Source organism: Desulfofarcimen acetoxidans DSM 771, from assembly GCF_000024205.1.
In the GTDB taxonomy this organism is placed as follows: domain Bacteria; phylum Bacillota; class Desulfotomaculia; order Desulfotomaculales; family Desulfofarciminaceae; genus Desulfofarcimen; species Desulfofarcimen acetoxidans.
In genome coordinates this window covers 749728-807398 of record NC_013216.1, presented here as the reverse complement: position 1 = coordinate 807398, position 57671 = coordinate 749728, and the positions used below count along the sequence as shown (strand labels likewise).

Here is a 57671-nt window from a genome sequence, read left to right as displayed (position 1 = left end):
AGGTAGCTCCCCCTGCCATCAGTTCCGGCAGCTTAAACAACCTCATCTTGGCCATGCTTGTTTCAATCACAGCCAGAGCCAATCCTAAAACAATCACTTTTCCAATCATAATCAACAGTGCCAGAGCCGGAGAAGCACCTGCAGCCAGAGGCCAAAATAAGTGTATCAAAAGAACCAGCAGCACCGTTTGTTTAACCATAGCCGCCAGGTGCAAAAAGCCCACCTGTCTCCCGGCATATTCCAACAGCATAGCTTCGTGCACCATAGTCAATTCAAGGTGTGTATCAGGATTATCCACCGGAATACGACCCGTTTCCGCTACCGTTACAAACATTAAGCCGATAAAAGCCAACAGACCCACCGGATTGTGCCCGGCACCCCTGATGCCTGCCAGATCTGTAGTTCCAGCCAGTAAAGCCAGTCCAAATAAACCTGTTACCATTACCGGTTCAACCAGAGTTGCAATCATCATCTCCCTGCTCGAACCCATGCCTCCGAAGGCACTGGCCGGTTCCAAGCCTGCTAAAGCAAGAAAGAATCTGGACAAGGCAAAAAGATAGGTTAAAGCAATCAAATCACCAAAACCAAAACCGGTCTTCACCCACATAGGGATCAAACTGCCAGCAGTCAGGTAAGCAGTCAAACAAACATACGGGGTTAAAAGGGTAATCCATGATGTATTGTCCGATACCACCGGTTCCCGCTTTAAAAACTTGATCACATCAAAATAAGGCTGAAAAATACCGGGGCCGCGCCTGCATTGCATCAATGCTTTGGTTTTCTTAATAATACCGTTCACCAGAGGCGCCAAGAGCAATAACAAAATAATTTGCCCGCCCATAATAACCAATTGATCAGACACAGTTTAAACCTCCTATCTGGCCCAAACCAGCAAAACTACCAGCGTTATAAAGATATAGCCGAGATATAAATTTATACTCCCGCTCTGAATATGCTGCCATATTTTTGAGGTTTTAATAATCGTTTTTCTCAAGGGATTATATAAGAAATCCTCAATAACCGGTCTAACATGTTCATCAAAGTGAATATGGAAATCGAAATAAGGCAACAACCGGTAATTGTTTTTCACCTTCCTTTTAGGCTGTAGAATTGCACGATAAGTCCTGCGCACAGGCTGAGAAAAGGAAGCAGCGGTATATTCCATCTCGGCGGTTAATTCTATGCCGCAGCCCCAGGTTTCGGTCCGCCTGACTTTCTTGGCCCCCGTCAGCTTACTGGCAACAAAGAGAAAAACACCGACCAATACAAGCAGCAAAGTTAAATTCATATTGTAAGTCGCAATTTCAGGCAGTGGCGTTCCAGGCACCAGTTGTTCGATTAAAGGCGTTATATTATTCAATACCAATCCCGGGGCAACACCGAAAAGCAGACATAACACAGCCAGAGGGGCCATACTTATTCTCATCAAAAAGGGTACTTCCTCAGCCGCGGCCGCCTTTTTTGTTCTGGGCAGTGCCAGAAAGCTGATTCCAAAGGCCTTAACAAAACAGGCTGCAGCTAAAGCGCCTGTCAAAGCCAGAGCAACTCCGGATAAAACACCGGCAATACTCCAGAACGCAGATACTTTTTGATAAGACATACCCAATAAAGATTGATATATTTGATATTCACTGGCAAAACCGTTAAACGGAGGTATAGCTGATATAGATATAGCTCCGACCAGAAAAAGCAGTGCTGTTTGCGGCATTTTTTTAATCAGCCCGCCCAATTCCTCAATATCCTTGCTGTGAGTTGTATAATAGACCGAGCCAGTCCCCAAAAACAAAAGGCTTTTAAAAATAGCGTGATTCAGCACATGAAACAGCCCGGCCGCCAGGGCAACAGCGGCGGCAACAGGCATAGACCAGGCATAAAAAATAAGCGCTGTCCCTAAGCCCATCAGAATAATGCCTATATTCTCCACACTGTGAAAAGCCAGAAGCCGCTTCATGTCATGTTCCATCAAAGCATATAAAACACCCATGACAGCTGAAACTACGCCGACTGCCAGTACTACACCGCCCCACCAGGCAGGGCCCGGACCTAAAATATCAATAATCAGACGAATCATACCGTATATAGCCGTTTTCAACATAACACCGCTCATCACCGCGGATACATTGCTGGGAGCAGCCGGGTGCGCCAACGGCAGCCAGATATGCAGCGGAACAATACCGGCTTTAGTCCCAAAACCGATTAATGCGCAAACAAAAATCAGGCTCTTTACTGCGTCCGGCAAACCATGGCTGTTAGCGGACAAAACAGCAAAATCCCATCCCCCGGTACCTTTAAACATCAAAAAGAAAGCTGTCATAATAAAAACTGTGCCGAGGTGCGTCATGACAATATAACTAAAACCGGCTTTGCGCACCTGCTGGTGGCGATATTCAAAAGTAACCAGAAAATAAGAAGCTAGAGTCATTAGTTCCCAGAAAATAAGAAACATGATGGCATTGGTGACAGTTACCACCAAAAGCATGGACAAAACAAAAACATTATAGCAAAAACTCCACCAGGCAATATTCTCAGTTTTATAAATACTCATATAATTCCAGGAATAAAAGCTTACCAGAGCTACAACCAGCGAAATTGTAGCCACAAAAAAACCGCTTAACCCGTCCATAACAATCTGAAAAACAACTCCCGGCAAAACCGTTCCCAGATTAACGGTCCAGGGTTCGGGTGCCAACAACGATGCCAGACCCAATCCCAAACCCAGTAAACCGGCGGCCCCTCCTAAAAAGCAGCCCAGCCACAGGGACAGTTTTCGGCTGGTCTTGAGCAGCAATGGGAGAATAGCCCCTGAAAGGTACAGAAGAATAACCATTAATCCTAACTGCTCTTGCATACCACCAATCATTATGCAGCCTCCAAATCAAAAATTAATATTATCAACAATTAATATATATAAAAGTACTAAAAGAGCAGCGCGCGCAGTCACTCTGTACATAGCACCCGCAAACACTTTATGCAAGAGATGTACCATTATTAAAGGCCGTATTAATACAGGCAAACGGCAACTCGAACTGCATCATATGCTACAACACTTTTCGGATTATTCACAAAAACACTGCAATTTCAACACTCCAAATGGCTGTCTTATTTGCTGCACCAATGCACTATCTAATTCATCGCTGTATTATATAATACAATTAGTTGCAATTAAGCAGTATCTACTCGAAAAAATTATTTGGCGGGACTTTTTAAAAATGAATCTTTTCCTACAGGGATATGTATTATATAATGCATTTGAGGTATTAATACAGGCGGGAAAGGATGATTAACCTGAAATTTCAACAATATTTTTCCTTCTTTCACGAAAAAAGCCTTACGAATCAAATTATAATTATTACTGCCGCCATTATGCTTATTCCGCTTGCGGCTTTAATCTATGATATTTCCTTTGCCTCCCGCACAGATAAAGTAGTTTTCTTGGATAAAGAGAAAAGATTGGAATCCCTGGTCAACAGCGCTAAAGAGGAATATATTAAGAATCTTGTCAATACTGAAAGCGACACGCAGGCGCTGGCTCAAACAGTCCTGCATAAAACATTTGTTAATGTCATACAGCCCTATGTGCCGGCCAATACAGGTATTCGCTTCGGTCTCTATGTCCCGGATTCCAATAAAATAACAGTCTTAGGCTTTCTGCATAATTACCGCAATCTATCGCCTGAAGAAGAAACCATAAGAGAAAAAGATATTTTTAAGAAAACAAAATCAGGTTTGGTGGCAACCCAAATGAGCAAAGAACCTCTTTTTAGAATTACCGGTACCTGGGACGACCAGGTAGTGGAATATATTTGCCCCGTAATAGTTCAAAACAAGCTGATTGCAGTCATGTGGGCAGGAGAAAGACTAAATCCCATATTCTATCAGAACAGTTACTTCAGAAAACTGGTACGCTATTTTATAATTTTCGTGCTGGCCCTGGGCATTGCCGGCACCTTATTCATTGTGCGCAATATCACCACAGGAGTCAACCGGTTGAAACGCGGCCTGCAGGATATGGAGAAGGATATTCACCTGCTGCTGCCGGAAATGAGCGGAGAATTGGGACAAGTAGCAGCAGCAATAAATAAAATGGCTGTGGCACTATCTGAAAAAGAAAGATTAGAAAACCAACTGAGACAATCCGAACACCTGATAGCCTTGGGACGTTTAGCCACAGGAGTTGCGCACGAACTTAGAAATCCGGCCGGTATTATAAAAACCCTGGCAGAGTTGATGCATAATGAATATTCACTGGTGACGGGCATTGAGGAATTCACCAGATCTATAGAGGAGCAGGTTGACCGCCAAAATACTGTCATACAGGAATTGCTTGATTTTGGCCGGCCAAGCAAATGCGCATTTAAGAAATGTTCGGTTAACGACTTGTTGACCGGCGTCCTATCCTTTTCCAGCGCCATGTTGAGAAAACAAAATATAACAGTTCACCTGGCCTTTCAAGAGTCAATACCGCTAATTTGGGTAGATACAGAGAAATTAAAACAAGTCTTCGTTAACCTCATTGTTAATGCCGCCGAAGCCATGCCTGATGGTGGAATGATGGAAATAACGACTACTTGCAAGGATAAATTCCTATCCATTCAATTCAAGGATTCAGGTGAAGGCATTTCCCCTGAGCTGAAGACATTAATCTTTGATCCCTTTTATACCACTAAAGCAACAGGAACAGGGCTGGGCCTGCCTATTTGCTATCAAAACCTGAATATGCATGGAGGAACTATTAAAGTTGACAGCATCCGGGGACAAGGCGCAATTTTCACCATCATACTTCCCGTAGAGCAAAATCATTTTAAAGGGGGCGGTCAAGTTGATACCTCGTATATTGGTAATTGATGATGAAGAAAAAATGTGCTGGGCTTTGGACAGAGCCCTGAGTCACGAGGGCTACCAGGTAATAACCAGCACGGAAGGCCTGCAAGGAATTGCTCTGGCGCAAGAAATTGAACCTTCCATCGTTATTCTTGACTTATGGCTGCCTGATATTGATGGAATGGAAGCTCTGCGCAAAATCAAAGAAATTAATGCCGGTATGCCCGTAATCATGCTGACAGCCCACGGTACAATTGAGACGGCTATCGAAGCTATGAAGCTAGGCGCCAATGACTATATCACCAAGCCGTTTAAACTGGATGAGCTAAAGGTGCTGTTGAAACAGGCTTTACATGTTCACCAGTTAGAAACAGAAGTCGATTTTTTACGACAGGAATTGAGCAGCAAATATGGCAGAATGATCGGTCAGAGCGACTCTACCAAAGAGGTAGCCTCCCTTATACGGCAGGTGGCGAAAACAAATACCACTGTTTTAATTACCGGGGAAAGCGGTACCGGAAAAGAAGTTGCGGCAGTTGAGATTCATAATGCCAGCAACCGCTCGGACAAACCTTTTATCGCGGTAAACTGCGCTGCTTTACCGGAACATCTTCTGGAGAGTGAGTTGTTCGGCCATGAAAAAGGTGCCTTTACCGGAGCGTTAAACAAGAAGAAAGGACGTTTTGAAATAGCGGACAAGGGTACTATTTTCTTAGATGAAATCGGCGAAATGCCTATTAGCATGCAGGTTAAATTTTTAAGGGTTTTACAGGAGAGATCTTTTGAAAGATTGGGTGGGACTGAAACCATATCCGTGGATGTGAGGATTATTGCCGCCACTAATTCAGACCTGTCTCTGGCTATAGCCAGAGGAGCTTTTAGAGAAGATCTTTACTACCGGCTAAACGTAATGAGGATTAATCTGCCTCCTTTAAGGGTCAGAAAAGATGATATTCCGTTGCTGGTCAATCACTTTTTAGGTAAATTTGACACTTCCCACAGCAAAAAAATCTCACCCGAGGCCATGAAGCTGCTTATCCGATATAACTGGCCCGGAAATATAAGAGAACTGCAAAATGTTATAGAAAGAGCTTTAATCTTTTGCCAGGGGTCTGAAATTCAGCCTGCGCATTTACCCAGAGAGATACTGGACAATATTGAGGAATATGAAACACCTGTGCTAAACCTCCCGGAAAGCGGCATATCCCTTACGGAATTAGAGAAACACTTAATTATTAAAGCTCTGGAGAAACACAACCGCAACCAAACCAAAACGGCTAAATATTTAGGCATTTCCCGGGCCACGCTGCTTTACCGGATGCAAAAATATGGTATTAATTTATAGCTCAAATTAATTTGCAATTGTTTATCCTAAAAAGAAACCCGTCTCGTTATAAAGCAGGACGGGTTTCTTTATTATATACTTTAATATGCCAATATTACCGGCAATAACTATATCGGCACTGGTTTTTCCATTACTTTAAACAGCTGCACCGACAATCTCACTTATCTTATTAACATACATGTCGGTTAGCGATTCAGCGATTTCCATAGAGGTCCCCTCAGATAAGACACGGCAAATCGGTTTATCAGGATCCGGCAATACCAGTGCCCAACCCTCGGGATGATAAACCTTAACACCATCCAACAGTTCCAAGTGTTCTTCAGGCGGATTTTCCACAAGTTTTCTGATAACAGTACCTTTTGCCTCCCAGGGTACAGCCACTTCTTTCTTGTCCAGAAAGAAATCAGGGATCTCATCCACCAGCTCAGCCAAGCTGATATCATTCTCAACGCAAAAACTCATTATTCTTACCAGCGCGGATAAGGCATCAAAATGCATAAAGAATTGTGAAATACCCCTCACCCTGCTGCCAGGCTCCTGATTCTCCAACTGCAATATTTGCTCCAGAAAATCCTGCACCGCTGTTTTGGTTCTTATCACCTGCCCGCTATATTGTCCGGCCAGAGTTTCGATAATACGAGGAGCTGTAATCGGCACCACTACCGAGCCACCTTGCTCTTTCAAGATTACCAGGGCAATCAGAGCTGTCAACAACTCATCCTTAATCACCCTTCCTGAGCCATCCAGCAACAACAGGCTGTCAGCATTGGGATCAAGTATGACTCCCAGATCAGCATTTTGTTCCACTACACTTTTTGATAATTGCGGCAAAACAGACTGGCAATTATACCAGCTTCCTTCCTCAGCAAGCTCCTCCTGGCAGTTATCCAGCAGATCGATATTAAGTTCTTTGAATAAAGGTGCAATAAATCTTTCCAAATTCGTATTATCATAAATCATAACTATCCGCAGCCCAGCATCAGCAAGTAAAGCAATATGCGCCTGCCTGGCAATGGACTGTATATAAGCCTCCGGCATGCCATGCACTGATTGTGGTTTGTTCAACCTGCTAATATCCGCCCGTTGAAAATCTTCTCGCATAAAAATGTTTTCCAGTTTGCGTTCTTCGCCACGCGAAATGTTGCCTCCCCGGCTGTCAGTAAAAAGCATACTTGTTTTTTCCTCATGCCAGGGAGATTTTTTGACATGAATGCCGCCGTTAGCCGCCATAAAACGCACTGCCATGCGGTGCATGGGGGTTACCCCAATTCCCAGGTCGAAAACTTTTACTCCGGCAGACTGCAAACCTGCCACGAGAGCGTCTTTAATCATTCCGGATGAGGGATAATTATCGCAGCTAACCACAACCATGGCACCTGCCCCACGACAGGAACCAAAGGCCGCGCCTGCCCGGCAGGCATACTCCGGCGTAATATCTACATTAACCTGTCCGGTAATCCCCTCCAACCCAAATATCTTCTTAGGCAGCCTGGTGCCCCAGATTAAACTGCTTTGAACGACCGATCCCATATCCACTAATTTGTTTGGCCACAGCTTAACATCCGGTTTAATCATGCCGTGTTCCCTGATGACAGAGTCATCTCCTATTACCGCTCCTTCATAAATCTGCGCGTTAGCCTGCACCTGCACCCTGCTGCACAGGACAGCGCCGCGAACCGCCGCCCCGGAACCTGTAAAAACATGATTCCAGATAACACTTCGCTTCACCGAAGTACCCTCTTTTAATACACACCCTTCACCTATTACACTGCAGGAACCCAGTTTTACCCCTTTGCCTATATGGCAATTCTCACCTATAAGCAGAGGGCCTTCCATTTCAACGCTGTCACTTATTAATGCGCCTTTCCCAACCCACACGCCCTGCGCAATTTCTTTTCCCGGTATACTTATCTTAACCTTGCCGGACAGCGCATCATAATGCGCCTGCAGGTACTGCCGCAGGTTTCCGATATCACACCAATAACCCTGCTGCACAAGACCAAACAGAGGCTTCTTGTCCTTTAACAGCCTGGGAAAGAGGTCTTTACTGAAATCAAATACCTGACCCTGATTAAAATAATCCAAAACACCTGGTTCCAAAATATAAATACCGGTATTAACCGTATCACTGAAAACTTCTCCCCAACTGGGCTTCTCCAGAAACCGCCTGATGCGGCCGTTTTCTTCAGTAATCACCACTCCATACTCCAAAGGACAATCAACCCTGGTCAATAAAATGGTGGCATCCGAGCACTGATTGCGATGAAACTCTATAGCTTTTGACAGGTTCAGATCAGTCAGTGCATCCCCACTGATTACCAAAAAGGTTTCATCCAAAAAGTTGCCTGCGTTTTTAACACTTCCTGCCGTACCCAAAGGAGATTCTTCCACAAAATAGCTTATATTCACACCGAACTGAGAACCGCTGCCAAAATAATCTTTTATAGCTTCCGGCATATACTGTAGAGTCACACCTATATCCGTGATACCGTGCTGCTTGAGCAAATCTATAATATGACACATAACCGGCTTATTTAATACCGGAACCATCGGTTTAGGGCGACCGCAAGTAAGAGGTCTTAACCGGGAACCTTCCCCGCCGGCCATAATAATTGCTTTCATATTCATCTAAGCCTCCTTAGCAGCTGTTTTTTCTTATTTAATATCAACTTGTCCTGGCATTACCAAATAAACGGCTGAAACGGTCAATTACACCCTGCATGTTATCTTGTCCCGACCAGTTTGACATTCGGTGCTCTTTCAAAACTTCCTTATACACTTGAATAGTATTTTTAGCTATTTTAGACCAATTAAAATCTTTTACCACTTTTCTATAGGCATTATCTCTAAGTGTCGCAGCCAGTTTACGCTGCTGGAGGATGGGCAAAATATTATCGGCCAGAGAACGACTGTTGCCGCAGTAGGCTTTCAAGCCATCCACACCGTGTATTACTATCTCGCTTAGTCCGCCGTTATCCGTTACAACTACCGGGGTTTTGGCAGCCATCGCTTCCAGAGCAACTATCCCGAAAGGCTCGTAAAGACTGGGAAAAACAGCCACATCGGCCCAATGGTAAAGAGCATTTCTAACCTCGTCATTTATGTAGCCGGTAAAATAAACCCTGTGCGCTATGCCCATCCGTACCGCCTGTTCACGCAATTGAGCCTCATGAGGACCTTTTCCGGCTATTATGAGTTTAGTTTTTTCTTGCCGGCTCAAAATATCCGGCATTGCCTCCAGGAGAACCTGAACACCCTTTTCCCGTACCAGCCTGCCCACATAAAAAATGATTTTTTCATCCGGCGCGGCATAATCATCTCTGGAAAGCCTGCTTTCCTTAAGCACAAAGTTTTCCGGATTAACACCGTTAGGAATTACTTTGAGCTTATCCTGAGGGATTTGAAACACATAGCTCAACTCATTTTTCATATAAAAACTGCAGCAAATTACGCGCCAAGCCTCATAACACAACCACCACTCAATATCACTGATATGCCTTTGCAAATCATTGTGCAGACCGTTATTTCGCCCGTATTCCGTAGCATGAATAGTAACCACCATAGGCACCTGGTGAGCATGCTTTAACGCCCTGGCGGCATATGCCACCAACCAATCATGAGCATGTACAATTTGTATATCGCGCAAATCATTGATTAAAGGAATCGCCCGCTCCAGCATGGCTACGTTTAACTGCATTACCCAGGTTATAAAATCAGGACTGGATACCTGGTAAGGGTTTATCCTGTATACGTGCACGCCATTTATCTGCTCATATTCCGGTGCTCCCGGCGAACCGCAAGTCAGTAAAAAGACCTCCGTTTCCTCTTTAATCAGAGCGGAGGTTAGATCGTAAACATGCTGAGCCAGCCCGCCAACAGACTTGGGCGGATATTCCCAGGATAACATCAATACTCGCATTGCCCTGCCCACCTCATCTTTCCATACCAGTATTCTCTATCCTAATATTATGTACAAATATTTTCTATTTATCCCTAAACAATGACTTATCCGCAGAGCCATCATAAGCATAATTTCCCAGAACACAAAACAACCCCCCGCCATTATTCATGGCGGGGGGTTTTGATTTACATTTTGCCGTTATGAATTTGGAAAGTCCAGTTGTACCCGTTGTTATTATCCCAGTTATTTGCGTTATCCCTGAAACAAAAGTTTAAGTTATTGTCGAAAGGTGCTTCAAATTCTTTGGCAAAACCCCAACCTGTATGCTCCATACGGACTTCTTTGACTCCATGCCATTTCCCGGCATCACCATAGCCCATATGCAGGTATACTTCATGCGCTCCGCTTTTAGCCAGCAACCCATTGTACAAAATATAAGTTTTTTGACCCGCGGTAATGGGTGTAGGGTCTACACTCACCCCACCCGGATAATCAGCGTCATGCATGACTTTTAAGCGACCAACACCCTCGCCGTATCTTGATTTCGGAATCAATTGCTTCACCTCCGAATTTTTTTGATACAGGCGTAGTATTTGAATTAACCGAAACTTTTATGTGCTAATTTTTAATGAATTTTATTTAACATGCTTTATATCGCCAAAATAACTATCATAAATATACATAAGCTCTTTGTCAAATAAAGGCCGTTTCATTGACACAGTGTAAGAACGGATTTTAGGCAGGATTTCTTCTGCCTGGTGATCATTTAAATGAATGCCAAATTCAACAAATTTAGCCTTAATTGACGCAGTGCCTGAATGCTTGCCAATAACAATCTGTCTCTCCAGACCAACCTCTTCCGGTAAAAAAGCTTCATAGGTTTTTGGGTTTTTCAGGGCACCGTCAGCATGGATACCTGACTCGTGCCTGAACATATTAGAACCGACAATAGCTTTCCAGGCCGGCAATTCACGTCCGGAGGCGCGAGAAATATATTCAGCCACCTCAGTGAATAATTCCGTTTTAAAACCAAGATCCATATTATATAAATGCTTTAATGACATAACCACTTCTTCTAAAGCCGCGTTGCCTGCCCGCTCTCCCAAACCTATAACGGTCACACCCACGTGAGTGGCACCGGCTTTCACACCTGCCAGCGCATTGGCAGTTGCCATGCCAAAATCATTATGTGTATGCATTTCCACATCAATTTGGGCTCGTTCAATAATAGTTTTAATGTTCTGGTATGTTGTAAAAGGCTCCAGGATACCGACAGTATCACAATAACGAAGTCGATTTGCTCCCGCTTCTTTGGCGGCCTTGGCAAACTCAATGAGAAAATCCATATCGCTGCGGGATGCATCTTCAGCATTAACCGATATATACATACCCTCTTTTTTGGCATAATGCACCGCACTGGTCATCTGTTCCAAAACCCATTCACGGGTTTTATGGAGCTTGTGTTTAATATGAATATCCGAGGTGGATATGGAAATAGCCAGAGCATCTACTCCGCAGGCCAGCGAAGCATCTATATCCTTAATTACCGGTCGGTTCCAGCCCATAACACTGGCTTTTAAACCTGACTTGCAAATAGCTTTGATAGACTCAGCCTCATCCCCGCCCATAATGGCAATACCAGCTTCAATTTGGTGCACTCCTAACTCGTCCAATAGCTTTGCGATACGCACCTTTTCCCTGTTGGCAAACACTACCCCGGCAGTCTGCTCACCGTCTCTGAGAGTAGTATCCACAATCAAAATTTTACGTTCGGACATCCTTAACCCTCCTTATGTTAATCATCAATTCCTGATAAACAATTGTTTAGTTATTGAATAAGCATATACTAAAAAAACATATAGTTATATTTAGCATACCACAAAAGTTACAAATTGGGAACTATGTTTTATAGTTAGACTACTGTATACATTTATTCATGATTATATCCAATAAAGTTATGCTTTTGCCTGTATTGCAATATTGCTTAACTATAACTTCAAAAATACTATGTCTCAAAAAAAATTATTATAAAGCAAGCGTTTATCTTCTATAATATGTATTTCATTCCTAAATAGCGCTAAAATCCCTGTCCATTATTAGCATCAGTGAATATTATCTATAAAACAGGAGAATCACCTACCACTTCAAAGTACAAGGGTGCATCATCTTCAGGATCTCCATTATAATTAATAGTTATTTCTTCCCCTTCTTCTATATCACTTAAAGCCTTAAACTCAATAATTAAATCTTTATGTTTTTTGTTGAAGGTGGCGTTAGGTTTATAGGAATGATTATATAATGACCCGCACCCCAGAGCAATTGCCCCGGTTTTCAGGTTATTTTCGTCTTTAGCCCAAATAAAATAATAATCATTCAAAACAGTAGATTTAATACTATACAATTCACTGCCCGGGATAACAATTACAGGAGCTTGTTCAATAATTTCTCCTCGTTTAAATTTTTTACCTGCCAGGACTCCTCTTCCCTTTTTTCCGCAATCAGCTATATTTATCATCTTGCAACTCCTCTACTTGGCTATAACTTTTCAATGCAATTTTCATTTATGTGTTTCAAAACTTAAATCATGGGGATTAGTTAATCAACATTATATTATAAATTTTTATTTAATTATTTATAGATATAAGTATAAAATAATTAACTTTTTAACATAATATTAAGAAAACGCACTTGGAGGTTATTATATGGATTGGCTATCACGCGCCGCTTTAGTACTGGTCATTATAGGTGCAATAAACTGGTTGCTGGTGGGTGTTTTTCAGTGGGATCTGGTAACTGCGATATTCGGTGGAGATACCGTTCGAACAGCTTCCGGGTTTAGCAGGGCAATTTATTCTCTGGTAGGACTGGCAGGCCTTTATTCTATTTCATTTTTCTTTAGAGAAAACAGCCTGGAAAGAAGTGAAAATAAACAGTAAAATATTTACATTTAATTAAGCGGGAGAGCTTTTCTCCCGCTGTTTAGTTTTTAGCGCATACCCATTCTTATGACAGGCTAAATACAACTATTAGCAGCATTTTAAATTGTTCTTTGGCCATCAGCCCGTGCGGAATATTGGCTGGCATTACAATGGTCTCACCCTTTTTAACCGAAAAAATTTCATTCCCAACAGTTATTTCCGCTTCCCCATCCAATATAAAAACCATGGCGTCCCCTGCTGCAGCATGCGTGCTGATTTCTTCACCTTGAGCAAAAGCAAAAAGAGTAACACTTACCGGCCTACCCTGGGCCAGTGTCCTGCTGACCACTCTTCCTTCCTGGTATTCCACCAGAGCCTCTAAGGTGTGTACCCTGGAAAATTCAATATTTTTCATAAAATGCTGCTGGTTCATTGTTTTCCCCCTTACTTTTTAAAAGTTTAGTATTTATATTATAACATTACACATAATAATTATGACATAAATAGTTATTCATACTAAAAAAGGGATTAAGGTTATGTTGGAAAAGGGTAAAATATCTTGTTCTCAAACAATTCTGCTGCTAATAAATCTGGTTACTGCTACAGCAACTATGTTTATACCCAGCGTATCTACCGCCATTTGTGGGCGAGATGCCTGGCTGGCTTCGCTGATCGCCACATTGCCCGGCATATACCAGGTAATAATTCTCTGTACACTGGGCAAAATTTATCCCGGACAAACAATTATACAATATCTGCAAACGGTTTTGTCTGCCTGGCCGGGTAAAATTCTTGGCCTGTGCTACATTTTTTTCTTTTTACATACCAACGCGTTTATCATTAGAGAGTTTAGCGAACTAATTACCAATACAATCATGCCGCATACACCTAATGTGGTGTTTATCTCAATAATGGTTTTGATCTGTGCCTACGCAATAGGTTCCGGGCTGGAAGTTCTGTCCAGAGTAATAGAAATAACAATTTTTATTATCATCATAATAGTTATCATACTGGTAGCCCTGACAGCACAGGCTGCTGATTTAAATAACCTGCTGCCTTTACTGGATAACAACCCGATGCCCATTCTCAATGCCTCTCTAGTGCATTTTGCCTGGCGAGGAGAGGTAATACTTCTAGCTATGTTTTTGCCTTTTCTGGCAAAACCCAATAATGCTATGCGCTGTGGGATTGTTGCCCAGCTTTTAGTCGGCATTTTGATCAGCGTGGATACAGTAGCCATGATCGCCGTTTTAGGTTCTGACCAAGCGGCTACTCTTACTTTTTCCACCTATTCATTGATCAGAGATTACTCTATAGGGCGAGCAGACGCTTTTATAATAATTATCTGGATGGTCAGCCTTTTTGGCAAAATAGCCTTATTTTACTACGTTACTGTTCTCGGCACAGCACAACTGTTTAATCTAAAAAGCTATAGAATTATAGTTCTTCCTCTGGGAGTATTGATGGCTGCCTTTTCCATTACTGTTGCGGAAAATAATGTACAGTTAGTGGAGTACATGTCCAAAACATTTCCACCCTTTGCCTATGTTTTTGAGTACATAATCCCTACAATAATTTTTATAATAGCCAGAGTGACAAAAGCAAGAAAGTCGCCTTAAGCAACTTTCTTGCAGCCACAGGCACTTATAGTCATTTTAGATAATCTTTAAAGTCCAGTCTTCCACGTTCCATATGCCTGTGATCCAATCTTCATAGAATTCCGGCTCATGAGAGACTAAAAGAATAGTACCCTTAAATTCTTGCAGTGCTTTTTTTAATTCTTCTTTTGCATCCACATCAAGATGGTTGGTAGGTTCATCGAGTACCAGCCAATTGACTTCCTTTAACATCAGCTTACAGAGCCTGACTTTGGCGTTTTCTCCGCCACTCAAAACCATCATTTTACTGGTAATATGTTCATTGGTCAAACTGCATTTAGCCAGTGCCTGGCGTACCTCATAATTACTGAGACCGGGAAATTCAGCCCAGATTTCTTCCATTGCTGTGTTATCATTATCCCGGCAGCTTTCCTGCTCAAAATAACCGGGATAAATATTCTCTCCTGTTATAACCGATCCGTAAAAAGGCTTAATGATACCCAAAAGTGTTTTTAACAGAGTGGATTTGCCCAATCCATTAACACCCCGGATAGCTATCTTTTGATTTCTTTCTAAAGCTATATTTAAAGGCTTGGTTAAGGGTTCCTCGTAGCCGAGAACTAAATTAACTGTTTCAAAAATGATTCTGCCGGGTGTTCTGGCCCGGTTAAATTTAAAAACGGGTTTAATTTTCTCTCTGGGTTTTTCTAAAATCTCCATTTTATCCAACTGCTTTTGCCGGCTTTTAGCCCGGCCGGTGGTAGAAATCCTGGCTTTATTGCGGGCAATAAAATCCTCCAGTCTCTCTACCTCCTTCTGCTGTTTCTCAAAGGCTTTTAAATCCTGGCGTTTTTTTAATTCATAGACTTGCAGAAACTGTTCATAATTACCTGTATACCTGGTTAAAACAGCATTTTCCACATGGTAGACAACATTAACCACATCGTTCAAAAAAGGAATATCGTGAGAAATCAGTATAAAAGCATTTTCATAATTATTAAGATATTTTTTCAACCATTCAATATGTTCAAAGTCTAAGTAATTGGTCGGCTCATCTAAGAGTAAGATACTTGGATTTTGGAGCAGCAGCTTTGTTAATAATACTTTAGTTCTTTGCCCCCCGCTTAAATCAGCTACATCCTTATCCAAACCAATATCCGCCAAACCAAGGCCGTTGGCAACTTCTTCGATTTTAGCCTCAATGGTATAAAACCCGTTGTGTTCCAGGATGTTCTGTATATCTCCCACATCTTCCATCATGCGACTCAGTTCATCCTCTGATGCTTCACCCATCTTCTCATAGATTTGCAGCATTTCCATCTCCAAATCGTACATCCCTTTAAAGGCTTCCCTTAACGCTTCGCGAATTGATTTTCCTTTAGTTAAAACAGCATGCTGCTCCAAATATCCTACTGTAACACGCCTGGACCACTCTACTTTACCTTTATCCGGAGTCAGCTGCCCGGTAATAATATCTAAAAAACTGGATTTACCTTCCCCGTTAGCTCCCACTAAACCCACATGCTCCCCCTTTAACAGGCGAAAAGACGCATCCTCCAAAATAGCCCTGGCACCAAACCCATGCGAAACATTTTCTACAACTAAAACACTCATCTAATTCTCCTTCATGACTTGATATTATATTTGTGCCTTAATATTTTATATTGTCATTTCTCTGAAGTCAAAAGCCAGATCTAAAAGTATGGCAATTTATTTTCAAAGCTTCTGATTTTGCCGGATTGCAATAAATTGCAGGAGCCATTGAATCCTTTGCGGATGTGACAGAACTTGCAGGGATCCGGGAACGGGCGGAACGTCTGGCTTCAACTGATTATTTGACCGGTTTGTTGAACCGCGGGGTTTGGTTAAAGCTTTAATATTTGAAGCAGCTGCTCTTCAGCAACATCTGAAACTACCTCGCTGACACCAATCCCCGTGGGGACTATAAACTTGATTTTTCCGGCTACCGTCTTTTTATCACGGTACATGCTGTCTATAATATCACCGGCAGACAAATCGCCGTAAGAAACAGGCAAACCATAGTTCTCTATAAGTGAGGCAATCCTGTCAGACTGGCTCCGGCTGATTAATCCTCTGACAACAGCCAGTCTGGCTGCATATATCATACCCACAGCCACCGCTTCACCGTGTGTAAAACCCTTATAGCCGGTTAGGGCCTCAAAGGCATGACCAAATGTATGCCCAAGATTTAATAAGGCCCTTAACCCGCTCTCCTTCTCATCCTGGCCTACTATTTCGGCTTTTATCTCGCAGCACCTGGCCACAATACCGGTCAGGCAACTCCTGTCCCGGGAGATAACCTTATTTCTGTTCTCCTCCAGGTAATTAAAAAGCTCTTTGTCCCAGATTATACCGTATTTAATCACCTCAGCCAATCCGGTCAGGTATTCTTTCTCCGGCAGGCTGTTGATAAAATTCAGATCGGCAAAAACCAAACCCGGCTGGTAAAATGCTCCCACCAGGTTTTTACCCTGGGGCAGATTGACACCGGTTTTACCTCCCACGCTGCTGTCTACCAGCGCCAACAAAGTCGTAGGAATTTGGATATAACCTATTCCCCTCATATAGGTTGCAGCGGCAAAGCCCGCCACGTCTCCCACTATACCGCCGCCTAAAGCCAGCACAGTGGACTTCCTGTCCAAACCAAAACCCAACATTTGTTCATAAAGCCAGCTCATTACAGTTAGATTTTTACAGCCCTCTCCTCCCGGAAGGACCGCGGAATGGACTTGAAAACCGGCTTCCCTTAAAATATGCAATACTTTTTCTCCGGCCAAAGCGTAAACATTCCGGTCAGATATCAGCATTAGCTTGGAGGAGTTGGAAATAAAGTTCAAATATATGGCTAATTGCTCCAGCCACTTCTCGCCTATTAAAATGTCATAACCATGCTCCTCCAAATTTACCCTGACTTTCCTCAGCGGCTGTTTATTCAAAGTACACCATCTCCGTATTTCTCCATATTTAGTTTCCCTGCTTTACACCAAACTGCTCTAAATAGTTATTGAAACGAAAGTCTATCTCAGCAATACTGTCCCCACCGAATTTCTCCAGAAAAGCCGCGGCCAGCTCATACGCTACAACTGCCTCACCCACCACCGCGGCTGCCGGCACGGCACAGATATCAGAGCGTTCCACGGCAGCCTCAGCTCCCGCTCCCGTGGACATATTTACACTGCGCAGCGGCCGGTAAAGAGTGGCTATAGGTTTCATAGCGGCCCTCAATACTATCTTTTGTCCATTAGATATGCCTGCCTCGATCCCCCCGGCATTATTAGAGCCTCTGGTATAACCGCCGGGAGAAGAAAAAATCTCATCATGTACCTGAGAACCGGGGAGAACCGCAGCAGTGAAGCCAAGTCCGATTTCCACACCTTTAATGGCCTGTATGCTCATTAAGGAGAAGGCCAGGCGGGCGTCCAGCTTGCGATCCCATTGTACGTGGCTGCCCAGGCCAACCGGAACATTAGCCGCGATAATTTCAAAAATACCCCCCAGTGAATCTCCTCTTTCCCTGGCACTGTCTATTTCCTTTTTCATGGCAGCTTCCGCTTCCGGATCAGCACACAGCAATTCCGAAGTCTTTATGCTCTCCTTGATTAAGTTTATTGACTGAGATTTGGAATTTGCTTTAATACTGCCTAACTGCACCACATGACCGGTTATTTCCATACCGTAATGTTCCAGGAACCGCCTGGCTAAACTGCAAACAGCCACACGTGCCGCCGTCTCTCTGGCACTGGCTCTTTCCAGCACATTTCTGATATCATCATGACCGTATTTTAATACACCGGCCAAATCCCCGTGACCGGGTCTGGGAACAGAAACCCTTTTGGGCTCATAATCCGCCAATTCAACGCCCATATAAGGCTCCCAGTTAACCCAGTCTTTATTTTGCACCTGCAAGGTTACCGGGCTGCCCAGCGTGTAACCGCCTCTGACACCCGACAAGATTTGCACCCTGTCTTTCTCTATTTTCATCCGGCCGCCTCGGCCGTACCCCTGCTGCCTGCGGGCAAGCTGCTCATCAATATAGGAAGCACTTATTTGCAAACCTGCCGGAATTCCCTCCATAACCGCTGTTAACGCAGGTCCGTGTGACTCCCCGGCGGTTAAATACCTTAACATAAACTCACGCCTTTCAAGTGTCAAATTGCAACTATTGATTTATACGAAAGTTCTCTGAGTCCCTAAATGTACATTATGAATAATGACAAAAATCAATTTTGGCCGCTCAAACTCTCCAGGACAGTTTGAAAAGAAGGAAATGATATATCAATACATTCCGCTCCCCGCACAACTGTTTTGCCTGAAGCTACCAATCCCATGAGAGCGCAGGCCATGGCAATACGGTGGTCATGATAAGATTCCGTTACCGCCCCGCCGAACTTTCTGCCCCCATTAATTATCAAGCCATCCCGTGTTTCCTGCAAATCAACACCAAACCGGGCAAATTCGCCGGCTACCGCCTGCAGACGGTTGCTCTCTTTTACCTTAAGCTCGGCGGCATCCTTAATAATTGTCTGTCCGGATGCCACTGCGGCAGCAACAGCCAGCACAGGAATTTCATCCACCATGCGGGGAATCAAAGCGCCCCCGATGACAATGCCTTTCAAACTGCTGCCGGTTACTGTTATATCCCCTATCAGTTCACCGGAATTTTCATAAACATTGGAAAGGGCTATATCAGCACCCATTTCCTCCAGCACATCCAGAATACCTGTGCGGGTTGGATTTAAGCCTACATTTTTTACAGTTATTCTGGCATCCGGGATCACAGCACCGGCTACCAGGAAAAAAGCTGCTGAAGAAATATCCCCCGGTACAATTACTTTCCGGCCGGTCAATTCTCCCGGTCTGATTCTCGTTGTCAGGCCCTCTGTAACTATATGAGCACCGAAACTTTTTAGCATTTTTTCAGTGTGATCACGGGACTGCGAAGGTTCAGTAACCGCTGTCTCACCATCGGCATATAAACCAGCCAGCAGTACGGCTGATTTTACCTGAGCGCTGGCTACAGGAGTATGACAATGAATACCCTTCAAAGCTGCTCCTTGAATAGCCAGCGGGGCAAGGCGGTTAGCATCACGACCTTGAATCCGGGCACCCATTTCCTGCAACGGCTTAATTACACGGGCCATAGGACGCCTGCGTATAGATTCATCTCCGTTTAACACCGAAAAAAATTTCTGACCTGCCAACAGTCCGGAAATTAAACGAATAGTGGTGCCTGAATTGCCGACATCTAAAATATCTTCAGGTTCTGACAAACCACTACATCCTTTACCCTCAACTTTTAGCCGGGTTTGGCTGATTTGCTCAATGCTTACTCCCAACTGCCTCATACAGCGAACCGTACTCAGACAATCCTGACCCGGTAAGAAATTCTCTATCTCAGTAACACCGCGAGCGATCCCTCCAAGCATAACACTGCGATGCGAAACGGATTTATCCCCCGGTATACTGATTATCCCTTGCACTGCCTTTTTAGGCAATACTGTTAAATCCATAAATATCACCTGCCATATGTATTATTACACTTACATGCAATTATTGTCTACACCCAGATGAACTGATAAGCTTTTTTGAATAATCTAATTTTAAAAATTTAACTGACAAAATATTTATTATATTGGTGTAAATTTTTTGTTATTTTTTTGTCCAATTAATGTTATAATTATAGAAAGCCATAATAAGGGGTGGTTAAGATGCAGTTTAATGAACTTGACGCTGAAATAACTAATTACGGCGGAAAATCACTGTCCAGCTTTTACTGGAGCTTATACGGCATCATGGAACCAGGTACGGATTGCTCCAGACACCTGCCGCGCAAACTTGGTCTAAGTATAAAACAGTTCTGGCTGTACGTTAAACGTCTTTTTGAGTGTGGACTCATTGATGTGAAGATCCTTGATACAAAAAAAACAATTATATCCTTTAATACAAAGACCGAACTCCCCTTAAAGCCTATTCGCAGTTGGCCTTTAACTTCTTGACTATTTAATAATTCGGATTAATCCTTGTGTTTATGTGTGTTTTTTAGCAGTGCTTTTTAAGGTGCCCTACCGGCACCTTTTGGTTTACTATGGGAAATTATGCTTATGATAGATCTGTTGACAGCTGTAAGTTTAGTTTCGGTTATAGTTTGCTTCAATTAGCAGAAAATTTGTGTTTGCATAATTATACAAAATTATAATAGCAGCAAGAGTATTAGCATTCATATTAAACCAGATTGGGGGGATTTCAATGTTTTCCACAAGGTATGCCTGCTCAAACTGCGGCAGCCAAATAGATATTAAAAAATTCTTTTTTAATACCGCTCAAAAAATCTGTCCCCAATGCGGCAGCAAAAACCTTGTCAAAGCCACGGAGAGCAGCAATAACAGCTGTAATTGCAATTCAAACAAGAAGTCCCGCTTTACATGAGGGTAATCTGCATAAAAGCAGTTGCTTTGAAAAATTAAAAGCCGCACGTTTGCAAAAGCCGGCAAAAATCCTGCCGGCTTTTTTGCTTCTCATATTGAATTAATAAACCTTAATGAACTCCCGTACCGCCGCAACAAGAGCCCGGTGTGCAATTACCGCCCGGTTGGCCGCCACAGCAGCTGCCCGCTCTTTCTTCATTAGCGGGTTTTCCCACAGAACTCGGTAAAAAAGGCGTTGAAATTAGTTTATCCAGTTTTAAACTCCCACAATCAGGACAACTTAGCTCACTATTATCCTTACCGGCAATAAGTAAAACATCAAATATTCTGCCACATTCGCCGCACTTGTACTCAAATATCGGCATAACTGCTCCCCCCAGCACATTTTTATTCCAAAAATTAATTTTCGACGTAAAATCATCAATTCCTTTTAGCAACAGTCTTAATATTTGTTTTGCTTTAAATCAATCCATTTCTGCTATGATTATTTTCCCCGAACTGGTTCCAATACGTGTTGCCCCTGCTTCAAGCACAGCTATGGCTTGCGCTGCCGTTTTAATTCCTCCGGAAGCTTTTATGCCCATACCAGCACTTACAGTACGGCGCATTAAATCAATATCACCGGTCAAAGCGCCTCCGGTACCAAAACCGGTGGAAGTCTTGACAAAATGCGCGCCTGCCCTTTCAGCCAATAAACAGGCCCGCACTTTTTCTTCCTCTGTCAGGTAACAAGTCTCTATGATTACTTTTAGCAGGACTGTATCGCTAACCGAAGCGATACTTTTAACTACAGCCAGTATGTCTTCATAAGCCTCTTCAAAACGCTTGTCCTTTAAGAATCCTATATTGATTACCATATCAATTTCTCCGGCACCGGCCCGCACAGCTTCCCGGGCCTCAAAAGCCTTTACATCTGTCATTGCAGCACCCAGAGGAAAACCTATAACCGTGCACACCTTGACGCTTGTCCCCGATAACAACTCTCTGGCTGCCGATATATGGCAGGGATTTATACAAACCGAAGCAAAGCCCTGTTTTACCGCTTCCTCACACAATTGCCTGATTTGAGAAAGACCGGCAAAAGGTTTTAATAGGGTATGATCAATCATCCCGGCCATTTGTTGTTTTGTTATTTTCATTACTTCTCCTTTCATAAACACTCTTGTCACATTTATCTCAGTTTCACCTGTGTCTGCCAGAAGCAGAGGCCCTGCCGGCAATCTGCCGCTCGCTGTCCAGAGAAAAAACAACTTCTCTGAAACTATAATAGAAATCATTGATTACCAGCTTATCCCCTTCTATTTTATATAACGGGTAACGAAAAAATTGCACGGTTTTCTTAAATTGCAGGTTATCCCCGTATTTATCAAGATATTGCCTATTATCCGCGGCATTAATCTTAATCTGAGTAATTTCATCCAGATGTCCCGACCGGCTGATATTACCGCTGATTAAGGAGTCCTTCATTTCCACAATTCCTTTCCAACACCACGGGTAAAGTTGCGGAATGGCGGCTGCCTTGTCGGCTCCGGGATAAAAACCATGCAAGCTATTAACCAAATTATGATGCCAGACAGCCCGGCTAAACACATAAATACCGATTAATAAAATTGCTAAACCCGCCGCCTTTCTTGCATGTAGAATACCTAATTTCCCGAAGGCTAAAAAAAATACGGCAACCGCAATAATAACAATATCTATTATCGGCAGCCAGTCTAAATAAAACCATCTTTGACTGAAAGGCTGCAAAAATTGTGTACCCCATGAGGTAAATATATCAAATAAAATATGCAGGCCCAAGCAGCCCAGAGCCAGCAGAAAAATACGGCCGGTTTTTTCTCCGGGTGATATTTTTTTACTAACCAAACTGATCAACCCCGCCATAATCAATGCTGCTGCAATAGAATGGCTGAAACCTCGATGATTGAGCAGATACTCCGCACTGCTCCCGCTAAAAGTATAGAGAATATCTATATCCGGCAATTCTGAAGCCAACAGGCTAACCCATAAAGTGGTCCGGCTTTTTTCAGGCAGACTGTTATGAACGGTTAAGCCAAGCAAGGCATGCGTTAGATTATCCATAATGCCTCCGGAAACAATTTGTTTAACGTTGCAAAACGCTATAAGTTTAATAAAAATTTTATGTTTTTAGCCCTCTCTTTGATGTTTCAAGGGAATTTTTCCTGTAAATTAAATGCTCCATGACCAGCACAGTAAATACTCCGACCACAAACCCGTTACCGATAATCGGCCTTAAAAACACAGGAAAGGCAGCAACTGTACCGGCAGGCAAAAAGGCTATTATAGTGCCAAGAATTACAGGCAGCCCGATAATCAATCCCTGATTAAATGTAAACTCCCGGACAGAGCTAATAGCAACCAGCAAACCGGAAGAAAACTGTGAACTAATAATATAAATCAGAGTAGCGGCTATTACCACAGGAGGTATGCTGCCGATTAAGGCCATTGAAGCCGGCATAAAAGATAAAATCAGCACACCCGCTCCGGCAGGAATCAGGACAAACCTGGAGGCGCAACCGGTGGAAGCTATGATGCCCGGACTTAAGGAATAATTGGTCAGACCGATTACTCCCAAAAAACCTGATAAAATATTGGCCAAACCGGTCAAGGATACACCTTTGGTGACACGGCGGTGCATTTGATCGGCTTTTATAAACTCACCGGTAGACTGAATAGAACCCAAATCATTTATGGAAAGAGCCAGAAAACAAATTAAAAAAGAAATTAAAACACCCGGTTCAAAAGAGAGTTTAAAATTTAAATCACTGAAAAATAAACTAAACCAAGGCAGCTTATCATAACCAGTGCCCGCGATTTGTGATGAAAACAAAAAGACATAGGCCAGACTGCCAGCCAGCATAGCCCAAACAATCATAGTAGATTTCCAAATACCTGTAAGAATTCTGTTGAAAAAAAACATAGCCCAGACCATTGTTATAACAAAAAAGAGGTTATACAAAACAGGGACCTGCTCCCCGGAATTTATGATTAAGTTCATAATCACGGGTGTAAGGGTAAATGCTATCAATAAAAGAATAACAGCAACTATAGCCGGCGTAAAATGCCTTTTCATACGGGCAAATAATCCGGTGGCACTAAGCACTAAGAGTATAGCACCGCCCACCATAATGGAAGTATATATTGCACTTAAACTTCTTCCCTGACTGGCAACCACTCCAATCAGAAGAACGGTTGCCGGTCCGATAATCAAAGGCAGCCGGTGACCCCAAAAAATTTGGGTTATAATTGAAATCGCCGTGACAAAAAACACTTTTTGAATATATATAACCTGGTGGGATTGTTCACTAAAATGAAGTATGGCCACCAGTTTTGCGGCTATTATAACAGATGGCAGCGTAATGGCCAGCCACTGCAAACCCAGCAGCAATAACTCCAGCAGAGGCGGCATATCATTCAAACCGTACTTCAATCTAATACTGCTCAAATAAATTCCCCCTGACATGTTCAATAAAAACAACTAAGCCTATTCTACTGCAAATTCTTTAATTTGCCCAGACACTAAATTTTTTGATATTCGGATAACAATCTTGTTTTTAATTTCTAATTCAGAAGGATTTTCTCTCAAACTGTTGAAAAATACAATATAGAGCTTCTTGCTGCAGTTTGCCGCTGATTATCTTTATTCAAAGGAGAAAACATTATGTCTATTGATATAATAAATGGAATAGTTATTAACACAAATACAGCATTTTTAGTTGCAGCCATAATCATAATAATTCTCTCAATCTCTCAGATCATGCTGTACTATCGTTTTAAACAGGTAAAACACAGGTATAAGCTATTGCTGAGAGGTCCTACCGGTACGGATTTAGAGCAGCTGTTGATGAATTACAGTCAAGTCGTTAAGGAAATAGAACAATTGACCAAAGAAGCAAAAAAGGAACAGCTTGAGATGAAGGTAAAGCTGGCCAAATGTTTAAATACCCCCCAACTGCTCAGGTTTAATGCATTTGATAATATGGGCAGCGACTTAAGTTTCTCTATGTCCATGTTGAATGAGCAGGGCGATGGTGTCGTAATAACCAGCCTGTATGGAAGAGAGGAAAACAGGCTTTATGCAAAACCTGTTTATGATGGTAAATCCGACTACATCCTGTCGGATGAAGAAAAAGCCGTTGTTGAAAAGACTCTCAAAAAAATTTAAATAAGTAAAAAGCCACCTTAAGGCGGCTTTTTACTTATTATACATAACAAAAACAGCTACTCCTGACTGTCATCATACTCATCTCTTATTTCTTCTCTAAAACTGTTTATACTTTCTTCACGACGCTCGTTTTTAGCTTTGATAGCCCGGCGCTGTTCATTTGTCATATCCTGATTTTCCAGGCTTTCCTCTGCTGCCTGGATATTTTGAATAGTATCCTGGGTCATTCCCTGCAGTTTTCTTATATTATCGGATCTATCATCAGGTTTTGCCAACTGGCTTCACCCTCCTCAAGTTTTTATGGATTCACTGTTTATTATGCAGCAAAATTTTAATTTCATACTCTCATATTTCTACATCTTTCTTGATCCAACCGGTCGCCGGTACTGGTGACGGTTCAGCCAGGTAAAATCCTTGACCGTATTCCACCCCAATTTCTATGAGCATGTTTATTATTTGCTGATTTTCCACAAACTCAGCTATAGTTTTTTTGCCCAGAGTCCTGGCTATAGTATTCATGGAAGACACCAGCGCCGCATGAGTTGAATCTTTATATATATCGCACACAAAAGTACCGTCTATCTTCAGATAATCCACCGGAAGGATTTTTAAATAAGAGAAGGATGAAAAACCCACGCCGAAATCATCCAGGGCAAAGGAACAGCCCAATTTTTTAATTCTTCCAATCCACTCTTCCGCCTGTCTGATATCTCTCATGGCGGAGGTTTCAGTTATCTCAAAACCTATCCTGGACGTATCAAGATTGCTGCCGATAATATCTTTTTCTATAGCATCAAGTAAGGACATATCGCCCATACTGACACCGGAAAGGTTAATAAACAGTTTTAAATCAGGATATTCCATGAGTAATTTCATTGCCGCCTGCACCACCCAGCGGTCAATTTGCGCTATCAAACCGAAACGTTCCGCTACGGTAAGGAAATAATTCGGGGAAATTATTTCCCCGTTATCTCCAAGCATACGAATAAGTGTTTCGTGATGGGTAATTTTGCCGTCCTTCATTCTCACCACCGGCTGTAAATAAAGTATGAACCGGTCTTCCTTTAAAGCAGTTTTAATTAAAGCTATTTTATGATTTGTTTCTGACATGCGGGCAGTCACATCATCACCTGCCTGAGCAAAGACAACCCTGTTCCTGCCGCCTTCCTTGGCCTTATACAGTGAATTATCGGCATAGGCAAGGATTTTATGAAAGTCCAGGATACCATCAATTATTACTATACCTATGCTTATAGTCATGTTAAAACAGGTTTTATACATAGTCAGGCAAAACTCGTGTTCCTCAATCAGGAGGCGCAAATTCTCGGCTGTCATTCCAGCCTCCTCCACAGTTACATTCTCCAGAAGAACAGCAAATTCATCACCACCGAAGCGAAAAATGCGGTGACCTCCCTGCAAAAAACTTCCGATAGTAGCTGACAATGTTTTCAACAACTGGTCACCGGCCGCGTGACCCAGCGTGTCATTAACCAGCTTAAAATTGTCCAGATCTATAAATAAGAGTGCGCTCTTCACTCCTTCCGCCACTTTTTTTACTGCTTGCTCAAGACATTTTTCCAGGGAATACCTGTTGTGGATACCTGTTAAGAAATCATGTGAAGCTAAGTATTTGAGTTCCTTCTCCATATTTCTGCGTTCAGTGATATCCCGTATAGTCTCTATGGCACCCACTAAATTACCCGCGTTGTCAAACAACGGTGAAGCGGAAGCCCACATAACAATCTCAGTAGATTTTTTGATAAAATTGACATGGGATTCTGCATATAAAGTATTTCCTTTTCTCTCTATAAACTCATAGAGAGCTTCAGTTTCCTTATCCTCACAAAAAATCAGGTCAGTCAATAAGGGCCTTGAGTAGCCAAATAAATGCTCCGCATAATCATCCTTACCGAAAACTTCAGCATTACTGACACCTGTAAGTTCCTCCATAGCCTTATTCCAGGCAATAACTGTTTTCCTGCCATCAACAACAAAAGTGGCAAAAGGTAAGAACTCTATAATATCTAAAAGCTGCTGACGGGCCATGTGAAGTTTTTCTTCATTTTTCTTGCGCTCCGTGATATCCTGGACTATGCCAAACATACGAACCGGCTTGCCTCTCTCATTAAAAATGACTTCCCCCTGACCATACACCGCACGAATAACCCCACCCGGAGTAATTATGCGATAATCAATGCAGCTTCGTTTATTTTCATTTAAGGCTATTTCTATAGATTTTTTAAACTCGTCCCTATCATCCTGATGTATAAAATCCATAAGCGATTCAAAATTGCCGCCAAATTCACCTGTTTTCATATTAAGCATGTGGTATATTTCGTCCGACCAATAAATTTTATCATTTTCGATATCCCATTCCCAGTTTCCCACCCGGGCAATGCGCTGAGCTTTAGCTAAACCGGCCTCACTTTCTCTTAAAGCATTGACAATTCTTTTCACCTCGGTGATTTCACGTGTAACTCCCACCAGTCCGGTAATTTTTTCATCATTTTTCATCGGCGATAAAAAGGTTTGGTAGTATTTTATCCCACCGGGTGTATCTGCAGACCATTCATAAGCCAGACTCTTTCCTGTCAATACGCTCTGATTGGCCGACATGTGAATCTCCGCTGATTTTAAATCATAAACATCCATTGGCGTTTTGCCAATTATTTGATCGGGGTCGATTCCACTCCTTCTTATTCCATTACCATAAACGCCTACATAATTCTGGTTATTATCTAAAGTAAAGATAATATCATCCATTGAGTTAACCAGTGTGCGAAATAACTCTTCACTCTCTCGAAGACCCTTTTCCGCCTGTTTACGCTTTATAATAAGAGCCAGTGTATTGGCAACAGAAGAAAGAAACTTTTCCAATCCGCAATTACACTGGTAACCTGTTTTTAAATAAAGATTAATCACTCCCAAAAGGTTGCCGGAGGATAAAATAGGGATACAGTAATGCCCGCATTCAGGTTCTTCTTTTGCCGGAAGGCCCACAGCATCATTATGAAGAATACTTTCCTCCAACCCGGTACTGGCTTTCATAACCAGGTCATTATTTTTATCTGATACCAAATAAATACTGCCTTTTGACTCAAAGTTTAGCCAGTCAATATCCAGCAGCAGGTTAAGCGCCTGCTGAAGAACTTCTTCCAGGCTGTTCTCCTGCAAGGAATAACTGAGCAGAGAATTGCTCACCGCTTGCAGATCATAATTACGCTTGAGCTCTTCTTCCAGGTTAAATCTATGTATAGCCTCTCCAATAACCGGACACATCTTCTCAATGAAATCTACTGTTTCAACAGTAAACTTGCCTTCCCTTAAATCAATCAACTGAACTAGGCCAATCACCTTATCCCTATATTTTATAGGTATAAGGGCCAGAGATTTAAAATCACTTCTCATAAACACTCCGCGATAAATATCCGGTTTAGACTCGGGAAGTTTAGCCAGAAAATCCGCCGTATTATTACAAACAAAAGAACCCGACTTTGTTAAGCAGGATAACTCATGTTCTTCCTTGAGACCCAGAATTACTCTGGTGCAAACACAGTTATCATCTTTAACTGATACTAAGTTTTCAGATCGCCAGAACTCCTGGCTAAAACCAACATTTGCTTCATACTGAATAGTGCCGTCCCGATCTAAAATTCTTACAGCAACACAGCAGCAAGAAGTGAAATCGCGGAATAATTGCACCACTGCATCAAGATATTTTTTTCGGGATGTCTTTTGAACAAACAATTTGAGCAGTTCATTTCTGATAAAGGAGCGCAATTCTCTTTCTTTGCGATGTGTTATATCCCGGTTATAGAGCAAATAATAACCTTTTCCATCGGATTCTATAAACTTCACACTGCTTTCAACCGCAAAAGTAGTACTGTCTTTTCTTTGATGTACATCCTCAAAGACCAGACCGTCTTTTTCCTCTACCAGTTCAAACTGCTCATCCGTAGTCTCCCGTTCAATATACCTTATATTCTTCATGCTCAAGCTCAAAAGTTCTTCAGAGGAATATCCATATGATGACAAGGTACGATCATTGAAATCTATAATGTTTAAATTGTGGTCCAGGAGAAAAATCATATCGTTGGCATACTTAACCAAGTTGGCATACCGGCGAAATAACTCCCTTTCTCTCTCGTCCTTAAAATTACTGATCTCCTCTTGTTTACTCATATATAAATCCTCCTACGCTCAGAAACTAACTGCTTTCCCAATAATTAATCTAATTTTGCTTAATTATCACCGTATTATAATTCTTCATGCAAATCTTTTTCCCTGCCGGTCAATCTTAATTTTGGTAACTGACTAACGATTGCCCCCCTCCCTTTTTCGGAAAATAAAAAACCGAACGCGGCTTATTCCACATTCGGCCAGAATCCTTGGTTTTACTATATTTTACATAGCAGCAGTACTTCACTGCTTAAGACAACTTATCTTTGAGCAGCTTGTTAACCAACTGCGGGTTAGCCTTACCTTTGGTAGCCTTCATTATTTGGCCCACCAAAAATCCTATAGCTTTATCTTTGCCGTTTCTGAAATCCTCTACAGACTTGGGATTAGCAGCAATAATCTCATCCACTACAGCAGCAATGGCGCTTTCATCACTTATCTGCACCAGGCCTTTTTCTTTAACTACAGTTTCAGGGTCTTTCCCTGTATTAAACATTTCTTCAAAAACAGTTTTTGCAATCTTACCGCTGATTGTACCGCTGTCTATCATTTTAAGCATGTCCGCAAGCTGCGCAGGCTTAACCCGGCAGTCGCAAATCTCCATATTAACAGAGTTTAATAATCTGGACAAATCACCCATAATCCAGTTGCTTACCATTTTAGGATTGTTATATGTCTTCAAACATTGATCGAAATAATCAGAAACCTCTTTACTCGCAGTCAGCACATTTGCTTCATATTCCGACAAACCGCTCTCAATATAGCGAGCCACTCTCTGCTCCGGCATTTCAGGCAGCGAGTTTCTAACAGCTTCAACCCATTCCCGCTCAATAACCAGCGGCACCAGATCAGGATCAGGAAAATAGCGGTAGTCCTGCGCCTCTTCTTTTGTCCGCATGGAAACAGTAATGCCTTTGTTTTCATCCCAGGTTCTGGTTTCCTGAATAATACGTCCTCCGTTTTCCAGTACCTCTATTTGACGTTCAATCTCATACTCAGCAGCTTTTTGAATTGATCTGAAGGAATTCATATTTTTGATTTCCGTTCTGGTACCAAATTCCCCCGTACCTACCGGATGAACAGACACATTGACATCACAGCGAAGTGATCCCTCTTCCATACGACAATCCGATACTCCCGCATACTGGATAACAGATCTCAGCTTTTCAGCATAGGCCCTGGCTTCCTCCGCCGACCGCATATCCGGTTCAGAAACTATCTCAATTAAAGGAACTCCGGTACGGTTGTAATCGACCAGTGAGTAGGGAGAGGTAGTAATAGTTCCCTGATGTACCAGTTTTCCTGCGTCCTCTTCCATATGAATACGGGTAATACCGATGCGCTTTTTCCCCTGGCCGGTTTCAACTTCCAGGTAACCGTTTTTGCAAATTGGCAAATCATATTGAGATATCTGATAATTTTTAGGCAGATCAGGATAATAGTAATTCTTCCGGTCAAACTTGGAGTATTCGGCTATTTCACAATTTAAAGCCAGACCTGCTTTTATAGCATATTCAACTACTTGTTTATTCAGCACCGGCAGTACACCGGGCAAACCCAGGCAAACCGGACAGACATGAGTATTGGGATCCCCACCGAATTCCGTAGTGGAGTGGCAAAATATTTTAGTATTCGTTTTCAGCTCAACGTGTATTTCAATACCAATTACGGCTTCATACCGGGTCAAGTAATCTCACCCCTTAAGTTAAAGGTACCTTGTTAAATTCAATAATACAATTTATCTCCCCAATAACATTGCAATTAATTAAAGCAGGGGAAGCCTTTTATGAAAATCTGTATTCTGCTCAAAAGTGTAGGCAAAACGCAAAAGCATGCCCTCATCAAACGGTTTGCCCATTAGCTGCATCCCTACAGGCAGATTGCCAACAAAGCCCGCCGGCAGGGACATTGCCGGAATACCGGCCAGGTTGGCGGACAAGGTGCAAATATCTGACAGATACATTTGTATCGGGCTGTCAATCTTTTCACCCATTTTAAAAGCAACTGAAGGTGTTGTGGGAGAAAGCAAGACATCGTATTTAGCAAAAGCCCTTTCCAGGTCCTGCATAATTAAGGTGCGTACTTTTAAGGCTTTCAAGTAATAAGCATCATAATAACCGGCGGAAAGCGCATAAGTACCCAGCATGATCCTCCTCTTGACCTCCTCGCCAAAGCCTTCACTGCGTGTACGCATAAACATATCGACTATATTTTCCGGCTCCTCAGTGCGATGGCCATAACGCACTCCGTCATAACGGGCCAGATTGGAACTGGCCTCAGCAGGGGCAATAATATAATAGGTTGGCAGGGCATAATCAGTGTGCGGCAGCACAGTCTCTTCCACTTCCGCTCCCAATTCGATAAATTTTTCTATGGCGGCTTCAATAGCTTTTCGTACTTCAGGCTCAATACCTTCAGCCATATACTCTTTAGGCACACCTATTTTAAGCCCTTTAACATCATTAATTAAAAAACTTGTATAATCAGGCACACCTACTTTGGCAGAAGTAGAATCCTTGGGATCATAGCCGCAGATAGCGTTTAGCATTATAGCGCAATCAGCGACATCTCTGGTGAAGGGTCCTATTTGATCCAGTGAAGAAGCGAAAGCCACCAGACCATAGCGGGAAACCGCCCCATAGGTAGGCTTCATCCCCACTACACCGCACAGAGCAGCCGGCTGCCGAATGGAACCGCCAGTATCGGAACCAAGGGAACAAACAGCTTCCCCGGCAGCAATCACGGCAGCGGAACCACCGCTGGAACCACCGGTTACCCTTTCAATATTCCAGGGATTCTTTGTAACAAAATATGCGGAGTTCTCAGTGGAAGAACCCATGGCAAACTCATCCATATTAGTTTTGCCCAACAATACAGCCTGGTTAGCCTCAAGCTTCTCCATGACCGTTGCATTGTAGGGGGGCACAAAATTATGCAATATTTTCGAAGCACAAGTGGTCCGAACATCCTTCGTACAAATATTATCCTTAACTGCTACCGGAATCCCGCTCAATGGCGCAATGGCTTCTCCGGCGGCAATTTTAGCATCAACCGCTTCCGCCTGCCGCATAGCCTTCTCTTTAGTCAGGGTTATATAGGCATTGATTTTTCTTTCCAGGTCATCTGTTCTGTCATAAACTGATTTAGCTATCTCAACGGCGGAAACCTCTTTTTTAACCAGAAGCCGGTGCAATTCATGGGCAGTCATTTGATAAAGCTGCAAAATGTATCCCTCCTGGAAAACCTAGATAATCTTAGGCACCTTAAAATACTCCTCTTCTCTCTCCGGAGCATTGGACAGAACCTCTTCGTTAGTTAAACAATCACCTGCACAGTCTTCTCGGAAAACGTTCTGCATTGGCAGAGCATGAGCTGTCGGCGGCACATTCTCCGTATCCAGCTTCTGAAGCATTTGTGCATATTCCAATATAGCATTAAGTTGATCGGTATATCTCTCTTTCTCCTCTTCACTTAAATACAAACGTCCCAACAAGGCTACGTGTTCCACATCGGCCTTAGTAATCAAGCAGTTCACCTCTCTATCTAAAAACTTACAACATTATACCAGATTTTTTTTGGCGCATGCAAGTTACGATAGGCTATGATCTGCTTTGCCGGGTGATTTGCCAACAGATAATTCTTTAAAATAAGCCTCATCTATAACTTTAATACCCAATTTAACGGCCTTATCATATTTACTGCCGGGATTCTCACCTGCCAGAACATAATCAGTGCTTTTGCTGACAGATGCAGTTACCTTACCTCCCAAGCCCTCAATAAACTGTTTTGCAGTCTCACGGGTAAAAGACCGGAGTGTTCCGGTTAAAACAAAAGTTTTACCTTCCAAAGAACCGGCAGTTGAAGCCTCTGTGTCTTTTTCCACAATATTTACACCGGCCCGCACCAGTTTATCAACAACAGAAAGGTTCTGCTCCTGCTCAAAAAAAGTAATAATACTCCCGGCTATCTTAGTACCAATCTCCGGTATTCCCACCAACTCTTCAAGCCCGGCTGCCATCAAATTCTGCAGCGAACCAAAATGCCGGGCCAGAGTTTTAGCCGCCCTCTCCCCCACATGGCGAATACCCAGAGCAAATATCAGTCTGCCCAGAGAGGCTTTTTTACTTTGCTCCAGGGCCTGCAGCAGATTCTGAACTGACTTTTGGCCAAACCTCTCCAGATTAACCAGGTCCTCGTACCGCAAATTATATAAGTCAGCGGCATCATGGATTAAGCCTGTATCTAAGAGCTGTGTGATAACTGCCGGTCCCAGTCCGGCTATATCCATGGCTCCCCGCGAAACAAAGTGAATTAAACCCTCCCTCAGCTGCGACGGACAGGCCATACCCGTACAGCGGGAAGCAGCCTCACCCTCCAGGCGAACAACCTTTGCTCCGCAATCAGGACAATACTGCGGCATTTTAAAGGGAATCTCCCCGCCGCTGCGTTTTTCCGACAATACCCTGACTACTTCAGGTATGATCTCGCCCGCCTTCTGGACAACAACAGTATCACCTATCTGCACATCTTTTTCCTTTATAATGTCTTCATTATGTAAAGTCGCCCGGCTGACAGTCGACCCGGCCAAACGCACAGGATCCAAAAGAGCAGTTGGCGTGAGAACACCGGTACGGCCAACATTTATTATAATATCCTTAACCTTAGTAACCGCCTGCTCGGGAGGAAATTTATAAGCGATCGACCAGCGGGGGCTTTTGGCAGTAGCTCCCAATTTTAGCTGCTGCTCCAGGGAATCAACCTTAATGACTAAACCATCAATGGCAAAAGGCAGTTCAAAACGCCTGGCCTCCCAATCCCGGCAATAGGCCAGAACCTCCTCAATATCAGCAAATTTGCGATAATAACGGCTAACCGGAAAGCCCAAGTCTTGCAAGTAACGCAACGCCTCTTCGTGACCGCTCAGGCTCACCCCTTCATAATAACCAACCGCGTAAATAAAGGCAGACAATTGCCTGCTGGAAGTTATCCTGGGATCGAGCTGCCTGAGTGAGCCTGCCGCGGCGTTGCGGGGATTGGCAAACAAGGGTTGATCTTCCGCTTCCCGGCTTTTATTCAACCGTCTGAAAGCCTCCCCGGACATATACACCTCACCCCTCACTTCCAGAACCGGCACGGCCTCTTTCAGTTGCAGAGAGAGGCTGCGAATAGTCTTAAGATTTTCGGTAATATCCTCACCTGTTTCACCGTCTCCTCTGGTAGCGCCGCGTTGAAACAGACCGTTCTCATAAAACAGGGAAACAGCCAGTCCGTCAATTTTAAGCTCAACTACATAGTTAACCTCTTCACCTGCCAGAGCACCGCGGACCCGACGGTCAAAATCCTTCAGCTCCTGCTCACTAAAAGAGTTGGCCAGGCTTAACATAGGCACTCTATGAGTTACGGTAGTAAAACCTTCCTTTGGCTTTCCACCCACCCGCTGAGTCGGTGAATGCTCGCTAAGCAGATCCGGAAACTGCTGCTCCAACGCTGTCAGCTCAAGCATTAAACGATCATATTCGGCGTCTCCTATGACAGGGTTATCCATAACATAGTAATTATAATTATGCTCCTCTATTTCCCGCCGCAGTTCTAAAACTCTTTTCCCGGCTTCCTTCAACTCCAAATTATCACCTTCTTGCACTTTGCCTTTAAACTACTCTAAACTTCTCATATCTTCAATTGACCGCCTGTTCTTCTGTACCATTTCCTCTATATCTTTGGCGGATCTGGCTGACTTTTCCGCCAGCTTTCTCACTTCCCCGGCTACGACAGCAAATGTTCTCCCGTGCTCACCGGCACGCGCGGCCTCAATGGAGGCATTTAGAGAAATCATATTAGTCTGATCGGCAATATCGCTAATTACATTGGCTACCACACCGATACTGCTGCTGAAAGCTACCTGCTGCTGCAGTTGATCAGTTATGTAATTCTCAATAGCCAGCTGCATATCAAAGTTAAGCCGTTTTTGAAAAGCATTATAGGACCGCTGCAGAGAAACCGCATCAGTCCCGTGTTTGGCCTGCAAAAGCATATAAATCTCCGTCATATAAATTTGATAGGCCCCGATATACCACCTAGGAAACAAACCCAATTGACGGTGCTTCATACCGATAGCCAGGCGCCGGTTAATATAATTGTTGTCCATTTTGTCAGATGTTAAACTAATAAAATACTGCTTTTGCACTTCTTTTAGTCTGGTAACCGTACTATTCTCATCGATAAGCTTCTTTAACTCGGAAAATTTCAAAATATGGTTGTAAAAAACATTGACCACGCGATCGGCTTCCCGGCTGAACAAATCTTTATAGCCCGCCATAATATTGATATCATCCTGAGTAATAGCAACATAACTCATCTGCCTGTCTCGGCTGTTATTTTCCAATTATAATCATTCCTCCGATTATTATTATCCGACTCAAGCAAGCGGCAATGTCCTTTAATCAAGTAATAAGTTGCGCCACGTATTTTATTACATAGGCAGCAGGGATTAACAATATCTGGGCAAAAACAGTGCCTACCAGCCTGGTAGCAGCCAGGTAGAAAGTCATCTGCCGCACATCTTTCTCCGGTCTGGCCCCTCTCAAAGCCTGGTCGGTTATACGGGCGGCTGTGGGATCTACTACGGTAGCCATCAAAATAGCCGCCACCCCGTTAACCACCCCGGCCAAAAAAGCAGCGGTACTGCGAAACTGCGGGTAAAGCGCGCCGGCATATAAGGACGAAAGGATACCCACGGTATAAAAGCCGGTAATAAAAATATTGAAAAACAGAAAAGCCCTGGGTATGCTGGTATACTGGTAAACCGTCTGATCCAACGTCTGCCTCTGTTCAATTTTTTGGTTATCTAAAATCGCCTGTACCCTGCGCCGGGAAAACAATATCAACCAGAAGACCCTGGGTACAGAACCAACCTGATCAAAAATCATGATGGCACGAGTAAACACTTTAACAAAGTAGGGAATCAAGAGCCAGCCGATTAAGGTACCAACGCTTGCCGCCACAATAACCAGGCGGATGTATTTGCTTAGTACATCCAGCTGTGCCTGGTAAAATGGTGTCAGCACGGCCCTGGCTATGCTTTCCGTGTGCACGGCATTTTGCAGGCCGGTGTTAATGGCTTGTTCCACTATAGATGATAACAGAGGGGCTTGAATCAGATTAGCAGTGCTGGATAAAAGAAAAATCAATTGGAAAAGAGAAAGTGCGGTTGCCAGTCTCTGCGTGCGCACCCCGGATAACCTTACCGCATAAATTAAGGTATTGATCATATGAATCACTGCTACCAGCAATGCGACAATTAACAATCGGGTCATGTGTGCCTCCGAAACATTTATCCAAGTATTAATTAATCTTCTCCAAAGGAGCATATCCTGCGGACAGGCTTTTTACTCCCATATCAGGAAAGGCTACCTGCAGCACAGCGTTGCTTCCCAGACCGCTTACGCCCACAATAACACCTGTACCCCATTTAGCATGATGAACCTTATCACCCAGAACAAAGTTTTGACCGGCTGCCGGTTTCTTAACGGTCGTCTGGTTTCTCTTTGATGTCTCCTGCTGCTTTTTAACCTGCGTATTAATTTTCTGCCTCTCTTCATAAGGATGAGCGCCGCTGACTAAATCAACCGGTATCTCCTCCAGAAAGCGGGAAGGCCTGCAGTAATTCGTATTACCGTATATGGTGCGCTGAAAACTGTAGCTCAGATATAGTTTTTGCCTGGCCCTGGTCATTCCGACATAAGCCAGGCGGCGCTCTTCCTCTAACTCGCCGGCGTCAGATAAAGCCCTGTTATGAGGAAAAATTCCTTCTTCCATAGCTACCAGAAAAACAAAGGGAAACTCCAGTCCCTTGGCAGTGTGCAGAGTCATCATATTTACACGCTCCGCTTCCCCGTTATCTCTGTCCGCGTCCGTAACCAAAGACAGTTCGGAAAGGAATTCACCCAGCGTGCCCTCCACTGTCTCCAGATCATACAACCTGGTCACAGAGAGAAATTCCTCCAGGTTCTCCAACCTGGTACGAGCTTCTACAGTTCCTTCATACTCCAGTTCCTGACGGTAACCGGTACGCTCCAGAATATCCACAGTTAAGTCCGTAACAGGCAGAAACTCCTGCTGCCGGCGCCATACCTGCAAAAGGCTGCCTAAAAGAGCTGCCTGCTTTCTAGCCTTACCGTTCAAGCCAGGTATCTGCTCCGCCATCTCCATAGCCAAACCGGCAGGTATGCCTGCTTCCGCGGCAAAAGCAAAAATTTTAGTCAGGGAAACATCACCGATACCACGCCTCGGCACATTAATAATACGGCTGAGAGAAACCTCATCCGCCGGGTTTACTATAACCCGCAAATAAGCTATCACATCTTTAATTTCCTTGCGCTCATAGAAGCGCAGGCCGCCGATAATATTATAAGGCAACCCGTAGCGAAGCATAATCTCTTCCAGAACACGCGACTGTGCGTGAGTGCGGTACAGCACAGCACATTCACTGTAAGAAACACCCTCCACCAGGTGCAGATGTTTGATTTGTTCGACCACATGCCTGGCCTCTGCAAATTCATCACGCGATTTGCATACAATTATTGGACTGCCCTTGCCGGCATCAGTCCACAAACGTTTTTCCTTACGGCCCTGGTTATAGCTGATTATGTGATTGGCCGCATCCAGTATATTCTGTGTGGAACGATAATTTTGTTCCAGTGTGACCACACAAGCTTCCGGGTAATCGCGCTCAAAGCTTAATATATTCTGAATGTCGGCACCCCGCCAACCGTAAATTCCCTGATCCGGATCACCAACTACACACAAGTTACGGCTTTTTTGAGCCAGCATTTTCACCAAAAGGTACTGCACATAGTTAGTATCCTGGTATTCATCTACCAGGATGTAGCGGAATTTATGCTGGTATCTTTCCAAAACATTCGGATGCTCTTTAAAAAGACGGACAACCAGAAAGAGCAGGTCGTCAAAATCCACCGCGTTATAAGTTTTTAACTTTTTTTGATAGAGTTTATAAATCCCGGCCGCTTTTTGGGTGAGTATATTGTCTGCTTCTCTATCATACTTATCCTCGTCAATTAACTTATTCTTGGCTTTAGAAATAATGCTTGAGACATACTGTGGTGAAAAGGTCTTATCATCAATATTCAACTCTTTTATACAATCCTTGATCAGAGTATGCCGGTCACCTTCATCATAAACAGAAAAATCCTGGCCGTAACCCAACAGCTGCCCATCCCTCCGGAGAATCTTTAAGCAGGTTGAGTGAAAGGTAGCCACCCATAAATCACGGGCCACTCCGGGCAGAATAGCTGCAACTCTCTCTCTCATCTCCAGAGCCGCCTTGTTCGTAAACGTAATGGCCAGAATATTAAATGGAGAAACCTTTTCCGACAATAGCAAATGAGCAATACGGTGAGTCAGCACTCTGGTTTTACCGCTGCCGGCACCGGCCAGTATTAAAAGCGGGCCGTCCACATGTCTCACAGCCTCTGCTTGTACAGGATTTAGGCCGGCTAAAATTTCATCAAGACCACAAACCGTTTCTGCATCGTGCAAAAAACTCACTCCCTGAGAAAATATAAAAACAGTTTACAATGTACAGCTGAATTTAGTTAAGCTTTGTTTACGAATTGTATTATATCATATTTTCAAGCCAACCATTATCTCAATATATTATTGAAAATTAGCATCTAAAGCATGCAAAAGTGCCGGGGGGAATAACATAGAACCCGGCCTATGCCGGGCTCTTTTAAACCTTTTCATGGTTAATTGCAAAATTTTTCTTCTTCTGACTGCCCCTGGCCCCCAAGCATTTCGGACACTAGTCTTAAAATAGAAATGGTATGAGTGGTCAGAACTTCATAAAGCAAGATCGGCAGTGCTTCTTCATAGGTTGGTTTAATCTTGCCTGCTGCAATCTCAGAGCTGATTTTATCCCCGGCCCGGTTCAAGGCTATATCCACAAGTTTCTTGATTTCCTCCTGGTTCTCCTGCACAAACTTACCCACTTCAATTTTGGCCAAAACTTCACCCCCGTCTATTAAATGCAGAACTCTTCTTCTTTAAAAGGGTTAATTACTCTAACCATATCTCAGACCGGCTGACACTATTTCCTCCGCTGTTTTAACTCCGCAAAAACTTCTCCTGGCATAACTCCCTGCTCCGCCAGCATAACCAGCAGGTGATAAAGCAGGTCAGCGCTTTCTTTTACCAGCTCGTGTTTATCCTTATTCTTAGCGGCCAGTATTACCTCTGCACTCTCTTCGCCGACTTTCTTAAGTATCTTATCCAGACCTTTGTCAAAAAGATAGCTGGTATAGGCACCCTCCGGCATTTTCTCTTTACGATCCAGTATTACCCCGTACAGTTCGTCCAGAACCCCTGCTCCGGCAGTCGGAACAGTCTCTTTAGCCTGCTCTTTATTCTCAGAAATTTTTCCGTATACCTCATCCGGGTCAAACTGCTGCTCTCCCACTATTTCCACAGTACAATCCCGATTGATGCGATAATGAAAACAGCTGTAATAACCTTCATGACAGGCCGCACCTTTCTGATCAACCAGCACCAGCAGGGTATCCTTGTCACAATCATGGTATATCTCCCGAACCTTCTGTACATTGCCGGAGGACTCGCCTTTATGCCAGAATTTCTGCCTGCTGCGGCTCCAGAACCAGGTTTCCAGTGTGGTCAGGGTTTTCTCCACCGCCTCCTGGTTCATATAGGCTACCATTAAAACCTCTCTGGTCGCGTAATCCTGCACAATGGCAGGTATCAGACCTGACCGGTCATATTTTAGCTTAGTAATATCCAACTGCTGCATATAATAACACCGTTCCTTTCAGTTTACGAAAAGTCTTCAACTTTCAACTTAAATCTTCCGCACCATCCATCTTTAACTATTGCGTGTAAACTAAATCCTTACCGGAACACCGTTATCCCTCAGAAACTCTTTAACCTGCCTGATGGAGTACTCCTGAAAGTGAAAAATGGAAGCAGCCAGCGCCGCGTCAGCTTCACCCTCAGTCAAGCCTTCCACCATATGTTCCAGATTTCCAACACCGCCGGAAGCTATAACAGGTATTTTAACCGCCCGGGAAACAGCCCTGGTCAGGGCAACATCATACCCATCCTTGGTGCCGTCTCTGTCCATGCTGGTAAGCAGTATTTCCCCCGCACCCAGCGACTCAACCCTGGCCGCCCATTCCACAGCATCAATACCGGTTGGCCTGCGCCCCCCGTGGGTATATACTTCCCAGCGACCGGGAGCTACCTGACGGGCATCTATAGCTACAATTATGCACTGGCTGCCAAACTTATTGGCACCTTCCGCTACCAATTCGGGATTTCTGATAGCGGCAGTATTTATGGAAACCTTGTCCGCTCCCGCTGTCAGCATAGAGCGCATATCCTCTACGGAACCAATCCCGCCGCCCACGCTAAAAGGTATAAAAACCTCGGCCGCAGTGCGGTAAACCATATCCAGTGTGGTTTTGCGCCCCTCGTGGGAAGCTGTGATATCTAAAAATACCAGTTCGTCCGCGCCCTCTTTATCATAGACTGCCGCCAGTTCCACAGGATCTCCGGCATCTCTTAAATTAACAAAGTTAGTTCCTTTAACCACCCTGCCGCCGGTCACATCCAGGCAGGGAATAATTCTTTTCATCAGCATAGGTGATTTCTCCCTAATATTTTGTTTATTTAGCCTCTGCCAAAGCCAGAGCATCCTTAAGTTTTATCGTACCGGCATAGAGTGCTTTGCCCATAATCACGGAGTCAACGCCGTCAGCTTCCAGTTTTTTCAGCTCTTTTAAATCCTCCAGCACAGAAACACCGCCTGAAGCTATAACTTTCAACCCGCTTTTACGGGCCAGATCCCCGGTTGCTTCCAGATTCGGACCCTGCAGGGTGCCGTCGCGCTTAATATCCGTAAACAATACTCGCTGAACACCTAATTTCTTCATTTCCAGAGCCAGCTCAAGAGCTGTCTTTTCTACAGTAATTCCCCAGCCCTGAATGGCAACCTTACCGTTCTTTGCATCAATGCCAACAACAATACCTTCACCAAATTTCTGACAGGCCTCCTGTACCAGTTCAGGATTGCGAATTGCCACCGTACCCAGGACGACTCTGGAAGCTCCGCTGCCAAGCAGCTCTTCTATAGCCTCCAGATTCCTGATACCGCCTCCGACTTCCACCGGTATATCCACAGCAGCTATGATATTTTTAATTATGGCTAAGTTTTTTGGAGCACCGGCAAAGGCACCGTCCAAGTCGACCACATGCAGATATTCAGCTCCCTGCTGCTGCCAGGAGAGAGCCATAGCCACCGGGTCGTCAGAGTATATAGTCTCCTGGTCTAAACGACCTTCCACCAAACGGACACATCTTCCTTCCCGTAAATCAATAGCCGGTATAATTAACATTTTTTTACTAACCTCCCGAAATTGTCTAATATTTTCAGACCTAAAGCACTGCTTTTTTCCGGGTGAAATTGTATGCCAAATATTTTATCCCGCCCGACAAAAGAGGAAAAGCGTACTCCATATTCAGTTGTCCCAATAATAACTTCCCGGTCTATGGGTTCTACATGATAGGAGTGGACAAAGTAAAAGGCTGATTTATCAGGTATACCGTCTAAAAGTGGATTGTCTTTTCGTATTTCGACCTTGTTCCAACCCATGTGAGGCACTTTTAAATCGCACTCGGGGAAACGCCTGACCCGGCCTGCAAAAATTCCCAGGCCCTCAGTCAAACCCCATTCTTCACTGACTTCAAAAAGCAGCTGCTGGCCCAGACAAATACCCAGAAAAGGCTTACCGTCAGCTACAGCTTTCAGTACTGCCTGGTCCATACCGGAGGCTTTCAGGTTCTTCATGGCATCGGCAAAAGCACCTACGCCGGGCAAAACAACTCCCCCGGCCTGAACAACTTTATCCGGGTCCCTGGTGATAAAAGCATCATGCCCGACATTTTCCAGACCTTTTTGCACGCTGCGCAGGTTGCCCATACCATAATCAATTATAGCAATCATTTTTTCCTCCATAAAATAATAAGTATCCTTACAAAACACCTTTTGTAGAAGGTATGCCATTTGCCCTGCTGTCCGTTTCCACTGCCTGCCTCAGCGCTCTGCCCAGAGCCTTAAAAATACCTTCTATTATGTGATGGCTATTGCGACCGGATATTTGTGTAACATGCAGGGTGATACCGCCATTAACTGACAGCGCCCGTAAAAATTCCTCCAACAGTTCAGTCTCAAAATCACCCACCTTAGGAGAAGGAATTTCTACACTTAATTCCAGGTGGCCCCTGCCGCTCAAATCCAGGGCTGCCAGCAGCAGAGCCTCGTCCATAGGCACCATAGCGTGTCCGTAGCGGTTAATACCTGACTTATCGCCCAGAGCTTCTTTAATTGCCTGGCCCAGGCAGATGCCTATATCCTCCACCGTGTGATGACCGTCAATCTCTAAATCACCGTCAGCTCTTAGTTCCAGATTCAGCATACCATGCCTGGTCATCAAATTCAGCATATGATCAAAAAAACCTATACCTGTTTTTATATCGTAAACACCGCTGCCATCCAAATCCAGTTTTAAGTAAATATCAGTTTCGGCAGTTTTACGGGTTAACTCGACTTTTCTGGTCTGCATACAGCACCTCTTTTGTTTAACTCAATACTTGTTCAAGTTCCTGCAAAAACAGTTTGTTCTCTTCGGGCGTCCCCACTGATACACGCAGATAACCCGGCAGCTGGGGTGAGTTTAAATTGCGGATTAGAATTTTCCTCTCTAACAAAGCTTGAAAGACCTTATCTGCAGGTTTGACTGTTTTAAACATTATGTAGTTAGCTCTGCTGGGTATTACCTCACTAACGCCCGTTATGGAAAGGAGAGCCTGGAAGATAATCTCCCTGTCTTTGATTATTTGGTCGATACGCTGCTGAAAAAGCGGTAGGAAATCCAGTACCGTGGCAGCGGCAATCTGAGAAAAATTGTTCACATTAAAAGGCTGCTGCACTTTTAAAAACTGTTTGATAACCAGAGGATCGGCCAACAGGTAACCAACCCGCAGGCCGGCCAAGCCAAAAGCCTTGGAAAAAGTTTTTAGAATAACTATATTGGGATACTGATCGAGAAGAGGTACGGCTGTCTCTCCACCGAATTCCCCGTAAGCCTCATCTAAAACAACCAGGGCGTTAACCCTGCCGGCTAAGCGAGCCAGGTCGGACAGAGGGGTAATGTTTCCGGTAGGATTATTGGGAGAACATAAAAAGACAGCCTTACAACCGTTTTGCTCGGTTACACGGCATAATTCATCTATATCTACGGAAAAATCCGGCTGCCTGTTGACGACCAGCGGCTTTGCTCCTACCACCAGACTATGCACCCAGTACATAGAAAAAGTGGGGTTAGTCACAACAACCGGCGCGTCAGGGCCTAAAGTCTCAATTATATTCAAGATAAGCTCATCGGAACCGCTGCCTGCCAGGATCTTCTCAGGCCCGACACCGGCATAAACAGCCAGTTTTTGCTTTAATTCACCAGCCAGGGGATCGGGGTAACGGGTAAAGGTCTCCGAACTAAGTCTTTTATATATTTGCTCCAGCACCTGGCCGGGAAATTCGTAGGGGTTTTCATTGGCATCCATTTTTATCACACCGTCATGTATCTCCGGTTCATACGGGGTTAGCTGCGCCAGATCAGGTCTGACCAGGTCTTCGATGACAAACTTTCTGCTCATTATTGATTTTCTCCTTTCCCCTCCAGCCTGATTCTTATAGCGTTGGCATGAGCATCCAGTCCCTCTTTAACAGCCATGTCTGCAATATGACCACCGGCCTGCTCCAATGCCTCCCGTGTATAGGAAATTATGCTTGATTTTTTAATAAAGGTATCTACGCTCAAAGGCGAGTAGAACCTGGCTGTTCCGCCTGTAGGCAGCACGTGATTTGGCCCGGCCCAGTAATCTCCCACCGGCTCGGGTGAGTAAGAGCCTAAAAAGACGGCCCCGGCATTGGTAATCTGGCATAACAGGTTAAAAGGCTCTTTTACCATCAGTTCCAGGTGTTCAGGTGCAAACCTATTGGCCATCTGCACCGCCTGGGCCAAATCCCTGGTGATTACTATAGCGCTGTAGTCAGTTAAAGAACGGGTGACGATATCCCTGCGCGGCAACAACTCAGTCTGCCTGGCAACTTCCTCTCTTACTTTTTCAGCCAGGCTTTCCACCGGTGTCAGCAGCACAGCGGAAGCCAGCACGTCATGCTCGGCCTGAGAGAGCAGATCCGCAGCCACATAGGAAGCATCCGCCGTTTCATCAGCCACTACCAGCACTTCACTGGGCCCGGCCAGCATATCAATACCCACCTGCCCGTAGACCTGCTGTTTGGCCAGGGTTACATAGATATTGCCCGGACCGGTTATTTTATCTACCGGCTTGATTGTTTCAGTTCCGTAAGCCAGTGCCGCTATTGCCTGAGCCCCACCGGCCTTATAAATCTCGGTTACCCCTGCCTCAGCGGCTGCCACCAGTGTATAAGGGTTGAGTTTTCCGTCCTTGCCCGGAGGAGTAACCATAACAATTTCTTTCACCCCGGCCACCATGGCCGGTATGGCGTTCATCAGCACTGAAGAAAAGAGCACAGCAGTACCGCCCGGGACATAAATGCCTGCTCTGGCCAGCGGGCGCACCAGCTGTCCCAGGATAACACCGTTATCGGACGGGGCAAACCAGGATTTCTCCAACTGCTTGCGGTGGAAAGAAGCTATATTGTCACGGGCCAGGCATATTGACTCCAGAGTTGTCTTTTCCACCAGGCCATAGGCTTCTTCTATTTCTTCAGGTATGACTTTCAGTTGACCGGGGGTCAACTTGACTTGATCAAAATCGGCCGTGTAAGCGCATAAAGCCCTGTCACCCTGCTCGCGCACAGTCTTTATTATTTCTGCCACGATTGCCGCGGCTGCTTCTTTGCCGGCCATATGCCTATTCATAATATTTTCCAGGGCGGGGTCTCCCGCCTGCATAATCCTAATCATGCTTCCATCACCTCGCTTTCAATGACCTTTGACAGCTTTTTTGCTACTCTACCGCCACGTTTTTCATATATACGAGCAGAAAATGACGTTGTAACAGCAATTAAATCTTCTACCAACTCTTGCTGTTCATCGACGTCTTTTTTTTCTATTACTACAATATGCCCGCCAAAATCGCTAATGTATTTCTCTAAGTAGGCATAACCGAACCGTGCTAAACGGTCTTTATACTCAATAATTACTAAGGCATTATTAGTCTCCTTTACAGCCTTAAGTAACTTTTGTAGACCTTTACGGTTTTCATTTAAACCACTGGCAATATCACGAAAAACAGCCTGAATAGCATATTTGTTATTTGATGCATATTCAGTAAGCCTTCCTATTTGTCGATCAAGATTCCCGGCATCAGCCTGTTTTTGCGTAGATACCCTGGCGTAGAGAAATACGGTATTTTGAATTCGGCTATATTTTTTGCCCTCAAAGGATTCTACTTGGGACATTTTATAGCGGCGATGGCCAGTAGGAGTTCTTTCTGGAACTAATATCTTTTTCTTTTCCCAAACACGTAAAGTATTAATACTAACCCCTAAATATTTAGCTGCTTTGCCAATACTTATATAGTTTTCCATCCTAATCACCTGCCAAAATCATATCATATTATAGCAGGTTTTTTAATATTAATTTAGTTTTCTAGTAACAGTTATATCCTCCATTAACCTTCCTTATTAGCCGCATCTACAAGCGCAGCCAATTGTTCCAGCAAACGGTTTATCCTGTCCGCCTTAAACTGCCTGTTTACCCGGTTGGCTATCAACCGGGCGGTAGAATTCATCACATCAACCAGTTCCACCAAGTTATTCTCGCGCAGTGTACGCCCGGTTGAAACAATATCCACTATCATATCGGCCAGCCCAACCAGAGGAGCCAGTTCTATATTGCCATGCAGCTTGATAATTTCTGCCTGCATGCCCTGACTGCGAAAAAACTCTTCTGCCACACGCGGAAATTTAGTAGCTACCCGTGCATGGCCGCGGTTTTTCAGAGCCAGCCCCCCGCATTCTTGCACTGAAGCGGCCGGGGCTGCCACTACAAAACGGCAAAAACCGTATTTCAAATCTAAAAGTTCATAAACATCCTTGCCCTGCTCGGCCAGAGTATCTTTACCGGCAATGCCCAGATCAGCGGCACCGTATTCCACAAAAGTCGGTATATCAGTGGGACGGCAAATAATATAGCGTACATTATCTGCCGGAACGGTAAAATACAGCTGCCTGGAGTCCCCGGCCAGTTCTTCTGTATTAAAACCGGCCTTTTGCAGCAAGTCTAAAGACGGTTTATATAAAGTCCCTTTAGGTATGGCTATGGTCAAAGTCCCCCTGGAAGAATCCAAATCACTTCACCTCTTTACTATATTAAAGCATTAATACGCTATAATAATAAATCAACTCTTCCGGGGCTGTCAATGCTTATTTTTGAGAACCGTCTTCAACAGACAGGATAAGATCTTAATTGACCGGCCGCTTTCGACAGAATAAGCGGCAAAGTGCATTTTATCCGGGAACCACCAAAGCCTTAGTACTTCCGGCAAATATTCATAAATAATACTTCTTTATCCCAGAACCATAGTTTTTTTCGCAGCTACACCGGTTCCGGATTGCTCAGCTGAATTAATTATTTGCGTTGTCACAGTATAGCCTGCCTGCCGCAATTCACCTGCCTGCCGGACAGCCTCAGACCTTTGCTCTCTGGTATACCTGATCAGGTAATCGCAACAGACTTCCCTGTTTAAAGCGCCCTGCCGATCTAATACCAGCATCAATTTATCCACACCCAAGGCAAAGCCGGTTGCCGGCAAATCATAACCAAACTGCCCGGTAAGGTTGTCATACCTACCGCCGCCACACAGAGGGAAGCCGAGTGACCCGGTGTAGCCCTCAAAGACAGCACCCGTATAATAGTCCAGTTCTCTTAAAAGACCAAAATCTAAGGTTACCTGGCTTTCTACGCCATATGCTTGCAATACCGCATATATTTCCTCCAGGTTATCAAGGGCGCTTTGCGCCCTGCCGCCGCCAATCAACTGCCGGGCCTCGACCAAAACTTTTGCGCTGCCTCTCAGATTTAAAACTTTTAAGAGTCTTGATTGATCCGCGGGAGCAATCATAAACCTGCTCAATAATTCCCTCAGGAGCACGAAATCTTTATTGCCTATGGCTGTCTTCAATTCTTCTTTTTCTACAACCGGTAAGCCCAAATCATCAGCTAAACCGTGAAATATTCCAACATGGCCCAGGCTGATTTGAAATTCTTGAATTCCGACGGCAAGCAGCGACTTGACCGCCAATATGACTGTCTCTGCATCAGCATCGGCACTGCTGTCACCGAGTATCTCCACACCCGCCTGGTAAAATTCTCTCTGCCTGCCGGCCTGGGGTGACTCGTAAAGAAAAGCATGGCCAGTATAGAAAAGGCGCAGCGGCAGAGTCTCAGTCTTTAACCCGGTAGCTGCCAGTCGAGCTATGGGCAGCGTCATATCGGGCCTCAGGACCAGCAAATGGCCGTTTCTGTCTAAAAATTTAAATAGCTTATCCTCCTGGCTGCTTTCCTTTACCAGGATGTTCTCGTAATATTCATAAATAGGTGTGCTAACTTCCTGGTAACCCCAGGCATGCACCAGTTGTGCAAATTTTGTTTCAATTTCCCGCTTAGTTCCCGCTTCCGCCGGCAGTAAATCACGCACCCCCGGCGGCACACGACCGAAACGATCCTTTAATGCCAACAGCCATCACCAGCTCTTCATATATTTAGTCTTCCAAATTTTATTGCTTAAACTTCTTGCTTCTTATTCTCCGGCAAACGATCCAGCACTAATTTATAACCGTCCGCGCCAAAGTTCAAACACTTTTTCACCCGGCTGACAGTAGCAGTACTGGCGCCTGTTTTGGATGCAATTTCCCCGTAAGTATAATTGGCTTCCAACATTTTAGCGACTTCCAGCCGCTGCGCCAGAGCCTTGAGTTCCGCCACGGTACAGATGTCCTCAAAAAAACGATAACATTCCTCTGTATCCTTTAAGAGCATTATTGCTTCAAATAACCGGTCCAGAAGGCCGTCTTTCAATCTGCTTTGATAAATCAAATCCCTATTCCTCCTGGTTTTTACTCATAATTATAACCCATATTACTAAAAATGGACATGCCGATTTGGCATAATGTCTACAGGGATTTATAGTTTTATATGTTTAAGAACTCCTTTTCATAGGTTTTCCTCTCCCCTCACCCTATACATTGACACTTCAATTCCTTTCATGACACACTGCGGAATATGAGTCATAAGCTAAAATCTATTATTAAATCAGTACTAAAAGATAAGTACCGCATTGGTAAACCAGCATTTTTTAAACCGGAACAAATTGCTCATATTGTTTCATTAGCTTGCCAATCACCGATCGAAAACGGTGTTCCCTCAAGTCATTGGACACCGGCAGCATTGGCTCATACAGCAATAAGACAAGTAATAGTAAAAAATATTTCAGTACGAACAGTTGGGCGATACTTATCTGAAGCGGATTTAAAACCACATCAATATAAAGGTTGGTTAAACGCCAAGATTGATAATCCAGAACAACATCAGCAACAGGTGGCGATAGTTTGTCAAGTTTATCGGAATTCTGTAATGATGGAATCTTCTGGCTATCACATATTATGTACGGACGAAATTACCGGTATCCAAGCGTTAGAACACATCCATGAGGCATTGCCTATGCGTCCTAACCAAGTGGAGTGTATTGAGCAAGAGTATAAGAGACACAGGACAACCACTTTAATCGCTTCACGAAACGTGGTAACCGGAGAAATTGTTGCTCCGCTTATTCAATCTACCCGGACGGAAACCGATTTCACAAAACATATTCGTGAAGTAGTGGCAACTGTTCCAAAACGGCCATATATTTTTGTCATGGATCAATTGAATACACATAAGTCAGAGACACTGGTAAAGTGGATAGCAGAACAAGAAGGAATCCCGACAGAGGAATTGGGTATAAAAGGTGTAAAGGGAGTACTAAAATCAATGGAGACACGGGCTTCATTTTTGTCAGATTCAACACATCAGATTCGTATTGTCTATACACCTAAACACTCATCATGGATGAATCAGATTGAAATATGGTTTAGTATCTTAAAAAGACGATTACTCAATAGACGATCTAGTTTTTCATCGGTTCAAGATTTGAAATTACGTATTCAACAGTTTATTGACTACTATAATCAATATTTGGCTAAGCCATTTCGCTGAACATATGCCAATAAACTTTTGGCCGCACAATACCTACTTGGAATTTATTGGTGTGCGCGTATTTACGCCATCGTGCACTAGTTATCTCTTTTAAACCAGTTAATGGGGTTTAGGAACTTTTTATACCGTGAAATAACTTCTTTACCAAGGATTATTCCACCTACCCAAAACGATATTTCCCCCAGAACAACAAGAACAGTGGAAATAGTTACTTTGATGCCTGTGGAAAAGGAAACAAACGGTATGAGTAAAATTAAGCCATACAAAATAAATGATAACACAACAAGACCGATCCCTGATTTTCTAAGCTCAACGGAATGTTTTTTATTTGATATTTGATTGTTTCTGTTTTTTTGGTGTATCACAGCTTATTTCCCTTTCTGAATAACAGTGGCTTTGTCCTAAATGCAGGTATTAATCATAATTGACATGTTGCATGTGAACCTCCTCCGGGATGAGCCCGGAGGCTTCTACCCGTAAGGTTTCTCATTTCATTGAGAACTGCCCTGGCAAAGCAAGGTCTTACACTCTCTCATGAGCTACAGCACTGTGTTACCACAGCCTTGGCCCGGTCCATGGGCATCTACTACTCATCGTAGATACGTTTAAGCAGTTTTTTTCAGTGCCAACACCTTCAGCCGTGCATATTCGACCTTCTCAGGTAACTTACGGCCTTTGGTGAATTTACCGTTAACCGATTTATCCAGAATTCCGGAAGCACCGACCATATCCCGGTGCGGGCCGGCGAAACCGCACTTGCCGCATTTATAGGTGCGACCTGTTTGCTTGGTATACTCTGCACAAGCTGGACAAGTACCCGAAGTACCGCGTTCATCCACTGGTATCAGCTTAATGCCATGACGCTTTAACTTATACTCCAGCATCCTGCGTAATTCACCGAAAGTCCATTGACTCATCCGCTGGTTGTGCTTTTTACCGCAGTCCTTCTTGCGCACGCCTTCTGGATTGCCAATATAGACGGTATTGACGTTATGCTCAAAGCACCATTTTGAAACAATAGTTGAAATGGTATGTATGACGTGCTCAATTCGGCGCTCAATATTGTTCAAAAACCGGTACTTTGCAGCGAAAAGCTTATTGCGCTGTTTTGAGCCTTTTTTAGTTTTAGAAATAGCTTTTTGCAACCTGCGCAGCACCTTATTCCGGAGCCGGCGCAGAGAACGCAGCAATCTGCCGCTCACTACCAAAGATTTCTTACCGTCTGTGATAGCTACAGCATGTACCTCACCGGGGTCAATGGCTGCTGTAACACCGCCCTGTACTTTTTTCAAGGCCGGTTTTTCTACCGTTACATGCAGCCAGTAAAGGTTACGGTGCCATACAAGTTGAACCAGCTTAATGACGGCTCCGGAGAGCCTTTTGGGTAAGTTAAGTATGAGTGATTCCCTGCCGCGTCCGTTGGAGAGAGTCAACATCTTTCCTTCGTAAGTTATACCAAGCGGCTTCCAGGTTACGGTGAAAAAACGTTTCCTGCGATGGGGATAGCGCCAATCTGTAACCCCTGCTCCATTTAAGCCAGGGAAAAGTGACAAATATTCTTTTGGCGGTAATGCTCTTAAGTATCCTTACAATCGCATATTTCCTGAATTATTTGTTTAACAGCATCCTCTACTTTACCCGCAATTGCTTTGCGACGATACTTTGGGCAAAACACGATATGATAGTTAATATTGTAGACGCAATGGTTTGTTATTCTTTCCATGATTCAATTATACAGTAGAGGAAGTGTTTGTGTATATACTTGTCGCCCTACCGGGCGACCGCTCCTTTCATCCCACGGGCTCGTCCCGTGGGATGAAAGGAGCGGTTTTCTATAAAAAAGAATTAATTGTGTTTTTGCCATGTTCCCTCGGCAATCCGAAAGCCTCAATCAATCCTTTATTTGCAAGCATATATTTTAATTCTTGAAATAATTCTTTGTAAAATTTACCGAAAATCCTGTCAAAGTATTTAGGGAAGTAGCATAAAGCAAAGTATTCTATGTCCATCTCACCAATTAGTTTACGGAGTTCTGAAAAACTGAAAGCTTCTATAAGTTGCTTGATTTTAGTTGGTGAGAAGTATTTTTGCATGTATTGGTGGAATAGATGGTTGTGGTGAACATCATTTTGTTCATTCAATAAATCTGTTACCCCCTTATAACCTGGATTCCCGCATATACATAACGAGGAATCGCTTAACCGGTTCATTTACAAGGCTTTTAGCAAATATTAAGTTGTTGAAGGACTCGTTATGTGTGCAAATACCTAACGAGGCGACGATGCAGTTAAATCAAGGGTTTTAAGGTTATATCGTTATGTGTTGCCGGGAATCCAGGTTATAAAATAATAAAACACCTTCTCTATTTAAAGAAAGTGTTAATGAATCATTCTTATCAACTGAATCAATTTATCTTCATCCTGTCTAATAACCTCAAATTCATTGCTCTGATAAAAATCTACTAGAGATTTTTTATCAGCACATTCTACTAATACAATTCTACCTCCAATTTTTTCATGAGCTTTATAAATTGTTGATATGGCATATTCAAGAATTTCTTTACCTGTTATTAATTTAGCATATGTATCGTTTTTAGCTAGTTGTCCAATTAGAAACACTGGAAATTCAGTTATTTTTTCTCCATCTCTTTTTGAAAATAATCCATCTAAATGCTTAGTTTTTCTATTAGATATCTCTATAGGTACTTTTAGCACTTGTATTGCCAAAGAAAAATACGCTAGAATGTTAAAGTCACCTAATTCAAGAGCTTCTTCGTCAACTATAAAATAGGTTCTGCTTTTTGACACCTTTTTAAATTCTATAGCTTTTTCTTTTAAAAAATGCTCTATGTCTTTATCTCTGCTGCAAATAAAAGTAGAAATTACTTCCTGAGTTTTATTCTTAGAAGACATTTCTAAAAATTTCCTTAACGAGACAGGTACTGTTTTAATAATTTTTCTGCTCTTGCCATAGCTTTGTCAGATGCCTTTTCTTTGTCGATAGAATTTGATGGCCTATTTTCAGAAATCACATTTACAAACTTTTTTATTGCATCAGGTTCTCTTATAGTTATATCTTTGATGAATGATGCTGTTGCCATCAAAACTACCTACTTTCAATTACTAAACTAAATTAATTTTAACTTCATATATTATATGCAACAATGCTCTCATAGGTAGTATATATTTTTACTTGTACATATTCAGTGAACCAGCTATAAAAATCAAAAATCGCAAGGCGATCAGTTGCACCGGTCCAGTCGCGATACAGCTACACATTATAAATCCTTCGGTAACCTGAATAGCCAATCAAATACGCTGTCTGTCCGTTTCTTCAGTCACTTGTTCCAGGGGATGAGGTTCTCCCTTTCGTAGATACCGCTTCAGCTTCGGCATTGATTTGCTCCAGAAGTAATAGCCGAATGCGCCGATCATTTGTTTCATTTCTCGAAACATGCATTCGATCTTGAACCGATAGCTGTACAAGCAAATGGTGTCCACCGCTGCAAGCGTCAGGTCGGTCTCGTACCCACATGGATGCAGGGAAAGATCAAAAATGAATGAGGTGATGCCGAGATGATCGGTACGTAACATTAAGCCAACAATTATCACAACGAACCATTCAAAGGTAGCGGTTCCGGTAAAACAGGCACGGAATACAGACAAGATTGTGTTAATAAATTCTAACATAGTATAGGCAATCGCTGTGAAATCGGGTATACTAAATTGAGTAACCCTTTCGGTGATTTAATCTCTTTTTTGGTGGTAGCAACCATTAGGACATCATAAAACCGCCCGATTGGGTTATTCTTCTATCATTTTTTCGACAAAAACTTTTGACTGTCCAATATTTGAGAATATCCCTCGTTATTTACGACCCGCTCAAGCTAGTTCATCTGATCTTTCAACTTTTGAATTTCTTCTTCAGTTAATCCTGTAATTTCACTGATAAAGTCAATTGATGCTCCTTTTTTAAGAGCAGCCCTAGCTATATTTTTTTGTGCTTCCTTTTTACCTTCATCTCGGCCCTCATCCCTAGCCTTCTTCTGCATTTCATCCAAAGTTATTTCTAAATTCATAATCATAATATCCACCTCCAGCGGGGAATTTTTGCATAAAACATTATCTAACTCTTTCTGCATATATGAAGCAAATTTTGGTTTTAACACATTTATTAACCAGGTTGCAAATTGTCTAAATTCCTCCGGTGTTAATCTTTTTAGCACTCTAGCTAGTTTTTTAAACCGTCTGATTAACTCTTCATGAGTTATTGTTTGGTCTAAAAGAAAAACACTTGCCACAAGGTTAGCCATCTGATAAAGTTCTTTCTCGCTATATCTGTTTACATCAAAGAAAATGTAACGAAAATCTAAGAGGTGCTGCTCAAAATTTTGATAACCACCCAACATTTCTTTGAAGTTTAAGCCAACTGTCCAATTATCTTTACCGTTATATAATACAGCCGGGATTATAGGAGGCAGTCGAAAATCTTTGCGTTCCCTCTTTTCTGACGGAGTATTGTTGTATACTTCCCGCCAGATTTCTACCATGTATTGCAGTAGGCGAAACGGCATTAGAAAATCTACTGTTGATTGCAGTTCAAGTAGGATATAAAAGATTATTTCTGCCTGACGGGTTTTAAGTTTGTAAACTATGTCCGCTTCTTTTTCTGTAAAATCTTTGGTGATATAAGATTTATTCACTAGGATAAGGTCGTCTTCATTGATGTCATTAACCCAGTTTTCTTTGATGAAGCTTTTTATAAGCTGTAGAAATGATTTTTTATTAGTGAGGATTTGCCGATAACCCTTATCATGGGGGTGATGAATATTGGGTTGGTTTGGTTCATCATCTAACATACACATATCCCCCTTTTATATAGATTATAGCAAAAGATATTAATTAAGTGAAGTTTTATATTGCGGACTTCCAAGAAGGTATAAAGCACCTTGAATTTGCTGAGAACTTGGGCCTGCCTTATAATATAAGTCATAATAAGGAGAACATATTACAACAAGATAACGAGAAGGGTGGCGAAAGCCGCCTTTTTTGTCCTAAAAATAAAAAATATAGGAGCTAGTTAGTTAGCTCCTACAGGTTATGTTGTTTGAGGAATACACCTTCCAGTCATCAAACAACACAGCCCCGTATATTACTTGTAAGCCAACGTAGCCTGCCGGATAGGTGCTGTCCGTTGTGTTAATATTCCAGGTCGTTGGCTCTATATTGCCATACGACCATAATCGCAAACGTATGGTTGATCCATTAACCTGGAACTTGAGCATATATTTCATATTGGCATATACCGGCATTGAAGTTGCGACTAACTGCGTCTTTGAACTGCTGGAGGTGTATTTATACAATCTTAGGCCGCTAAAGCTAATATAAGCATTTCCAGTTACATCGCTCATTCTTACAAAGAAATCCATTATGGTAAAGGAAGCGGCAGAGGAAAATAACATTAGTTTTTTGAAGGTGCTGCGCGAGGGTTTAATCAAGGCAATGGACTTTGAACGGTTAGGTTATAGCGAGGAATAGAGAAAAGCCGAGGTTAATCCCCCCCGGCTTCATGTGTTATAGTTCGTTAATATTATTACCAACTCGTATTAAACAAAAAGATATTTTACAAGCTCAAGCATTAAGTCAGCCCTGTTTTATTTGTCTGATATAATAGGCACTACTTATGATTTTTCACTCATTTATATAATGGGTGTAGAATTACAAGTATTGTTATAAAAATAAATATCACAGAAAAAATAGAACGGTATACGCCGATGGCATGGTTGTTTTTTCTAAGTTGATACTGATAAATAGTATTCCTGCTTTCTGACCACTATTCCGAGCAAGATCGAAATGCGCTGTTCTTGACCACAAATTGGTCGTTATCCGTTCGCTATAACCAGTTCTTAGATAGATAACTGCAATATAATAATGGTTATCCCCCGTACTAAAGATAACAAAATAAGATTGATTCAATTCAGTTTATTGTTTCCTAAATAGAGGATATATTTCTTTCTTTAATAGTGAATAATTAACATACCCCGCTCCAAATAATACGAGTATATATTCAACCAGGTTGGCAATTCCAAATTTTTCAAATATTGGTGCTTTAAAAAAAATATACCCAAGATACAAAATAAACAAAGTAATAATGCCAATTTTCTTAAATATTCTCCAAACAATCAAATTTTATAACCAACTTTCTCTAAAAATCTTCAAACACTCAATGGTTGCCTGTTTCATAGAGCGCAGGCCTAATAATATCTTCAAACGTAACTTCATGATTATTCTTAATTATCTATATATAATGCAAATAGGGAATATTTATATATTGATAGAGCCTCAGGAAATAGAAATCGTCTTTTAATTTACTTGGCGAAAATTTTTATCTAGCATTCTCATCCCTCCCACATTATGTTCATTTCTTAATAATAAACATAGAAATATTATATTTGCAAAACGTTGTATTAGTGAAGTAATAAATTACTAAATCAGTGTATATCCCTCCACATTAGAAGTGGAGGGATCCTACTTAACTTTAAAATGGCAATAACAGTTCTATTGTAGCTACAATACCAGGAGTCATCCACTCTAGAGACGAAGGCAAACAAGCATTTACAATATTTGCTAAATATTCGTTTATCGTATCAGAATACTTTACATATGCGTCTATATATTTTGATACTACATCGAAACTAAAGTACGCTTTTACTGATGTTGGGATTTTAGCATATACCTTACTCCAATTACTTTTTAACCATTGAGCAGCTTTTTTAACTGCAGCTGAACCTATTGACTTAGAACTTACTTGATCACTATTAATACTAATATTGAACTCTTGATATTGCTTTTCAACACTTTGGATAATCGTTTCGGAATATCCGTCTATTTCCATTTTATTGGTATCTATTTTAAGTTTTCCATCTTCAAGCTTGAGATAGTTTTCTATATCTTTTGATAGTTTCTCATACTGAGATTTTTCCGTGGATTGCTTAGCTACGTCTTCATTTGCTGATGCAGCGAAAGATAAGACGGTAAACATAAAATTCAAGCAGAAAGCCATTACTGTCAATAATGAAATTAATTTTATCCTGGAATGTATTTACAAAACCCCCTTAATTTTTAAGATTAACTTTTAGAAAATTTCTTAGGATGTCAAGCACCAATTTCTGTTCCATTAACTGAAACGCCATTATCACAGGCATACTTAATATCTTTTTAACTGCAAGTAACACTTGGCACAGCTATACTGAAATTAAGCATCAGCAAACAAGGCATAAAAATTCTATCTCATTCCTTACCCTCGGTAATTCATAATCAGGTTTTTGTCATTTCATTGACACACCCTTGAACCGAATAGTATATTGTAATTTTAAATTACATATAATACAATAATATTAATAGTGGTTCAGGCTAGGTTACTGTGGGTACGCCGTTGCAAGTTGTTCCCGGTTCACCTACCGAGCCACTATTATTTTTTGCCCATTTAGGCGGATAACGTGGCATTTTTTGAAATTGAATTATACTATCACCTCCTTAACTTAATATGAATCATATGAATTTGGCAATTTAACCATCTATTTAACCAACAACATATCTGTTAAAGAATTGGTCGTAACAAACATCACGTTAAGTGTCTCAGATAAAATGATTATAAAAACACATTTTTATTAAAAATTAAGTTTAACATCCCTTATACAAGAATTGATTTTACGAAACTTTCGTGAACATTAATACTTAAAACCTTTCTATTTGCGACAGCATAGCAGCATTATCAAACATAGCATCTAAATTAATCTCCCACTATTTACTTACCTTTACAAGCCGCTAGTTTAATTATTTAACATTTATTCAATGTTACATATTACATCCAAGTAAAAATTTATTATAATTTGTTTTATCATGCAATAGGTGTATATTGTCGATAAATATAATGTAATATAGATCT

Annotated in this window: 53 protein-coding genes and 1 pseudogene (1 of these 54 running past the window's edge); 8 read left to right on the top strand and 46 right to left on the bottom strand. The window is 42.8% G+C overall.

The genetic code is table 11. From position 1 onward, the window contains the following. Both DTOX_RS03850 and hyfB read right to left on the bottom strand, forming a co-directional pair. Positions 1-862, bottom strand: partial view of a respiratory chain complex I subunit 1 family protein gene (locus DTOX_RS03850; protein ID WP_015756419.1) — the 5' portion only. It extends 38 nt beyond the left edge of the window; the window shows 862 of its 900 coding nt (coding positions 1-862); its start codon is at positions 860-862; the stop codon falls past the left edge of the window. A gap of 12 nt (positions 863-874) precedes the next feature. Continuing rightward, positions 875-2860: a hydrogenase 4 subunit B gene (gene hyfB / locus DTOX_RS03845; protein ID WP_015756418.1), complete on the bottom strand. Its 1986-nt coding sequence runs from the start codon at positions 2858-2860 to the stop codon at positions 875-877. A gap of 416 nt (positions 2861-3276) precedes the next feature. On the opposite strand from hyfB, the gene DTOX_RS03835 reads away from it, so the two are divergent. Then, a complete protein-coding gene (locus DTOX_RS03835; RefSeq protein ID WP_015756417.1) occupies positions 3277-4845 on the top strand; it encodes an ATP-binding protein in 1569 nt (522 codons plus the stop codon). Then, entirely contained in the window at positions 4820-6166 is a 1347-nt protein-coding gene (locus DTOX_RS03830; RefSeq protein ID WP_015756416.1) for a sigma-54-dependent transcriptional regulator, read from the top strand. The genes DTOX_RS03835 and DTOX_RS03830 overlap by 26 nt, the downstream gene beginning before the upstream one ends. A 135-nt stretch (positions 6167-6301) precedes the next feature. On the opposite strand, the gene DTOX_RS03825 is transcribed toward DTOX_RS03830, so the two are convergent. The 5 genes from DTOX_RS03825 to DTOX_RS03805 form a co-directional block, all read right to left on the bottom strand. Next, positions 6302-8788, bottom strand: coding sequence for a mannose-1-phosphate guanyltransferase (locus DTOX_RS03825; RefSeq protein ID WP_042316642.1), 2487 nt, complete (start codon positions 8786-8788; stop codon positions 6302-6304). Between the two features lie 43 nt (positions 8789-8831). After that, a complete protein-coding gene (locus tag DTOX_RS03820) occupies positions 8832-10085 on the bottom strand; it encodes a glycosyltransferase family 4 protein (RefSeq protein WP_015756414.1) in 1254 nt (417 codons plus the stop codon). A gap of 167 nt (positions 10086-10252) precedes the next feature. Next, positions 10253-10621 carry a carbohydrate-binding protein gene (locus DTOX_RS03815; RefSeq protein WP_015756413.1) on the bottom strand — a complete coding sequence of 123 codons (369 nt, stop codon included), beginning with the start codon at positions 10619-10621 and terminating at the stop codon, positions 10253-10255. Between the two features lie 81 nt (positions 10622-10702). After that, on the bottom strand, positions 10703-11845 hold the full coding sequence (nifV, locus tag DTOX_RS03810; RefSeq protein ID WP_015756412.1) for a homocitrate synthase: 1143 nt from the start codon (positions 11843-11845) through the stop codon (positions 10703-10705). A gap of 338 nt (positions 11846-12183) precedes the next feature. Then, a complete protein-coding gene (locus DTOX_RS03805; protein ID WP_015756411.1) occupies positions 12184-12582 on the bottom strand; it encodes an SET domain-containing protein in 399 nt (132 codons plus the stop codon). A gap of 187 nt (positions 12583-12769) precedes the next feature. On the opposite strand from DTOX_RS03805, the gene DTOX_RS03800 reads away from it, so the two are divergent. Then, complete coding sequence (locus DTOX_RS03800; protein ID WP_015756410.1) at positions 12770-13003, top strand: DUF378 domain-containing protein; 234 nt, start codon at positions 12770-12772, stop codon at positions 13001-13003. A gap of 67 nt (positions 13004-13070) precedes the next feature. Here the strand turns inward: DTOX_RS03800 and DTOX_RS03795 are convergent, their stop codons facing one another. Further along, on the bottom strand, positions 13071-13418 hold the full coding sequence (locus DTOX_RS03795; protein ID WP_015756409.1) for a cupin domain-containing protein: 348 nt from the start codon (positions 13416-13418) through the stop codon (positions 13071-13073). Positions 13419-13521: 103 nt separating this feature from the next. Here DTOX_RS03795 and DTOX_RS03790 point away from each other — a divergent pair, with 103 nt between their 5' ends. Further along, positions 13522-14604, top strand: a complete 1083-nt coding sequence (locus DTOX_RS03790) for a GerAB/ArcD/ProY family transporter (RefSeq protein WP_015756408.1) — start codon at positions 13522-13524, stop codon at positions 14602-14604. 36 nt (positions 14605-14640) lie between these two features. Here DTOX_RS03790 and DTOX_RS03785 read toward each other — a convergent pair whose 3' ends face one another. From DTOX_RS03785 to aroA, 4 genes are all read right to left on the bottom strand, one after another. Then, complete coding sequence (locus DTOX_RS03785; protein ID WP_015756407.1) at positions 14641-16197, bottom strand: ABC-F family ATP-binding cassette domain-containing protein; 1557 nt, start codon at positions 16195-16197, stop codon at positions 14641-14643. 251 nt (positions 16198-16448) lie between these two features. Next, positions 16449-17540 (bottom strand): 3-dehydroquinate synthase, encoded by a 1092-nt coding sequence (aroB, locus tag DTOX_RS03780; protein WP_015756406.1) that lies wholly within the window; start codon positions 17538-17540, stop codon positions 16449-16451. A gap of 28 nt (positions 17541-17568) precedes the next feature. After that, complete coding sequence (gene aroC, locus DTOX_RS03775; protein ID WP_015756405.1) at positions 17569-18732, bottom strand: chorismate synthase; 1164 nt, start codon at positions 18730-18732, stop codon at positions 17569-17571. Between the two features lie 92 nt (positions 18733-18824). Continuing rightward, entirely contained in the window at positions 18825-20114 is a 1290-nt protein-coding gene (gene aroA, locus DTOX_RS03770; RefSeq protein ID WP_015756404.1) for a 3-phosphoshikimate 1-carboxyvinyltransferase, read from the bottom strand. Positions 20115-20312: 198 nt separating this feature from the next. Between aroA and DTOX_RS03765 the strand changes: the two genes are divergently transcribed. Further along, entirely contained in the window at positions 20313-20600 is a 288-nt protein-coding gene (locus DTOX_RS03765; RefSeq protein ID WP_015756403.1) for a hypothetical protein, read from the top strand. A gap of 250 nt (positions 20601-20850) precedes the next feature. After that, positions 20851-21030: an FmdB family zinc ribbon protein gene (locus DTOX_RS03760; RefSeq protein WP_042315365.1), complete on the top strand. Its 180-nt coding sequence runs from the start codon at positions 20851-20853 to the stop codon at positions 21028-21030. 109 nt (positions 21031-21139) lie between these two features. Here DTOX_RS03760 and DTOX_RS03755 read toward each other — a convergent pair whose 3' ends face one another. The 4 genes from DTOX_RS03755 to DTOX_RS03740 form a co-directional block, all read right to left on the bottom strand. Continuing rightward, positions 21140-21394 (bottom strand): FmdB family zinc ribbon protein, encoded by a 255-nt coding sequence (locus DTOX_RS03755; protein WP_015756401.1) that lies wholly within the window; start codon positions 21392-21394, stop codon positions 21140-21142. A 99-nt stretch (positions 21395-21493) separates the two neighbouring features. Beyond that, the gene (deoC, locus tag DTOX_RS03750; protein ID WP_042316635.1) at positions 21494-22162 is read right to left on the bottom strand and encodes a deoxyribose-phosphate aldolase; all 669 of its coding nucleotides are present in this window, start codon (positions 22160-22162) and stop codon (positions 21494-21496) included. A gap of 49 nt (positions 22163-22211) precedes the next feature. Beyond that, positions 22212-23111 (bottom strand): metal-dependent hydrolase, encoded by a 900-nt coding sequence (locus tag DTOX_RS03745; RefSeq protein WP_015756399.1) that lies wholly within the window; start codon positions 23109-23111, stop codon positions 22212-22214. A 58-nt stretch (positions 23112-23169) separates the two neighbouring features. Then, positions 23170-24495 carry a uracil-xanthine permease family protein gene (locus tag DTOX_RS03740; protein ID WP_015756398.1) on the bottom strand — a complete coding sequence of 442 codons (1326 nt, stop codon included), beginning with the start codon at positions 24493-24495 and terminating at the stop codon, positions 23170-23172. 216 nt (positions 24496-24711) lie between these two features. Between DTOX_RS03740 and DTOX_RS03735 the strand changes: the two genes are divergently transcribed. Beyond that, positions 24712-25215 (top strand): DUF4446 family protein, encoded by a 504-nt coding sequence (locus tag DTOX_RS03735; protein WP_015756397.1) that lies wholly within the window; start codon positions 24712-24714, stop codon positions 25213-25215. Positions 25216-25271: 56 nt separating this feature from the next. Here DTOX_RS03735 and tlp read toward each other — a convergent pair whose 3' ends face one another. The 21 genes from tlp to DTOX_RS03630 all read right to left on the bottom strand — a co-directional run bounded on the left by tlp (position 25272) and on the right by DTOX_RS03630 (position 48566). After that, positions 25272-25490 carry a small acid-soluble spore protein Tlp gene (gene tlp, locus DTOX_RS03730; RefSeq protein WP_015756396.1) on the bottom strand — a complete coding sequence of 73 codons (219 nt, stop codon included), beginning with the start codon at positions 25488-25490 and terminating at the stop codon, positions 25272-25274. A 70-nt stretch (positions 25491-25560) separates the two neighbouring features. Beyond that, positions 25561-29397 (bottom strand): EAL domain-containing protein, encoded by a 3837-nt coding sequence (locus DTOX_RS21285; protein WP_015756395.1) that lies wholly within the window; start codon positions 29395-29397, stop codon positions 25561-25563. A gap of 247 nt (positions 29398-29644) precedes the next feature. Continuing rightward, complete coding sequence (gatB, locus tag DTOX_RS03720; protein ID WP_015756394.1) at positions 29645-31081, bottom strand: Asp-tRNA(Asn)/Glu-tRNA(Gln) amidotransferase subunit GatB; 1437 nt, start codon at positions 31079-31081, stop codon at positions 29645-29647. A gap of 78 nt (positions 31082-31159) precedes the next feature. After that, positions 31160-32617 carry an Asp-tRNA(Asn)/Glu-tRNA(Gln) amidotransferase subunit GatA gene (gene gatA / locus DTOX_RS03715; RefSeq protein ID WP_015756393.1) on the bottom strand — a complete coding sequence of 486 codons (1458 nt, stop codon included), beginning with the start codon at positions 32615-32617 and terminating at the stop codon, positions 31160-31162. Positions 32618-32638: 21 nt separating this feature from the next. Continuing rightward, the gene (gatC, locus tag DTOX_RS03710; protein ID WP_015756392.1) at positions 32639-32920 is read right to left on the bottom strand and encodes an Asp-tRNA(Asn)/Glu-tRNA(Gln) amidotransferase subunit GatC; all 282 of its coding nucleotides are present in this window, start codon (positions 32918-32920) and stop codon (positions 32639-32641) included. Between the two features lie 63 nt (positions 32921-32983). Continuing rightward, the gene (gene ligA, locus DTOX_RS03705) at positions 32984-35017 is read right to left on the bottom strand and encodes an NAD-dependent DNA ligase LigA (protein ID WP_015756391.1); all 2034 of its coding nucleotides are present in this window, start codon (positions 35015-35017) and stop codon (positions 32984-32986) included. 30 nt (positions 35018-35047) lie between these two features. Then, positions 35048-35776, bottom strand: a complete 729-nt coding sequence (locus DTOX_RS24695; protein ID WP_015756390.1) for a globin-coupled sensor protein — start codon at positions 35774-35776, stop codon at positions 35048-35050. A 58-nt stretch (positions 35777-35834) separates the two neighbouring features. After that, positions 35835-36707 carry a lipid II flippase Amj family protein gene (locus DTOX_RS03695; RefSeq protein ID WP_015756389.1) on the bottom strand — a complete coding sequence of 291 codons (873 nt, stop codon included), beginning with the start codon at positions 36705-36707 and terminating at the stop codon, positions 35835-35837. Between the two features lie 28 nt (positions 36708-36735). Then, positions 36736-38949, bottom strand: a complete 2214-nt coding sequence (pcrA, locus tag DTOX_RS03690) for a DNA helicase PcrA (protein WP_015756388.1) — start codon at positions 38947-38949, stop codon at positions 36736-36738. A gap of 209 nt (positions 38950-39158) precedes the next feature. Continuing rightward, the gene (locus tag DTOX_RS03685) at positions 39159-39416 is read right to left on the bottom strand and encodes a hypothetical protein (protein ID WP_015756387.1); all 258 of its coding nucleotides are present in this window, start codon (positions 39414-39416) and stop codon (positions 39159-39161) included. An 83-nt stretch (positions 39417-39499) separates the two neighbouring features. Next, positions 39500-40213 (bottom strand): bifunctional phosphoribosyl-AMP cyclohydrolase/phosphoribosyl-ATP diphosphatase HisIE, encoded by a 714-nt coding sequence (gene hisIE, locus DTOX_RS03680; protein ID WP_015756386.1) that lies wholly within the window; start codon positions 40211-40213, stop codon positions 39500-39502. 90 nt (positions 40214-40303) lie between these two features. After that, complete coding sequence (gene hisF / locus DTOX_RS03675) at positions 40304-41062, bottom strand: imidazole glycerol phosphate synthase subunit HisF (RefSeq protein WP_015756385.1); 759 nt, start codon at positions 41060-41062, stop codon at positions 40304-40306. 25 nt (positions 41063-41087) lie between these two features. Further along, positions 41088-41816 carry a 1-(5-phosphoribosyl)-5-[(5-phosphoribosylamino)methylideneamino]imidazole-4-carboxamide isomerase gene (gene hisA, locus DTOX_RS03670; protein WP_015756384.1) on the bottom strand — a complete coding sequence of 243 codons (729 nt, stop codon included), beginning with the start codon at positions 41814-41816 and terminating at the stop codon, positions 41088-41090. Beyond that, positions 41810-42424: an imidazole glycerol phosphate synthase subunit HisH gene (gene hisH / locus DTOX_RS03665; RefSeq protein ID WP_015756383.1), complete on the bottom strand. Its 615-nt coding sequence runs from the start codon at positions 42422-42424 to the stop codon at positions 41810-41812. Before hisH ends, hisA begins: the two co-directional genes overlap by 7 nt. Positions 42425-42452: 28 nt before the next feature. Further along, positions 42453-43043, bottom strand: coding sequence for an imidazoleglycerol-phosphate dehydratase HisB (hisB, locus tag DTOX_RS03660; protein ID WP_015756382.1), 591 nt, complete (start codon positions 43041-43043; stop codon positions 42453-42455). Between the two features lie 16 nt (positions 43044-43059). Next, positions 43060-44133: a histidinol-phosphate transaminase gene (gene hisC / locus DTOX_RS03655; protein ID WP_015756381.1), complete on the bottom strand. Its 1074-nt coding sequence runs from the start codon at positions 44131-44133 to the stop codon at positions 43060-43062. Next, on the bottom strand, positions 44133-45431 hold the full coding sequence (hisD, locus tag DTOX_RS03650) for a histidinol dehydrogenase (protein ID WP_015756380.1): 1299 nt from the start codon (positions 45429-45431) through the stop codon (positions 44133-44135). The genes hisC and hisD overlap by 1 nt, the downstream gene beginning before the upstream one ends. Next, on the bottom strand, positions 45428-46057 hold the full coding sequence (locus DTOX_RS03645) for an IS607 family transposase (RefSeq protein ID WP_015756379.1): 630 nt from the start codon (positions 46055-46057) through the stop codon (positions 45428-45430). Before DTOX_RS03645 ends, hisD begins: the two co-directional genes overlap by 4 nt. An 83-nt stretch (positions 46058-46140) precedes the next feature. Then, positions 46141-46818 carry an ATP phosphoribosyltransferase gene (hisG, locus tag DTOX_RS03640; RefSeq protein WP_015756378.1) on the bottom strand — a complete coding sequence of 226 codons (678 nt, stop codon included), beginning with the start codon at positions 46816-46818 and terminating at the stop codon, positions 46141-46143. A 219-nt stretch (positions 46819-47037) separates the two neighbouring features. After that, positions 47038-48207: an ATP phosphoribosyltransferase regulatory subunit gene (hisZ, locus tag DTOX_RS03635; protein WP_015756377.1), complete on the bottom strand. Its 1170-nt coding sequence runs from the start codon at positions 48205-48207 to the stop codon at positions 47038-47040. A gap of 47 nt (positions 48208-48254) precedes the next feature. Beyond that, complete coding sequence (locus DTOX_RS03630; RefSeq protein ID WP_015756376.1) at positions 48255-48566, bottom strand: YerC/YecD family TrpR-related protein; 312 nt, start codon at positions 48564-48566, stop codon at positions 48255-48257. Between the two features lie 186 nt (positions 48567-48752). On the opposite strand from DTOX_RS03630, the gene DTOX_RS22835 reads away from it, so the two are divergent. Next, entirely contained in the window at positions 48753-49724 is a 972-nt protein-coding gene (locus DTOX_RS22835; RefSeq protein WP_015756375.1) for an IS630 family transposase, read from the top strand. Between the two features lie 77 nt (positions 49725-49801). Here the strand turns inward: DTOX_RS22835 and DTOX_RS03620 are convergent, their stop codons facing one another. The 9 genes and pseudogenes from DTOX_RS03620 to DTOX_RS03590 form a co-directional block, all read right to left on the bottom strand. Further along, on the bottom strand, positions 49802-50089 hold the full coding sequence (locus DTOX_RS03620; protein WP_015756374.1) for a transporter suffix domain-containing protein: 288 nt from the start codon (positions 50087-50089) through the stop codon (positions 49802-49804). 240 nt (positions 50090-50329) lie between these two features. After that, positions 50330-51277 (bottom strand): RNA-guided endonuclease InsQ/TnpB family protein, encoded by a 948-nt coding sequence (locus DTOX_RS03615; protein WP_242652540.1) that lies wholly within the window; start codon positions 51275-51277, stop codon positions 50330-50332. 44 nt (positions 51278-51321) lie between these two features. Further along, positions 51322-51447 (bottom strand): annotated as a pseudogene (locus DTOX_RS25230) (transposase); the annotation flags it as partial. Between the two features lie 109 nt (positions 51448-51556). Beyond that, complete coding sequence (locus tag DTOX_RS03610; RefSeq protein ID WP_015756373.1) at positions 51557-51865, bottom strand: hypothetical protein; 309 nt, start codon at positions 51863-51865, stop codon at positions 51557-51559. A 237-nt stretch (positions 51866-52102) separates the two neighbouring features. Next, complete coding sequence (locus DTOX_RS03605; protein ID WP_015756372.1) at positions 52103-52636, bottom strand: hypothetical protein; 534 nt, start codon at positions 52634-52636, stop codon at positions 52103-52105. A gap of 14 nt (positions 52637-52650) precedes the next feature. Next, a complete protein-coding gene (locus DTOX_RS22830) occupies positions 52651-52824 on the bottom strand; it encodes a hypothetical protein (protein WP_015756371.1) in 174 nt (57 codons plus the stop codon). 208 nt (positions 52825-53032) lie between these two features. Beyond that, a complete protein-coding gene (locus DTOX_RS23725) occupies positions 53033-53413 on the bottom strand; it encodes a hypothetical protein (RefSeq protein ID WP_174260359.1) in 381 nt (126 codons plus the stop codon). A gap of 197 nt (positions 53414-53610) precedes the next feature. Next, positions 53611-54582, bottom strand: coding sequence for an Rpn family recombination-promoting nuclease/putative transposase (locus DTOX_RS03600; protein ID WP_015756370.1), 972 nt, complete (start codon positions 54580-54582; stop codon positions 53611-53613). Positions 54583-56261: 1679 nt separating this feature from the next. Further along, positions 56262-56765 (bottom strand): hypothetical protein, encoded by a 504-nt coding sequence (locus DTOX_RS03590; RefSeq protein ID WP_015756369.1) that lies wholly within the window; start codon positions 56763-56765, stop codon positions 56262-56264. Positions 56766-57671 lie beyond the last annotated feature (906 nt).

What these genes read in the sequence shown, in the direction of transcription:
- DTOX_RS03790 (WP_015756408.1), top strand. Translation starts at nt 13,522, where the DNA reads ATGTTGGAAAAGGGTAAAATATCTTGTTCTCAAACAATTCTGCTGCTA.
- DTOX_RS03745 (WP_015756399.1), bottom strand. Translation starts at nt 23,111, where the DNA reads ATGGATAATCTAACGCATGCCTTGCTTGGCTTAACCGTTCATAACAGT.
- DTOX_RS03695 (WP_015756389.1), bottom strand. Translation starts at nt 36,707, where the DNA reads ATGACCCGATTGTTAATTGTCGCATTGCTGGTAGCAGTGATTCATATG.
- aroA (WP_015756404.1), bottom strand. Translation starts at nt 20,114, where the DNA reads ATGGATTTAACAGTATTGCCTAAAAAGGCAGTGCAAGGGATAATCAGT.
- DTOX_RS21285 (WP_015756395.1), bottom strand. Translation starts at nt 29,397, where the DNA reads ATGAGTAAACAAGAGGAGATCAGTAATTTTAAGGACGAGAGAGAAAGG.
- DTOX_RS03800 (WP_015756410.1), top strand. Translation starts at nt 12,770, where the DNA reads ATGGATTGGCTATCACGCGCCGCTTTAGTACTGGTCATTATAGGTGCA.
- nifV (WP_015756412.1), bottom strand. Translation starts at nt 11,845, where the DNA reads ATGTCCGAACGTAAAATTTTGATTGTGGATACTACTCTCAGAGACGGT.
- DTOX_RS22830 (WP_015756371.1), bottom strand. Translation starts at nt 52,824, where the DNA reads ATGGCAACAGCATCATTCATCAAAGATATAACTATAAGAGAACCTGAT.
- hisF (WP_015756385.1), bottom strand. Translation starts at nt 41,062, where the DNA reads ATGCTGATGAAAAGAATTATTCCCTGCCTGGATGTGACCGGCGGCAGG.
- hisC (WP_015756381.1), bottom strand. Translation starts at nt 44,133, where the DNA reads ATGAGCAGAAAGTTTGTCATCGAAGACCTGGTCAGACCTGATCTGGCG.
- hisB (WP_015756382.1), bottom strand. Translation starts at nt 43,043, where the DNA reads ATGCAGACCAGAAAAGTCGAGTTAACCCGTAAAACTGCCGAAACTGAT.
- hyfB (WP_015756418.1), bottom strand. Translation starts at nt 2,860, where the DNA reads ATGATTGGTGGTATGCAAGAGCAGTTAGGATTAATGGTTATTCTTCTG.
- DTOX_RS22835 (WP_015756375.1), top strand. Translation starts at nt 48,753, where the DNA reads ATGAGTCATAAGCTAAAATCTATTATTAAATCAGTACTAAAAGATAAG.
- DTOX_RS03590 (WP_015756369.1), bottom strand. Translation starts at nt 56,765, where the DNA reads ATGTTTACCGTCTTATCTTTCGCTGCATCAGCAAATGAAGACGTAGCT.
- DTOX_RS03825 (WP_042316642.1), bottom strand. Translation starts at nt 8,788, where the DNA reads ATGAAAGCAATTATTATGGCCGGCGGGGAAGGTTCCCGGTTAAGACCT.
- hisD (WP_015756380.1), bottom strand. Translation starts at nt 45,431, where the DNA reads ATGATTAGGATTATGCAGGCGGGAGACCCCGCCCTGGAAAATATTATG.
- aroC (WP_015756405.1), bottom strand. Translation starts at nt 18,732, where the DNA reads ATGTTAAGGTATTTAACCGCCGGGGAGTCACACGGACCTGCGTTAACA.
- DTOX_RS03835 (WP_015756417.1), top strand. Translation starts at nt 3,277, where the DNA reads ATGATTAACCTGAAATTTCAACAATATTTTTCCTTCTTTCACGAAAAA.
- DTOX_RS03760 (WP_042315365.1), top strand. Translation starts at nt 20,851, where the DNA reads ATGTTTTCCACAAGGTATGCCTGCTCAAACTGCGGCAGCCAAATAGAT.
- DTOX_RS03795 (WP_015756409.1), bottom strand. Translation starts at nt 13,418, where the DNA reads ATGAACCAGCAGCATTTTATGAAAAATATTGAATTTTCCAGGGTACAC.
- hisA (WP_015756384.1), bottom strand. Translation starts at nt 41,816, where the DNA reads ATGTTAATTATACCGGCTATTGATTTACGGGAAGGAAGATGTGTCCGT.
- DTOX_RS23725 (WP_174260359.1), bottom strand. Translation starts at nt 53,413, where the DNA reads ATGTTAGAATTTATTAACACAATCTTGTCTGTATTCCGTGCCTGTTTT.
- DTOX_RS03820 (WP_015756414.1), bottom strand. Translation starts at nt 10,085, where the DNA reads ATGCGAGTATTGATGTTATCCTGGGAATATCCGCCCAAGTCTGTTGGC.
- DTOX_RS03765 (WP_015756403.1), top strand. Translation starts at nt 20,313, where the DNA reads ATGCAGTTTAATGAACTTGACGCTGAAATAACTAATTACGGCGGAAAA.
- DTOX_RS03605 (WP_015756372.1), bottom strand. Translation starts at nt 52,636, where the DNA reads ATGTCTTCTAAGAATAAAACTCAGGAAGTAATTTCTACTTTTATTTGC.
- hisIE (WP_015756386.1), bottom strand. Translation starts at nt 40,213, where the DNA reads ATGCAGCAGTTGGATATTACTAAGCTAAAATATGACCGGTCAGGTCTG.
- DTOX_RS03600 (WP_015756370.1), bottom strand. Translation starts at nt 54,582, where the DNA reads ATGTTAGATGATGAACCAAACCAACCCAATATTCATCACCCCCATGAT.
- DTOX_RS03805 (WP_015756411.1), bottom strand. Translation starts at nt 12,582, where the DNA reads ATGATAAATATAGCTGATTGCGGAAAAAAGGGAAGAGGAGTCCTGGCA.
- DTOX_RS03735 (WP_015756397.1), top strand. Translation starts at nt 24,712, where the DNA reads ATGTCTATTGATATAATAAATGGAATAGTTATTAACACAAATACAGCA.
- hisH (WP_015756383.1), bottom strand. Translation starts at nt 42,424, where the DNA reads ATGATTGCTATAATTGATTATGGTATGGGCAACCTGCGCAGCGTGCAA.
- DTOX_RS03645 (WP_015756379.1), bottom strand. Translation starts at nt 46,057, where the DNA reads ATGGAAAACTATATAAGTATTGGCAAAGCAGCTAAATATTTAGGGGTT.
- DTOX_RS03755 (WP_015756401.1), bottom strand. Translation starts at nt 21,394, where the DNA reads ATGCCGATATTTGAGTACAAGTGCGGCGAATGTGGCAGAATATTTGAT.
- DTOX_RS03785 (WP_015756407.1), bottom strand. Translation starts at nt 16,197, where the DNA reads ATGAGTGTTTTAGTTGTAGAAAATGTTTCGCATGGGTTTGGTGCCAGG.